The 56,933-nt window shown below is 49.4% G+C and carries 58 protein-coding genes and 1 pseudogene (2 of these 59 cut by a window edge); 15 read left to right on the forward strand and 44 right to left on the reverse strand.

Going from position 1 to position 56,933, the window contains the following annotated elements; translation table 11 throughout:
• Positions 1–527 carry the 5' portion of a LysR family transcriptional regulator gene (locus DSM2777_RS18080; protein WP_046459267.1) on the reverse strand. Its footprint begins 424 nt before the window's first position, so 527 of the gene's 951 nt are visible here — the first part of the coding sequence; its start codon is at positions 525–527; its stop codon lies beyond the left edge, outside the window.
• Positions 528–891: 364 nt separating this feature from the next.
• Positions 892–1,575: a TVP38/TMEM64 family protein gene (locus tag DSM2777_RS18085; protein WP_061554760.1), complete on the reverse strand. Its 684-nt coding sequence runs from the start codon at positions 1,573–1,575 to the stop codon at positions 892–894.
• A gap of 156 nt (positions 1,576–1,731) precedes the next feature.
• Between DSM2777_RS18085 and DSM2777_RS18090 the strand changes: the two genes are divergently transcribed.
• Complete coding sequence (locus DSM2777_RS18090) at positions 1,732–3,042, forward strand: rhodanese-like domain-containing protein (RefSeq protein ID WP_061554761.1); 1,311 nt, start codon at positions 1,732–1,734, stop codon at positions 3,040–3,042.
• Between the two features lie 49 nt (positions 3,043–3,091).
• On the opposite strand, the gene DSM2777_RS18095 is transcribed toward DSM2777_RS18090, so the two are convergent.
• Entirely contained in the window at positions 3,092–3,712 is a 621-nt protein-coding gene (locus DSM2777_RS18095) for a CDP-alcohol phosphatidyltransferase family protein (protein ID WP_061554762.1), read from the reverse strand.
• A complete protein-coding gene (locus DSM2777_RS18100) occupies positions 3,705–4,295 on the reverse strand; it encodes a carboxymuconolactone decarboxylase family protein (RefSeq protein ID WP_061554763.1) in 591 nt (196 codons plus the stop codon). The genes DSM2777_RS18095 and DSM2777_RS18100 overlap by 8 nt, the downstream gene beginning before the upstream one ends.
• A gap of 299 nt (positions 4,296–4,594) precedes the next feature.
• Here DSM2777_RS18100 and DSM2777_RS18105 point away from each other — a divergent pair, with 299 nt between their 5' ends.
• Together DSM2777_RS18105 and yfbR are read left to right on the forward strand one after the other, a co-directional pair.
• A complete protein-coding gene (locus tag DSM2777_RS18105) occupies positions 4,595–5,815 on the forward strand; it encodes a pyridoxal phosphate-dependent aminotransferase (RefSeq protein ID WP_025797882.1) in 1,221 nt (406 codons plus the stop codon).
• A gap of 114 nt (positions 5,816–5,929) precedes the next feature.
• Positions 5,930–6,535: a 5'-deoxynucleotidase gene (gene yfbR, locus DSM2777_RS18110; protein ID WP_040046426.1), complete on the forward strand. Its 606-nt coding sequence runs from the start codon at positions 5,930–5,932 to the stop codon at positions 6,533–6,535.
• A 634-nt stretch (positions 6,536–7,169) separates the two neighbouring features.
• On the opposite strand, the gene DSM2777_RS18115 is transcribed toward yfbR, so the two are convergent.
• The 4 genes from DSM2777_RS18115 to yfbV all read right to left on the reverse strand — a co-directional run bounded on the left by DSM2777_RS18115 (position 7,170) and on the right by yfbV (position 11,034).
• Positions 7,170–9,002 carry an SLC13 family permease gene (locus DSM2777_RS18115; RefSeq protein ID WP_061554764.1) on the reverse strand — a complete coding sequence of 611 codons (1,833 nt, stop codon included), beginning with the start codon at positions 9,000–9,002 and terminating at the stop codon, positions 7,170–7,172.
• Positions 9,003–9,159: 157 nt separating this feature from the next.
• On the reverse strand, positions 9,160–9,813 hold the full coding sequence (locus tag DSM2777_RS18120) for a sugar phosphatase (RefSeq protein ID WP_046457673.1): 654 nt from the start codon (positions 9,811–9,813) through the stop codon (positions 9,160–9,162).
• A 15-nt stretch (positions 9,814–9,828) separates the two neighbouring features.
• Positions 9,829–10,323 (reverse strand): YfbU family protein, encoded by a 495-nt coding sequence (locus tag DSM2777_RS18125; RefSeq protein ID WP_025797874.1) that lies wholly within the window; start codon positions 10,321–10,323, stop codon positions 9,829–9,831.
• Positions 10,324–10,578: 255 nt separating this feature from the next.
• Positions 10,579–11,034, reverse strand: coding sequence for a terminus macrodomain insulation protein YfbV (gene yfbV, locus DSM2777_RS18130; RefSeq protein ID WP_025797871.1), 456 nt, complete (start codon positions 11,032–11,034; stop codon positions 10,579–10,581).
• A gap of 404 nt (positions 11,035–11,438) precedes the next feature.
• Here yfbV and pta point away from each other — a divergent pair, with 404 nt between their 5' ends.
• Together pta and DSM2777_RS18140 are read left to right on the forward strand one after the other, a co-directional pair.
• The gene (gene pta, locus DSM2777_RS18135; RefSeq protein WP_156088330.1) at positions 11,439–12,851 is read left to right on the forward strand and encodes a phosphate acetyltransferase; all 1,413 of its coding nucleotides are present in this window, start codon (positions 11,439–11,441) and stop codon (positions 12,849–12,851) included.
• Positions 12,852–12,980: 129 nt separating this feature from the next.
• Positions 12,981–13,643 carry a DUF1345 domain-containing protein gene (locus DSM2777_RS18140; RefSeq protein WP_061554765.1) on the forward strand — a complete coding sequence of 221 codons (663 nt, stop codon included), beginning with the start codon at positions 12,981–12,983 and terminating at the stop codon, positions 13,641–13,643.
• Positions 13,644–13,707: 64 nt separating this feature from the next.
• Here the strand turns inward: DSM2777_RS18140 and DSM2777_RS18145 are convergent, their stop codons facing one another.
• From DSM2777_RS18145 to DSM2777_RS18165, 5 genes and pseudogenes are all read right to left on the reverse strand, one after another.
• Positions 13,708–14,682 (reverse strand): transketolase family protein, encoded by a 975-nt coding sequence (locus tag DSM2777_RS18145; RefSeq protein WP_061554766.1) that lies wholly within the window; start codon positions 14,680–14,682, stop codon positions 13,708–13,710.
• Positions 14,679–15,509: a transketolase gene (locus tag DSM2777_RS18150; protein WP_061554767.1), complete on the reverse strand. Its 831-nt coding sequence runs from the start codon at positions 15,507–15,509 to the stop codon at positions 14,679–14,681. The genes DSM2777_RS18145 and DSM2777_RS18150 overlap by 4 nt, the downstream gene beginning before the upstream one ends.
• A 9-nt stretch (positions 15,510–15,518) precedes the next feature.
• A pseudogene (locus DSM2777_RS18155) lies at positions 15,519–16,903 on the reverse strand (PTS ascorbate transporter subunit IIC).
• A gap of 40 nt (positions 16,904–16,943) precedes the next feature.
• Positions 16,944–17,213: a PTS sugar transporter subunit IIB gene (locus DSM2777_RS18160; RefSeq protein WP_061554768.1), complete on the reverse strand. Its 270-nt coding sequence runs from the start codon at positions 17,211–17,213 to the stop codon at positions 16,944–16,946.
• An 85-nt stretch (positions 17,214–17,298) separates the two neighbouring features.
• Entirely contained in the window at positions 17,299–17,742 is a 444-nt protein-coding gene (locus DSM2777_RS18165; RefSeq protein ID WP_061554769.1) for a PTS sugar transporter subunit IIA, read from the reverse strand.
• Positions 17,743–18,050: 308 nt separating this feature from the next.
• Here DSM2777_RS18165 and DSM2777_RS18170 point away from each other — a divergent pair, with 308 nt between their 5' ends.
• Positions 18,051–19,070, forward strand: coding sequence for a LacI family DNA-binding transcriptional regulator (locus tag DSM2777_RS18170; protein ID WP_061554770.1), 1,020 nt, complete (start codon positions 18,051–18,053; stop codon positions 19,068–19,070).
• 19 nt (positions 19,071–19,089) lie between these two features.
• On the opposite strand, the gene yfcD is transcribed toward DSM2777_RS18170, so the two are convergent.
• The 3 genes from yfcD to yfcF form a co-directional block, all read right to left on the reverse strand.
• Positions 19,090–19,707: an NUDIX hydrolase YfcD gene (yfcD, locus tag DSM2777_RS18175; RefSeq protein ID WP_061554771.1), complete on the reverse strand. Its 618-nt coding sequence runs from the start codon at positions 19,705–19,707 to the stop codon at positions 19,090–19,092.
• A 128-nt stretch (positions 19,708–19,835) separates the two neighbouring features.
• Complete coding sequence (gene yfcE, locus DSM2777_RS18180) at positions 19,836–20,384, reverse strand: phosphodiesterase (protein WP_061554772.1); 549 nt, start codon at positions 20,382–20,384, stop codon at positions 19,836–19,838.
• A 154-nt stretch (positions 20,385–20,538) separates the two neighbouring features.
• Positions 20,539–21,183, reverse strand: a complete 645-nt coding sequence (gene yfcF, locus DSM2777_RS18185) for a glutathione transferase (protein WP_061554773.1) — start codon at positions 21,181–21,183, stop codon at positions 20,539–20,541.
• A 214-nt stretch (positions 21,184–21,397) separates the two neighbouring features.
• Between yfcF and yfcG the strand changes: the two genes are divergently transcribed.
• The 3 genes from yfcG to DSM2777_RS18200 all read left to right on the forward strand — a co-directional run bounded on the left by yfcG (position 21,398) and on the right by DSM2777_RS18200 (position 23,483).
• The gene (yfcG, locus tag DSM2777_RS18190) at positions 21,398–22,024 is read left to right on the forward strand and encodes a GSH-dependent disulfide bond oxidoreductase (RefSeq protein ID WP_061554774.1); all 627 of its coding nucleotides are present in this window, start codon (positions 21,398–21,400) and stop codon (positions 22,022–22,024) included.
• 101 nt (positions 22,025–22,125) lie between these two features.
• Positions 22,126–22,503: a dihydroneopterin triphosphate 2'-epimerase gene (gene folX, locus DSM2777_RS18195; RefSeq protein WP_046457590.1), complete on the forward strand. Its 378-nt coding sequence runs from the start codon at positions 22,126–22,128 to the stop codon at positions 22,501–22,503.
• 74 nt (positions 22,504–22,577) lie between these two features.
• Positions 22,578–23,483, forward strand: a complete 906-nt coding sequence (locus tag DSM2777_RS18200; RefSeq protein WP_061554775.1) for a TIGR01777 family oxidoreductase — start codon at positions 22,578–22,580, stop codon at positions 23,481–23,483.
• A gap of 568 nt (positions 23,484–24,051) precedes the next feature.
• On the opposite strand, the gene hisP is transcribed toward DSM2777_RS18200, so the two are convergent.
• From hisP to DSM2777_RS18280, 16 genes are all read right to left on the reverse strand, one after another.
• Positions 24,052–24,825, reverse strand: a complete 774-nt coding sequence (hisP, locus tag DSM2777_RS18205; protein ID WP_061554776.1) for a histidine ABC transporter ATP-binding protein HisP — start codon at positions 24,823–24,825, stop codon at positions 24,052–24,054.
• A 10-nt stretch (positions 24,826–24,835) separates the two neighbouring features.
• Positions 24,836–25,555 (reverse strand): ABC transporter permease, encoded by a 720-nt coding sequence (locus DSM2777_RS18210; protein ID WP_061554777.1) that lies wholly within the window; start codon positions 25,553–25,555, stop codon positions 24,836–24,838.
• Complete coding sequence (hisQ, locus tag DSM2777_RS18215; RefSeq protein ID WP_061554778.1) at positions 25,552–26,238, reverse strand: histidine ABC transporter permease HisQ; 687 nt, start codon at positions 26,236–26,238, stop codon at positions 25,552–25,554. The genes DSM2777_RS18210 and hisQ overlap by 4 nt, the downstream gene beginning before the upstream one ends.
• Before the next feature lie 77 nt (positions 26,239–26,315).
• Positions 26,316–27,098, reverse strand: coding sequence for a histidine ABC transporter substrate-binding protein HisJ (hisJ, locus tag DSM2777_RS18220; protein ID WP_040046410.1), 783 nt, complete (start codon positions 27,096–27,098; stop codon positions 26,316–26,318).
• Between the two features lie 394 nt (positions 27,099–27,492).
• Entirely contained in the window at positions 27,493–28,068 is a 576-nt protein-coding gene (locus tag DSM2777_RS18225) for a UbiX family flavin prenyltransferase (protein WP_025797830.1), read from the reverse strand.
• Positions 28,065–28,445: a helix-turn-helix domain-containing protein gene (locus DSM2777_RS18230; protein WP_025797828.1), complete on the reverse strand. Its 381-nt coding sequence runs from the start codon at positions 28,443–28,445 to the stop codon at positions 28,065–28,067. Before DSM2777_RS18230 ends, DSM2777_RS18225 begins: the two co-directional genes overlap by 4 nt.
• Before the next feature lie 564 nt (positions 28,446–29,009).
• Complete coding sequence (purF, locus tag DSM2777_RS18235; protein WP_061554779.1) at positions 29,010–30,527, reverse strand: amidophosphoribosyltransferase; 1,518 nt, start codon at positions 30,525–30,527, stop codon at positions 29,010–29,012.
• A gap of 21 nt (positions 30,528–30,548) precedes the next feature.
• On the reverse strand, positions 30,549–31,064 hold the full coding sequence (gene cvpA, locus DSM2777_RS18240) for a colicin V production protein (protein ID WP_025797824.1): 516 nt from the start codon (positions 31,062–31,064) through the stop codon (positions 30,549–30,551).
• Between the two features lie 278 nt (positions 31,065–31,342).
• Complete coding sequence (dedD, locus tag DSM2777_RS18245) at positions 31,343–32,155, reverse strand: cell division protein DedD (protein ID WP_061554780.1); 813 nt, start codon at positions 32,153–32,155, stop codon at positions 31,343–31,345.
• Between the two features lie 15 nt (positions 32,156–32,170).
• Complete coding sequence (gene folC, locus DSM2777_RS18250; protein ID WP_061555433.1) at positions 32,171–33,445, reverse strand: bifunctional tetrahydrofolate synthase/dihydrofolate synthase; 1,275 nt, start codon at positions 33,443–33,445, stop codon at positions 32,171–32,173.
• A 241-nt stretch (positions 33,446–33,686) separates the two neighbouring features.
• Entirely contained in the window at positions 33,687–34,595 is a 909-nt protein-coding gene (gene accD / locus DSM2777_RS18255) for an acetyl-CoA carboxylase, carboxyltransferase subunit beta (protein ID WP_046457596.1), read from the reverse strand.
• Between the two features lie 401 nt (positions 34,596–34,996).
• Positions 34,997–35,659 carry a DedA family protein gene (locus DSM2777_RS18260; protein ID WP_046457597.1) on the reverse strand — a complete coding sequence of 221 codons (663 nt, stop codon included), beginning with the start codon at positions 35,657–35,659 and terminating at the stop codon, positions 34,997–34,999.
• Between the two features lie 77 nt (positions 35,660–35,736).
• Positions 35,737–36,600 (reverse strand): tRNA pseudouridine(38-40) synthase TruA, encoded by an 864-nt coding sequence (gene truA, locus DSM2777_RS18265; protein ID WP_061554781.1) that lies wholly within the window; start codon positions 36,598–36,600, stop codon positions 35,737–35,739.
• Complete coding sequence (locus tag DSM2777_RS18270) at positions 36,600–37,610, reverse strand: aspartate-semialdehyde dehydrogenase (RefSeq protein ID WP_040046405.1); 1,011 nt, start codon at positions 37,608–37,610, stop codon at positions 36,600–36,602. The genes truA and DSM2777_RS18270 overlap by 1 nt, the downstream gene beginning before the upstream one ends.
• A 245-nt stretch (positions 37,611–37,855) precedes the next feature.
• Positions 37,856–38,983, reverse strand: a complete 1,128-nt coding sequence (gene pdxB / locus DSM2777_RS18275) for a 4-phosphoerythronate dehydrogenase PdxB (RefSeq protein ID WP_061554782.1) — start codon at positions 38,981–38,983, stop codon at positions 37,856–37,858.
• 118 nt (positions 38,984–39,101) lie between these two features.
• Positions 39,102–39,878 (reverse strand): AraC family transcriptional regulator, encoded by a 777-nt coding sequence (locus tag DSM2777_RS18280; RefSeq protein WP_046457600.1) that lies wholly within the window; start codon positions 39,876–39,878, stop codon positions 39,102–39,104.
• A gap of 152 nt (positions 39,879–40,030) precedes the next feature.
• Between DSM2777_RS18280 and DSM2777_RS18285 the strand changes: the two genes are divergently transcribed.
• The gene (locus tag DSM2777_RS18285; RefSeq protein WP_061554783.1) at positions 40,031–40,960 is read left to right on the forward strand and encodes a DMT family transporter; all 930 of its coding nucleotides are present in this window, start codon (positions 40,031–40,033) and stop codon (positions 40,958–40,960) included.
• A gap of 596 nt (positions 40,961–41,556) precedes the next feature.
• On the opposite strand, the gene DSM2777_RS18290 is transcribed toward DSM2777_RS18285, so the two are convergent.
• Genes DSM2777_RS18290 through DSM2777_RS25030 form a run of 4 tightly spaced genes read right to left on the reverse strand, consistent with a single transcriptional unit; the run spans position 41,557 to position 45,283 of the window.
• Positions 41,557–42,057: a protein disulfide oxidoreductase gene (locus DSM2777_RS18290; RefSeq protein ID WP_061554784.1), complete on the reverse strand. Its 501-nt coding sequence runs from the start codon at positions 42,055–42,057 to the stop codon at positions 41,557–41,559.
• A gap of 32 nt (positions 42,058–42,089) precedes the next feature.
• Entirely contained in the window at positions 42,090–42,785 is a 696-nt protein-coding gene (locus DSM2777_RS18295; protein WP_418009427.1) for a DsbA family protein, read from the reverse strand.
• A 40-nt stretch (positions 42,786–42,825) separates the two neighbouring features.
• The gene (locus DSM2777_RS18300; RefSeq protein WP_061554785.1) at positions 42,826–44,853 is read right to left on the reverse strand and encodes a protein-disulfide reductase DsbD family protein; all 2,028 of its coding nucleotides are present in this window, start codon (positions 44,851–44,853) and stop codon (positions 42,826–42,828) included.
• A gap of 52 nt (positions 44,854–44,905) precedes the next feature.
• A complete protein-coding gene (locus DSM2777_RS25030) occupies positions 44,906–45,283 on the reverse strand; it encodes a copper resistance protein (protein ID WP_071889937.1) in 378 nt (125 codons plus the stop codon).
• Between the two features lie 202 nt (positions 45,284–45,485).
• Here DSM2777_RS25030 and DSM2777_RS18305 point away from each other — a divergent pair, with 202 nt between their 5' ends.
• Both DSM2777_RS18305 and asr read left to right on the forward strand, forming a co-directional pair.
• Positions 45,486–45,851 (forward strand): DUF4186 domain-containing protein, encoded by a 366-nt coding sequence (locus DSM2777_RS18305; RefSeq protein ID WP_040046398.1) that lies wholly within the window; start codon positions 45,486–45,488, stop codon positions 45,849–45,851.
• A gap of 155 nt (positions 45,852–46,006) precedes the next feature.
• On the forward strand, positions 46,007–46,438 hold the full coding sequence (gene asr, locus DSM2777_RS18310) for an acid resistance repetitive basic protein Asr (protein ID WP_061554786.1): 432 nt from the start codon (positions 46,007–46,009) through the stop codon (positions 46,436–46,438).
• A gap of 677 nt (positions 46,439–47,115) precedes the next feature.
• Here the strand turns inward: asr and DSM2777_RS18315 are convergent.
• Positions 47,116–47,514 carry a VOC family protein gene (locus tag DSM2777_RS18315; RefSeq protein WP_061554787.1) on the reverse strand — a complete coding sequence of 133 codons (399 nt, stop codon included), beginning with the start codon at positions 47,512–47,514 and terminating at the stop codon, positions 47,116–47,118.
• Between the two features lie 215 nt (positions 47,515–47,729).
• Here DSM2777_RS18315 and DSM2777_RS18320 point away from each other — a divergent pair, with 215 nt between their 5' ends.
• On the forward strand, positions 47,730–47,951 hold the full coding sequence (locus DSM2777_RS18320) for a YgdI/YgdR family lipoprotein (protein WP_025797788.1): 222 nt from the start codon (positions 47,730–47,732) through the stop codon (positions 47,949–47,951).
• A 64-nt stretch (positions 47,952–48,015) separates the two neighbouring features.
• On the opposite strand, the gene fabB is transcribed toward DSM2777_RS18320, so the two are convergent.
• Positions 48,016–49,230: a beta-ketoacyl-ACP synthase I gene (gene fabB / locus DSM2777_RS18325; RefSeq protein ID WP_061554788.1), complete on the reverse strand. Its 1,215-nt coding sequence runs from the start codon at positions 49,228–49,230 to the stop codon at positions 48,016–48,018.
• Between the two features lie 173 nt (positions 49,231–49,403).
• Here fabB and mnmC point away from each other — a divergent pair, with 173 nt between their 5' ends.
• The gene (gene mnmC / locus DSM2777_RS18330) at positions 49,404–51,422 is read left to right on the forward strand and encodes a bifunctional tRNA (5-methylaminomethyl-2-thiouridine)(34)-methyltransferase MnmC2/FAD-dependent 5-carboxymethylaminomethyl-2-thiouridine(34) oxidoreductase MnmC1 (protein WP_061554789.1); all 2,019 of its coding nucleotides are present in this window, start codon (positions 49,404–49,406) and stop codon (positions 51,420–51,422) included.
• 110 nt (positions 51,423–51,532) lie between these two features.
• Here the strand turns inward: mnmC and DSM2777_RS18335 are convergent, their stop codons facing one another.
• The 3 genes from DSM2777_RS18335 to DSM2777_RS18345 all read right to left on the reverse strand — a co-directional run bounded on the left by DSM2777_RS18335 (position 51,533) and on the right by DSM2777_RS18345 (position 53,442).
• Positions 51,533–51,808 carry a YfcL family protein gene (locus tag DSM2777_RS18335; protein WP_025797782.1) on the reverse strand — a complete coding sequence of 92 codons (276 nt, stop codon included), beginning with the start codon at positions 51,806–51,808 and terminating at the stop codon, positions 51,533–51,535.
• An 18-nt stretch (positions 51,809–51,826) separates the two neighbouring features.
• Positions 51,827–52,372 (reverse strand): elongation factor P hydroxylase, encoded by a 546-nt coding sequence (locus DSM2777_RS18340; protein WP_025797781.1) that lies wholly within the window; start codon positions 52,370–52,372, stop codon positions 51,827–51,829.
• A 257-nt stretch (positions 52,373–52,629) separates the two neighbouring features.
• Complete coding sequence (locus DSM2777_RS18345) at positions 52,630–53,442, reverse strand: sulfite exporter TauE/SafE family protein (protein ID WP_061554790.1); 813 nt, start codon at positions 53,440–53,442, stop codon at positions 52,630–52,632.
• A 345-nt stretch (positions 53,443–53,787) separates the two neighbouring features.
• Here DSM2777_RS18345 and cuyB point away from each other — a divergent pair, with 345 nt between their 5' ends.
• Positions 53,788–54,525, forward strand: coding sequence for a cysteate racemase (cuyB, locus tag DSM2777_RS18350; RefSeq protein ID WP_061554791.1), 738 nt, complete (start codon positions 53,788–53,790; stop codon positions 54,523–54,525).
• On the opposite strand, the gene hypT is transcribed toward cuyB, so the two are convergent.
• The 3 genes from hypT to DSM2777_RS18365 form a co-directional block, all read right to left on the reverse strand.
• Complete coding sequence (gene hypT, locus DSM2777_RS18355) at positions 54,508–55,404, reverse strand: hypochlorite stress DNA-binding transcriptional regulator HypT (RefSeq protein WP_061554792.1); 897 nt, start codon at positions 55,402–55,404, stop codon at positions 54,508–54,510. The two genes, cuyB and hypT, sit on opposite strands and share 18 nt — an antisense overlap.
• A 78-nt stretch (positions 55,405–55,482) precedes the next feature.
• Complete coding sequence (gene iadA, locus DSM2777_RS18360; protein ID WP_061554793.1) at positions 55,483–56,646, reverse strand: beta-aspartyl-peptidase; 1,164 nt, start codon at positions 56,644–56,646, stop codon at positions 55,483–55,485.
• A 13-nt stretch (positions 56,647–56,659) separates the two neighbouring features.
• Positions 56,660–56,933 carry the 3' portion of a YjiG family protein gene (locus DSM2777_RS18365; RefSeq protein ID WP_025797773.1) on the reverse strand. Its footprint extends 191 nt past the window's final position, so only the last 274 of its 465 coding nucleotides appear in the window; its start codon lies beyond the right edge, outside the window — the gene reads right to left on this strand; it ends in the stop codon at positions 56,660–56,662.

The raw sequence follows: 56,933 nt of genomic DNA on the forward strand, positions 1-56,933 counted from the left end.
GCGCAAAACCATACGGTCGGAGAGCGTCTTAAGGTTTCATAAGAAAACTCATCAAACCCCATCGTGGTAATGGCAAGATCAATTTCTCTGTCTTTTAGTAATTGCCTCATGTCTGGGCTGCGCTTAACCCTAACGTCAATTTCCAGCTTGGGATACAAACTGGTAAAGCGACTTAGAAGGAATGGCAGAATGCTATCGGCAGTATCATCAGTAGCGCCAATAATCAGTGAACCCTGTAGATGGTTGTAAATCAATGAACTACAGGCTTCATCGTTGAAGCGTAAAATTTTACGCGCATAACCTAATAGCTGTACTCCGTGTTCAGTCAGTTGTTTGTTACGCCCATGGCGAGCAAAAAGCTCTTTGCCCACCAGTTGCTCCAAACGTTGCATTTGCTGGCTCACCGCCGATTGTGTTCTTTGCACCACAATGGCAGCAGCAGCAAAAGTCTTCACATCGGCAACAGCTACAAAAGTTCGTAGCAAATCTAAATCTAAGTTAATCGTAGGACGATGTGTGTTTATCATATCTATTTCTCATTATTAGTCAGCGACTATAAACCCTGGTATTTAAAACGTATTACTACTCAGATAAACCTCATCCTCCCCTCATTACTGTTAGCTACAACTGAAAATACTTAATTCAGATTTTCCGCAAGTTTAATTATGGCTTAAAAACAAATTTAAAGCATAAAATACGCGAAAAGATTTACATTGTTGAGGATCCCTTATTAATTAGGTCAGATAGTTAACTATCAATCAACTAAAAGATTGTTTTACAATGGCTTTATAATGAAAGTAGTTTTATTTTTCTTGTGATTATCTACCGTGACTAATAAATAAATTAATAAATCTAATGTAAATTAAATAACAGAGACCGGTTTCATTAAGCTTAGCTGTTGTTTCCTTGAGAGCGTTTTTTGTTTTTTAATGCAAAAATCAGAACGCTCAAAGAAAACATAATTAACAGCCCCGTGATAAACCACCGTAGGCCTCCCGTAAGCATCCCGCCCACATAAGAGTAAACGAGGGTTGCAGGTAACTGCCCTATTCCGGTAGCTATTAGGAATACACTTACTTTAATTGAGGTTAAACCTGCTGCATAGCTAATAATGTCAAACGAGATGAAAGGTAACAGCCGACATATCAAGATAGTGTGCTTGCCGTAGCGTTCAAAAAAACGATCGCTGCTATCTAAGGCCTGTGCCGAAACAAATCGCTCAACAGTGTCTCGTCCCAGCCAGCGCGCAAGCACAAAGCACAGCCACGCCGCGACCATTGAACTACACCATGACAACAAAGCACCTTGCCACCAGCCAAACAGAGCAGCGTTCGCGAACGTGATCAAAAAAGCCGGTAGCGGCGCGGCAACTGCCTGAAAAATCATCAACAAAAATGAGACAGCCATTGCCCAAGGCCCGAAGCTGCGCAAATATTCCATCATCGCATTCACGTCCAATGATGAAAAAAGCCCCCATAATTCTTTCAGTTGGTGGCGAACTGGCTCAAACCACATCAAAGCGGCCCCCATCAGACACAATAAAATGGCAGCATATCCCTGACGGCGCTTAAACATGGCGGCTTCATTTCCTCATTAGTTAAACTACTAATAGAACAGCGAATTTATATTATCACCCACGTGATAATGTAAAACATTGTGCGTTCGCACAAAGAACGCGACAAAATGTTCCGCCAAAATAGGCTTCTCACCTTTTCTTTGCTAGGAACCTTAATGAAATTTTCTTCCCAGTTAGCCACTTCTGCGCTCTTGCTCGGCTGGCTACAGGTAGCAAATGCTGCCACCATTCCTATGACCCAAACCACGCTGGCCGATATTCAATCCCAAAAAGGTGCGGTGGTTGATACTCGCCCTAGCGCATTTTATAACGGCTGGCCACAGGGCGTTGACGGCACCTCTGGCCATGAACCTCAGGCAGTCAATCTTTCGGCTGGCTGGTTAAGCGAAATGAACGATCAGCAGTTGCAGCAGTGGGCAACTCAGCACCAGATCACCCCTGACCGTAAAGTGGCGCTTTACGGGACTACAGCACAAACATCCGCGGTGCAAGAACGTTTAGCTAAACTCGGCTATGCCCATGTCACGCTACTCAGTGATGCATTAGCACAGCCTAAGCGCTTGCAGCACATGCCGCACTTTGAACAGCTAGTCTATCCACAGTGGATCTACGATCTGCAGCAAGGGAAAAACGTTACCGCCAAACCTGCAGGTGAATGGAAAGTGATTGAGGCTGCATGGGGCGCACCTAAAAAATACCTTATCAGTCATATCCCCAACGCGGGCTACATCGATACCAATGACGTCGAAAGTGAACCGTTATGGAACAAAGTCTCTGATGACAAACTGAAAGCCCTAATGGCTAAACAGGGTATCAAACACGATACCACCGTGATCCTATACGGCCGCGACGTTTACGCTGCCGCCCGAGTGGCTCAGATCCTGCTGTATGCAGGCGTCAAAGACGTTCGCTTACTGGACGGCGGTTGGCAGACTTGGTCAGCGGCAGGATTGCCGGTCGAACGTGGTCTGCCGAAAGAAGCAAAACCAGCGCCAGATTTCGGAGCAGCCATTCCTGGTCAGCCTGAGATCATGCTGAATGAAGAACAAGCGCGTGGATTATTAAATCGCAAAGATGCTTCTTTAGTCAGCATTCGCTCATGGCCTGAATTTACCGGTGAAACCAGCGGTTACAGCTACATCAAGCCAAAAGGCGAAATTGCTGGCGCACGCTGGGGACATGCAGGCAGCGACTCCACGCATATGGAAGATTTCCATAACCCAGACGGTACCATGCGCTCAGCCAATGATATTGCTGCGATGTGGAAAGAGTGGCATATCACGCCGGATCAACACGTCTCTTTCTATTGCGGTACCGGTTGGAGAGCGTCAGAAACCTTCATGTATGCCCGTGCGATGGGCTGGCCTTCCGTTAGCGTTTACGATGGCGGCTGGTATGAATGGAGCGCAAATCCGAAGAACCCAGTGGTTACCGGAGAACGCGGGCCGGATAGTAGCTGGAAGTAACGCGTAAAATGTTTCCCCATCCCTTGGGATGGGGCTACCAGAATGAAATCTAAATCTTCTCCACTCTCTTCAACGTTTTATATCCCCCCCAAACACGCGTAAGCGTTGTAAACCAGCACAGGCAACCAAACACCCACGCCATCAGCGGAAAATAAGCCGGAAACAGACAGAAAAGAATAAATACCAGTATGGTTTCCGCGCCCTCGGTGAGCCCGCCAAGGTAATAAAATGATTTGTGCGGATAATCCAGATTTTCTAACTGGTACTTATCTGCCACTGCCGCAAAAGCCAGAAAACTGCTGCCGGTGCCGATAAAAGCGAATAATAGCCAAGACCCCGCAACCGCATTAAGCTCAGGAGAAGCCAGCACAAAACCGAACGGCACCAGTGCGTAGAACAAGAAATCCAACGCAATATCTAAAAAACCACCGGCGTCTGAAAGCCCTCTTCGGCGTGCCAAAGCGCCATCCAGCCCATCACATAGCCGGTTGATGACGATGACAATTAAAGCGGCGTAGTACCACTGCATAGCCAGAAAAGGCAGAGCCAAGACACCAACCACAAATCCGCCCAGGCTTATTCGATCCGGCGTGATCGCAGGACGATCGAGATGTGCCACAATTTGATTAAGCAGTGGCTTAACCCGAGGGTGTAAATAACGGTCAAACACGTGGTGCTCCCTTACGTTTTACCGCAGTTTCAGGCACACAAAGCCCCTGTGAAGGAATGTCCAGCGCCGCATTAAAGCGGGCTGATAAATTCTGAAACGCAATCAGCGCCGTAAGCTCGGTGATCGCTTTTTCATTGAAATGAGATTTCAGCTCTGTTTTCAGACTATCGTCAATACGCGGCGGCGTCGCCGTCATTCCATCAGCATATGCTAACACTGCCCGTTCCTGCGCATCGAAACACTCCGCGGTCTGCCAGTTCTGAACTGACATCACTTTATCTAGCGAACCACTGCGCTCGGCCAATCTCAAGCTATTCGCATCAATACAAAAAGCGCAATCGCACTGCTGGGATACACGCGTCATCACCAAAGCCCGCACCGTCGGCGTTATCCCCGAGCCTCTTCTTTCTAAGAAGCCGACGAAAAAAGCCACCAGCCAGAACAGAAAAGGAAATCGCCCCCACCAACGCGTAGGATTCAAAATTTGCCCATAATGTTTCTCTTGTGCTCGAACGATAGGCGTTAAGACCGTAGGGATTTTTTTCAGCGGTGAGATCCATGGCTGGTTATCGTTATTTTTCACCCAACATCTCCTATTATGTGGCGTTATTTTTACAACCCCCATGATTTTTCATGGAGTTTTTAACTGCATTATCATTATTGTTAAGTTTTAAACACTAACAAACAAGCCATTATTACGCGTTATCGGTTATGGCTAACGGATAAGCTAACGTTTTGCACCAAAAGCAGCCTGTACCCTTCAAAACCCCAGCTACGGGGAGTACATTATTTTACATCGCAGTGTTCTACTCGTATGGACACGCATTTCCACGCGCAATGCCGAATTTTATTCTGGCTACGTATTATTAAGGCTGCTGTTTTATGTCCCCTATTGAAAAATCCCGCAAACTGGATCACGTCTGCTATGACATCCGTGGGCCGGTGTTGAAAGAAGCAAAACGACTCGAAGAAGAAGGCAATAAAGTCCTGAAATTAAACATCGGCAACCCGGCACCGTTCGGTTTTGAAGCGCCCGATGAGATTCTGGTGGACGTCATTCGCAATCTGCCAACGGCTCAGGGCTACTGTGATTCCAAGGGGCTATATTCCGCACGCAAAGCAATCATGCAGCACTATCAAGCGCGTGATATCCATGATGTTACCGTAGAAGATATCTATATCGGTAACGGCGTTTCTGAACTGATCGTGCAGTCGATGCAAGCACTGCTCAACAGCGATGACGAAATGCTGGTACCTGCGCCAGATTATCCATTATGGACCGCAGCCGTTTCGTTGTCAGGCGGCAATGCCGTGCACTATCGCTGTGACGAAGAAGCCGACTGGTTCCCCGATCTGGACGACATTCGCAGCAAAATTACCCCGCGCACACGTGGTATCGTGATTATCAACCCGAACAACCCAACCGGTGCGGTCTACAGCAAAGAACTGCTGGAAGAGATCGTTACCATTGCGCGTGAAAATAACCTGATCATCTTCGCCGATGAGATTTACGACAAAATCTTATACGACGACGCAGAACACATTTCTATCGCCTCACTAGCACCAGACTTATTGGTTGTCACCTTTAACGGCTTATCCAAAACCTATCGCGTGGCGGGATTCCGTCAGGGCTGGATGGTTCTGAGTGGACCGAAAAAGCATGCTAAAGGCTACATTGAAGGTCTGGAAATGCTGGCGTCGATGCGTTTGTGCGCTAACGTTCCGATGCAACATGCGATTCAAACCGCGATCGGCGGCTATCAGAGCATCAATGAGTTTATCCAACCGGGCGGGCGTTTGTATGAACAGCGTAACCGCGCTTGGGAACTGATTAACGAAATCCCTGGCGTATCCTGCGTGAAACCACGTGGCGCGCTGTATATGTTCCCAAAAATCGATGCTAAGCGCTTCAACGTTCACGACGATCAGAAGATGGTTCTCGATCTGCTGCTGCAAGAGAAAGTGTTATTAGTTCAGGGTACCGCATTTAACTGGCCTGAGCCGGACCACTTCCGAATCGTCACGCTGCCACGCGTGGATGACTTAGACATGGCTATCCACAAACTGGGCCGTTTCTTCTCTGGCTACCATCAGAAATATTGATTTTTTCGCATCACCTAACGGCACCTTCTGGTGCCGTTTCTTATTTGCATCCTCCCCCATCACCGCCCACAATAGACTTCGTCTTTCCACTACCTGTTTTATTGAGAGAGCGTTATGAGCCAGAATCAAAGCCACTTTTTTGCCCATCTGTCCCGTTTAAAACTGATTAGCCGCTGGCCGCTGATGCGTAACGTTCGCACCGAGAACGTCTCTGAACATAGTTTGCAGGTCGCGTTTGTCGCTCACGCCCTCGCCATCATTAAAAACCGCAAGTTCAATGGCAATGTGAATCCTGAACGCGTGGCGCTGCTGGCGATGTACCACGATGCCAGCGAAGTGCTGACGGGCGATATGCCTACGCCTATCAAATACTACAATCCGCAAATTGCGCACGAATACAAAAAAATTGAGAAAGTCGCGCAGCAAAAACTGATCGAAATGCTGCCTCCAGAGTTACAAAACGATTTCCGCCCATTGCTGGATGAACACTACTACACCGAAGATGAGAAGTTAGTCGTCAAACAAGCTGATGCGCTGTGCGCCTATCTCAAATGTTTGGAAGAGCTGTCAGCCGGTAATAATGAATTTAAGCTGGCTAAAGCCCGCTTAGAGAAAACATTGGATATGCGTTCAAGTCCTGAGATGGAATACTTTATGGAAGTCTTTATTCCGAGTTTTAGCTTGTCGCTGGATGAGATTAGTCAGGATGAGGTGATGTAGGGATTCATTTGCCAAGTGTTTATGCGGCCATAGCGTAAGGTTTCGTCCGCCTATTTATACCGAACGCCATTGATACATCAATGCAGGCGTACGATGAGGGGCGCCAGCGCGCGCCCCTTCAATCCTCGCGCTTTTATCCGGGATGCCATCTCCGCGCCGGGTCGGCATGCGCCATCCATGGCGCCTCCTCCCCTCGTGAAAACATCCTGTTTTCACTGCTCTAAATGTCATGACTTAAACTCAAAAACAGATAGAGTTTTTGTCTTTTGTCTTTTGTCTTTTGTCTTTTGTCTTTTGTCTTTTGTCTTTTAGGTTTGACCTTTTCCGGCACGTTACCGGACAGCCGAGTGAATCATGCAGGTTAGGATTCGCCTACAGGGATGTAGGCGAAAGAACGGAGGAGCCAGGATGGCGATTGCCGTTCGTTCCGTTAAGACCGGAATGATGAAATGAGGGCACCCGCGTAGCGGGCTGGAAGGGGGTGCCAAGCCGGGTTGTTAGGGGGCGGCGATTGGCCCCCTAACACGGACGCCTGCACGATGCACAGATAGAATTCGGTATTTTAGGCGGACGTAATATGCACCATATATAAATGAGAGATTAACTCAACACCTTACGCATACAGAATCCCCCATCAAAACGGAAACAACCACGGCACCACAATCACGCTGGCAATCATCACCAAGATCGTGAACGGCACACCGATCTTAACGAAATCGCCAAAGCTGTAATTCCCCGGCCCCATCACCAGCGTATTCACCGGCGAGGATACCGGCGTCATAAATGCGGCCGACGCGGAGATAGCCACGATCATGGCAAACGGATACGGCGAGAGGTGCATCGCATGCGCCGTTGCAATGGCTATCGGTGCCATAAGCACCGCGGTTGCCGTGTTAGAAATAAACAGCCCCGTCACCGCGCAGAACACAAACAGACTTAACAGCACAATCCTTGGCCCCATGCCGCCGACTAAATCCATCAGCACATCAACCGCCAGCGTGATGCCGCCGGTTTTTTGTAACGCCAAAGCAAACGGCAGCATTCCCACGATCAGTATCAGGCTTGGCCAGTGGATAGATTTATAGGCGCTTTCCATATCAATGCAGCGGAATTTGCCCATTAACATACAGGCAATCAGCGCTGCAATGGCGTTCGGCACTTCATCCGTCAGCATCATGGCTATCATCAGCGCCAAACAAAATAGCGCGTGCGGTGCCTGACTTATCGCCGGAGCGACATCATCAACCTCTGCGGGAAGGTGCAACACAATGAAATCACGAGGCTGAAGCTGAAGCTGACGTATCTGCTTCCAATTGCCGATAACCAGTAGAATGTCACCGAGCTGGAGCGGTTCATTCACCAACTTACCTTCCATCGGCACGCCGTCGCGGCGAATACCGACCACATTCAGTCCATAGCGAGTACGAAAAGTCATTTCACGCAGCGTTTTTCCAATCAGATCGGAGTCCGGCACAATCGTAACTTCAGCCATGCCAACGTCACGCGCCTGCTCAGAAAAATACTCGCCGCGCAGCACCATGGGTTCAAGCATCTGTTCGGCGCAAAACTCGCGTAAATCTACCTCTGAATCTGACATATCAATCAGCAACACATCACGGTCTTTCAGCTCGGTGTTACCGATGGCGCTCACCATCACACGGCGGAATTTACGCCAGCGCTCAATGCCCACCACGTTCGCGCCATAACGGCTACGCAAATGCAGCTCATCCAACGTATGACCGATGAGCGGTGAGCCACTGCGCAACGCCAAACGACGGGCTCGCCCTGTGAGTTTATAATCACGGATAAGATCGCGGAAGGTACGGCGTTTCCAGCTGTCTTTATCGTTGTTGTCCTTGCCACTTGCCAGCCAGTTTCTCGCCACCAGCATATAGCCCACGCCCATCAGCAAAACGATAATCCCTACCGGAGTGACGCTAAAGAAGCTTAGGCCATGAAATCCTTCACGAACTAATTCGCTGCTGACGATCATGTTTGGCGGCGTCGCCACCAGCGTCATCATGCCGCTAATCAGCCCAGCAAAGCTCAGGGGCATCAGTAAACGTGCCGGTGATATTTTCATTCGTGCAGCCACGCTGAGCACCACCGGAATGAATATCGCCACCACGCCGGTAGAACTCATTACCGCCCCCAATGCGGCGACGGTGATCATCAGCAAAACTAGCATTTTAGCTTCGCTGTCGCCCGCGACCTTCACCAGCCAATCGCCAACCTGATAGGCGACCCCGGTGCGAACAAGTCCATCACCGATAACGAACAATGCGGCAATTAAAATAACGTTGGGATCGCTAAATCCAGCGGTTGCCTCGCTAAGGGAGAGCGTTCCGCTCAGCACAAAGGCAATAATGATCAGCAATGCTACGACATCCATGCGTAACTTGTTGGTAGCAAAAAGAACAATGGCAATCAGTAATAACGTCAAAACCCACAATAATTCGCCGTTCACGACATCTCCCTTTGTGAATTTACTCCGGTAAACTTTGTACGCCAGTGGCCGCATCGATGGACAGCAATGCCGATGGCATGGGATAGAAACAGCTTAAGAATGCCATAAAAAAAGCCCCGTAATCACGGGGCTTAATCATATTTCGATCGATTACTATTTATAACGCATGGATTACCGCGTAATCCCCTTCCTTCTCAATCCGGATTTGCGTGAGCGAAGTAAGGTTGAGATCGACTAAATCTAGCTTAGGCGCATCCTGAGGTGCATTAACCGCAATCACCTGACAGCCAGCCGATAACCCAGAAAGTATCCCTGCCGCCGCATCTTCAACGACCACGCAATCACTCACCGCCAGACCCAGTTTTTGCGCTCCCAGCAGATAAGCATCAGGTTCAGGTTTGCCGCGAGCGACCTGCTCCGCCGTGATGAACACGTCCGGTTTTGGCAACTGGCCTGCAGCGCGGCGGGCATAGGCCACAGGAATCGAGCCCGATGTCACAATCGCCCATGGGATGTTGAGCTCATCTAAGCGGTCCAGCAATGCCTTCGCACCCGGCAGCGCCGTAACACCATCCGTATCGCGTGATTCAATTTCTTCCAACCAATCATATTCTTGTTGAATACGATCTTCGCTCTCACCAGACATAAAATGCCGCAGCGAGGTGATGGCCTGTTTGCCATGGATAAAGTCCAGAACCTCTTGTGGGTCCACCCCCTGACGTTTCGCCCAGTTCACCCATGAGCGTTCAACGACCGGCAGCGAATCTACCAGTGTTCCATCCAAATCAAACAAAAAACCTTTGCACTTCACAGGCATTCCTCTGTTTTACGCGTTAATAATTTGTGCAATTTCCACAGCGCTCAGATGATACTGGCGCGGGCATGATTGCCAGATTGACAGCATACGCTGGTATTTATCCCACATTTTGGTCTGGGCATTGAAGCCATGCGTACCTGAATCGAAGTGAGTGTAACGCCCTTCGGTACCCACCATAAAGCGTACATAGCTGAGATAGCGTGATTCCGTGGCCGCATCAAAGCCTAAGAACTCAAGGCGACGAGGATCAAGATCTTGTTTTTCTTTTAAATTGTTGAAAGACACCTGCAGTGCATGGTGCATTTCCATAATATTGATAATCGTGCGGCAGGTATCTTCGCTCAGCTCGCCAAAATCACGATCGAGTTCGCGCATTTGTAGGCCAAAACCGCGTTCGATGATGGTTTGCAAACGACGATAACGCTCGGCGTTATCCGGATCCATCATGGTCATCATCTTGTATTGGTTAGAAAGAATCAGGCGTTGCGCGTTAGTCATTTCCATCTTTGATATCCTCATCGAGCGGCGAAGGTCTACCTAGGCCGGGGTCAAGTCATGTAAAAGGTGAACTGTATGTTTCGCAGCATGGCATAAGCCTGACATTCTAAATAGTGCTGAACATCACTTTTTTGATTTGGAACGGGGTTTCACGAACGAGAAACTGCGGTAAATTGCTAACTGAGTATTTTTTTAGCAAAAGAAGTGTGTTTTAGCTACAAATCGATAACTCGAGAGCGCAAAAAACACACTTCTTATTGATTAGATATCATCCAAAAACGTTTTATCCAGCTGCTTAAATGCGCGCTGCAAAACATCGGCCAGTGACTGATAGGTTGGTGTCCCTTCTACCGGCGCCTGCGCTTTTCCGGCTTCCACCAGCTTGGCGCGAATTTCATGAAACCATTGCAATAAGGTTGGCGGCAGCGGCGTTACAGAACGTTTACCTAACCACCAAAGCCCCTGCATCGGCAAACTACAGGCAAACAGCGCGGTGGCAATCGCAGGGCCAAGCTGGCCGCCCAGCGCAATCTGCCACGTTAACGTAAAAATGGCGATCGGTGGCATGAAGCGCACGGCAAAGCGCGTCACCTTTGCAATACGATTTTCAGGAAACATCGGTGCCAAGCGTTTATCACTCGGCCACGTCTTCATATATGTCTGGCCGCGTTGAAAAATCTGGAACCACCCTACGTGGCCGGTTGGCTTAGATGTCATAGGAACCTCAACTTCATTTATAAAAAATCAAAAAACAGTGTAAAATCACAACGTATACTTAGCGGTCTTAAATTTATTTTGTTTTTGGCATCCGCAATCGGTATCCTAGCGCGGCCTTGAGGCCTGAAGAAGCAAAAACAACGTTAATAAAGTGTTTCATTAACGACTGCTTCTTAAAGCTAAGTTTTCAGCATTAAGACCCTGTACAATCTGACAGCGTCTGGCGAAAACCTTGCCGGCAACGCAATGCTTTTTTGAGCACCGCGGTTTTTTAATGCGATGTTCTTCATCATGACGAATTAGCACTACGCATGATGTTAATCATAAATGTCGACGACATATTACGCTACGCTTAATGTCTGATTGACTCAATTTCTAACCACGCATAACAAGTAGGTACTTCCATGTCGAAGCTGGTACTGGTTCTTAACTGCGGCAGTTCATCACTGAAATTCGCTATCATCAACGCAGCCAACGGTGAAGAACACCTGTCTGGTTTAGCTGAATGTTTCAGCCTGCCTGAAGCCCGTATTAAATGGAAAATGGACGGCGTGGAAATCGGCGCAATCCTGCTGACCGGCGGTTACGATATGGACGAGCGCATTGCTAAGCTGTGCGAACGTGCATTCCAGACCGGCCTGCCAGTCTTCATGGTGGATACCAACACTTGGCAGACTTCGCTGAGCCTGCAGAGCTTCAATCTGGAAGTTCCTGCTGACGACCATCAGCGCGTTGAGAAACTGCAAAACTACGTCGCAAGCCACATCGACAGCAAGTGGATTGATTCCCTGTCTGCGGCTTCTGAGCGCTCACGTCGCCTGTCTCCTCCGGCGTTCCGTTACGAACTAACCGAACTGGCGCGTAAAGCATGCAAACGCGTTGTTCTGCCAGAAGGTGACGAGCCACGTACCGTTAAAGCAGCGGCTATCTGTGCTGAACGCGGCATCGCTGAATGTGTTCTGCTGGGTAACCCAGAAGAAATCCAGCGCGTTGCAGCAGCTCAGGGCGTTGTTCTGGGTAAAGGCATTGAAATCGTTGATCCAAACGCGGTACGTGAGCAATACGTTCCACGTCTGGTTGAACTGCGTAAAAGCAAAGGTATGACCGAAGTTGTTGCTCGCGAACAGTTGGAAGACAACGTTGTTCTGGGTACGCTGATGCTGGAACAAAACCAGGTTGACGGTTTGGTTTCTGGTGCGGTTCACACCACGGCTAACACCATCCGCCCACCGTTGCAGCTGATCAAAACTGCACCGGGCAGCTCTTTGGTATCTTCTGTGTTCTTCATGCTGCTGCCTGATCAGGTTCTGGTTTACGGCGACTGCGCGATCAACCCAGATCCAACCGCAGAGCAACTGTCTGAAATCGCTATCCAGTCTGCAGACTCTGCAGCTGCATTCGGTATCGAACCTCGCGTAGCCATGATCTCTTACTCAACCGGTAACTCTGGTGCGGGTAGCGACGTTGAGAAAGTTCGCGAAGCAACACGTCTGGCTCAGGAAAAACGTCCTGACCTGATCATCGATGGTCCGCTGCAGTATGATGCGGCTATCATGGCTGACGTGGCTAAGTCTAAAGCGCCTAACTCTCCAGTTGCGGGTAAAGCGACCGTGTTCATCTTCCCAGACCTGAACACCGGTAACACCACTTACAAAGCCGTACAGCGTTCTGCTGACCTGGTTTCTATCGGGCCAATGCTGCAAGGCATGCGTAAGCCAGTTAACGACCTGTCTCGTGGCGCACTGGTTGACGATATCGTCTACACCGTTGCTCTGACTGCGATTCAGGCTGCACAAGCTGCCGCTGCTGCGAAGTAATCTCTGATTACACGCTTAAAAGGCTCCCATCTGGGGGCCTTTTTTATAACTGAAGTACCAAGTTATTTTGGCAAGAGATAGAGAAGCTACACTCTACACAGTCAAAGGATTTTTTAACTTGGAAAAACCATGTCATTTATTTCTATCAAACACTACCTACAAGTCAGGCCTCGCTTGCTGTTTGCTATTCTAGCTGGATTTTTAACATATCTTTTTTTACCCACCCACCTTACGCTCACACACCGTTTGCTTATTAGCTGGAATATTGCCGCATGGTTTTACCTATTCTTGGTGTGGGCGCTGATGATGTTTTCTGGCAAAAAACGAATAGTAGAAATTGCCCGCGCACAGGATGAAAGTGCTTCACAGGTTTTATTTTTAATCTGTATGACCTGCATAGTCAGCATCAGCGTTATTTTTCTTGAACTAGGTACGCTTAAAAATCTAACGGGTATGGGTAAAACATTGCATTTAGCGCTCACAGGCAGCACGCTATTTGTTTCGTGGGCGTTATTACCCACCGCTTTTACTATGCACTATGCGCACCTATTTTACCGCTATAGCAATGCCTCAGAAAAAGTACTTATTTTTCCAGGGAATACCGAAAAGCCAGAGTACTGGGATTTCCTTTATTACTCTTTCACTATCGCGGTGGCTTGCCAAACGGCAGATGTTGAAACCGGTACAACAAACATACGTCGGTTCACGCTCTTACAATCGGTGCTATCATTTCTTTTTAATTTGGCAATTTTGGGGTTATCGGTAAATATCGCGGCAGGGTTAATAAGCTAAATAACTAAGAATAAGAGAGGTCATCAACGGGATAACCTCTTTTCAATTAGCTTGAGAGAATGAACTACGGTTTAACAGAATGATCCGTCAGCAATCCCATCGCCTGTTTCACAATGTCTTCTGCCGTTAGTTCATATTCCTGCATTAGGAAATCCTGCGTTCCTACCTGACCATAGCGTTCTTTAATTCCTACGCGCCGCATCGGCACCGGATGATTTTCCACCAGCACTTCTGCCACGGCCGAGCCAAGCCCGTTGTGAATACTATGGTTTTCACAGGTCACGATTCGCCCTGTTTTCGCGGCGTATTTAATAATTAGCTCTTTATCGATAGGCTTAAGCGTAAACATGTCGATAACCGCTGCGCTGTAACCTTGCTGGGCAAGCATTTGTGCGGCTTGCAGAGCCTCAGCCACCATAATCCCATTGGCGATCAGCGTGATGTCTTTGCCATCTTGTAAAACCTTGCCTTTACCAATGGTGAATTCTGTACCGTCAGGATAAATCGTGTACGCCTGCTTACGGATGGTTCTCACCCAATGGAAACCTTTTATATCTACCAGCTGGCGCAGAATGTTTTGGAACATCGTGGCATCCGTCATCTCCATCACCACAGAGTGAGCAAGACCACGCACGATCCCCATGTCTTCAAACGACATATGGGTTCCACCGTTATGACAAGCGCTAACGCCAGCGTCTGATGCGATCACCTTCACATTATTCTTTTGGTAATCAACCGACATAAACAGCTGATCAAAACAGCGGCGACTGGCGAAAGCGGTAAAGGTATGCACAAACGGAACGCGTCCGGCTAAAGAGAGCCCCGCCGCAGTACCGATAACGTTGGCCTCCATAATTCCGCAGTTAATAACCTGATGGGGAAAATCACGGTGAACGCTGTCCATGGCCATAGAGCTCATCAAATCAGCCTCTAAGGCTATCACCGGCGAATTAGCGATGAACTGATCGCGCATCGCTTGGGCATACACCTTGCGCATTTCCACTTTGTCTTTCTTTAACGGCAGGTATTCATAGCTCATAGAGTTGCCTCCAGTGTTGCGATCGCTTGCTGCATTTCGGCTTTTATATCGTCAGTTAAGCGCAGGTGATGTGAATTGGGCAGTTGCTCAATATAGGGAACACCCTGACCTTTGATGCTGTCGAGAAGCACCACTCGCGGACGCTGTTCACCACTTCGAACTGGCGCAATAGCCTCGTAAATAGCGGCAATGTCATCGCCTTTCACGCTGAGGACATCGAAACCAAATGCGCTAAATTTCGCGTTGAGATCGAATGGCTTGATGACCTCATCTAAGGTGCCATCCAGCTGCTGCTTGTTGTAATCAATAAACAGCGTCAAGTTGTTCAGGTTATGGTGAGCAATGAACTGGAAGGCTTCCCAGCACTGACCTTCATTCAGTTCGCCATCGCCCAAAATGCAGAATACGCGGTTTTTACGCCCTGCCAGATGATGTGCCAGCGCCATCCCTGTCGCAATTGAAACACCTTGCCCTAACGAGCCGGTTGTCGCATCGACGCCACGAGTTAACAAGCGGTCAGGATGGCTGGGGAAATGGGTTCCGTTTTCGTTTAGCGTGGCTAACTCTTCGCGTGGGAAATAACCTTTTAACGCCAAAGCGCTATAAAGCGCGGGCCCCGCATGGCCTTTTGACAACACAAAATTATCGCGCTCTGGCCATTGTGGCTGGGCAGGATCAACCTTCATCACTGCCCCATACAGCACCGCCAGCGTTTCAACCACCGACATTGAGCCACCGTAGTGACCAAAGCCCAGATTCGTTAACGCTTTTAAGGTTTCTACGCGAATTTCTGTTGCGTAGCGTTGAACCTCTTTCAGGTTAAGCATAGTTATCCCTTATTTGTTGGCGCTATCAGCGGAAGTGGATGGAGAAATCTTGCGAGAGAAGAAATAGTTATGTGCCACAAGCGCCACGAATATCGCGACAATGACGGCCATAATCATGTCTTTATTCATAAAGCGCGCCATGTTGCCCAGCACAATACCGATGCCGCCAAAATCGGCGTCCGAGAAGGTGGTATTGGCAAAGCCGAGCGCGCCTAATACCGGCAACAAGAGAACCGGCAGGAAGGTAATCAGCAGACCATTAGCAAATGCGCCAATCATCGCACCACGACGGCCACCGGTCGCATTGCCGAAGACTCCAGCCGTTGCACCAGTAAAGAAGTGAGGAACAACGCCAGGTAAAATCAGCACCAGATTAAATTGGCCTAAGAGGAACAATCCCACCAGCCCACCGAGGAAGCTAAACAGGAAGCCGATCAATACCGCATTAGGGGCATACGGGTAAACCACGGGGCAATCCAGCGCGGGACGTGCATTGGGGACCAAACGCTCAGAGAAGCCTGTAAATGCAGGAACAATTTCAGCCAAAATCAAGCGCACGCCTTGCAGAATAATGAACACGCCAGCCGCAAAGGTAATCGCCATAATGATGGAATAGACCAAATAGTTCTGGCCAGCGCTATAGGTGGCTTCGACAAAATCGGAACCTGCGCTCACCGCCATAATCAGGTAAATCACCATCATGGTCAGAGAGATAGAGATGGAACTGTCGCGCAAGAAACTGAGGTTTTTAGGCAGGTTCATCTCTTCGGTTGAGCGCGATCCTTTACCTACTCGCCCACCAATCCAGCCAGAAAGGATGTAGCCTAATGTGCCAAAATGGCCAAACGCAATGTCATCATTGCCGGTAATTTTACGCATATAGCGCTGCGCCAAGGCTGGGAAAAAGGCCATGACTAAACCGAGCGTGAGTGCTCCCGTAAAGACTAATTGCACACCTTCAAATCCGGCAACGGTCAATATAATGCCGATCATACACGCCATATAAAACGTGTGATGTCCCGTTAAGAATATGTACTTAAGCTTGGTAAAGCGTGCCACCACAATATTGGCTACCATGCCGAATGCCATGATTAGCGCGGTTGCGGCACCATATTTTTCTAATGCAATAGAGACAATTGCTTCATTATTAGGAATGATGCCCTGGATATTAAAGGCATGTTCAAACATTCCCCCAGAGGATTAAGTGAACTGACAAGAACCCCTGCACCACCGCCTAAAACAATAAAGCCTAGAATTGTTTTTACGGTTCCTTTCACAACATCGCTGAAAGATTTTTTCTGAGCCAATAAACCAACAAGAGCAATAATCCCAACGAGAACCGCGGGAACTTTTAATATATCAACGATGAACTTCAGCGTTTCTTGGATAAACATATCCGCCTCGCTAATTATCTAAGATAAGTTGTCGATTATTTTATTTATTGAAATAAGCCCGTAGCTTTGTTTCAAGTTCATTAATATCAATGATGTTAGTAATAACGATTAGCTGGTTATCTGGGATACTCGCGCTGGCAGCAATATCCTTCGCCATCACAAAAAGGTCAGCTTCACTGGGGATCGCCGATGAAAGATCGGAGTGCTCAACGTCAGCCTCAACGCCAATCTTCTTGAGCACCTTTTTGATATTCATTTCCACCATAAAGCTGCTGCCTAAACCTGAACCACATATTGCCATAATCTTCATTATTTAATCCTCGGTGAGTTTTTTAAAAACAGAGATCCCACAGGGAATCCTGTTATTTTTATGGAGTGAATGATTTAAATAAGTCTTAAAATTTCTCGATGATGGATTTAATCTTCTCTCGGGTAGCGGCACGATGAATTTTTTTTACCGCATCATCATCTGAGAAAAACTCTGCCAGATGAGAAATTAATTCAATATGGCTGTGGCTATCGGGCGCTGAGAGCATCACAATTAAATTAACCGGATCGTTATCAGCAGAGTGAAATAAAACATCTTGTTTCACACTCAATAATGAAAGTCCTAAAGACTTCGCGCCTTCTTCAGGCCTTGCGTGGGGCATCGCAATGCCAGGAGCCAAAACATAATAGGGACCCAGCTTTTCATGTTGTTGATAAATCGCAGCCAGATAATCGGGAGTAATAATCCCCTTCTGTAATAACGGCTGCGCACTGAGCCTTACCGCCTCTTGCCACGTATCCACACTTTCGCGAATTTGTATGGTGTCATCAGTTAACCAAGTATTCAGCATTATCTCTCCTAAGCGGATGACCTCTGTCGATAACCCTAACTGCCGGTCATGTTGACCGTTGATCATCAGCAAATGGGGTGGTGTAAAGAGACGATACCTTTAAAGATAGCGCTACCAAAAACGCTATCTGTTGAATTTGTGATAGCGCTATCAAAATTAGGTGTTTAATCTATGAACAGAGATGACGCATATCTCATAACGCTCAGAACGTGGCAATATCGCGAACAAAGCCAGTAGTAGTTTTATGATTAATCTCTTTTTTTAGCTAAAATAGCGCCATTGCAGCCTAGGCTCCGTTAGGAACAAGCATGCCCATCATTAAAAAACGACGTAGTACCGGCAGAGTCACGCTGGCCGATGTAGCCCGCCATGCTGGTGTTGGTTCAATGACCGTATCGCGTGCACTACGAACTCCCGATCAGGTTTCAGACAAGCTAAGAGAAAAAATTGAGTCCGCCGTTAGCGAGCTGGGCTACGTACCAAATCTTGCCGCCAGCGCTTTAGCGTCTGGGGCCGGTCGCACTATTTCGGTGGTCGTTCCCTCGTTTACCGAGGCAGGCTGCGCCCAGATGCTTGCCGGGTTGCAAAGCGTATTACAACCGGCAGGGTTCCAGCTGACGCTCTCCGAATCCCAACGAGATGAAGAGCGCGAAGCTAACATGCTAGAAAACCTGCTCTCGGCAAGTCTGGCCGCGGTGGTTCTACTCAGCACCGAACAAAGCGATAACACCCGCCAGTGGTTGAAAAATGCGGAAATTCCGGTGGTGGAAATTGGCGCCATGCGCGAAGATCCCATCGATATCAATATCGGGATAGATTATGCCGACGCGATGTTTAATCTGACACGCTATGTCATCGAGCGAGGATATGAAAACATTGGTTTGCTCTGTGCGAATCAAGAGCCGTGGGTATTTCAGCAACACCTTCATGGTTGGCATCAGGCGCTGCTGCGCAGCCATTTCTCACCGCATCGTGTCATTAACGCCGCTGAACCCGCCAATTTCTCCACGGGTGCAAACTTGTTACCCGAATTTATTCTGGCCTGGCCGGAAATTGATGCGCTGATCTGTGCGTCTGACGAATTAGCCTGCGGAGTGTTGTATGAGTGTCAGAGAAGGCATATTCGCGTGCCAAGCCAGCTAGCCGTGGTGGGCTTCGGCAATCGAGATGTGAGTCAGGTCTGTCAGCCGCCGTTAACCACAACCGCCGTACCTTTTAAAGAGATTGGCATTCAGGCTGCCAACGCGCTGTTGGCCCGCCTTAATCAGCAGGAAACCAAAGCGACGATTCCTGTCAGCTCAGTGCTCTGCAAACGGAGCAGTTGCTAAGCTGACAGTCTAAGGAGCGCTACTCTTCGCTTTCGTTCTGCGGTACATCGTTTTCCGCTTCAGATTCGCTAGGTGCTTTCGCCGATGATGTGGTCTTTTGAATACACATCGGCTGGTAGTGTTTATCGCTGTTACGCGTCATCCACAGAGAGAGCGCTTTCAGTGAGTCAGGGGTGAAACTGTCGCATTCCGCCGTAATTTCCTCAGGGGTCATCCAGCGAACCGATTCAACTTCCTCTTCCTGTAGCGCAAATGGGCCGTGAGAAACGCAGCTAAACAATCCTCCCCATACGCGGCAATTATCTTGTTCAAAATAGAACATACCGTGATCGGCAAAGGGAACGCCGGCAATACCAAGCTCTTCTTCTGCTTCTCGGCGCGCTGACTCCAACATATTTTCACCACTTTGCACCACGCCACCAGCGGTAGCATCGAGCCATCCAGGGTAAAAATCTTTGCTTTCAGTACGTTTCTGAACCAGGATCTGCCCCATTCCATTGTGAACCACAATATAGGTTGCACGGTGACGCAGACATTGAGCGCGCATCTGCGCGCGAGTTGATTGCGCGATGACATCATTGTTTTCATCAACAATATCAACCCACTCCAACCCGGTGTTGAGCGTTTGTTCCACCATCCTCTGAAACCTTTTTCTTAGCGTACTGCTGTACGCGGTTTGTTCATCGCACCTGCTTTATATCTCACATCTGTACACGCGACAGCGGTGAAAGCAGATCCTACCGAAAATGCCATAAAATAAAGCAATCAGTCGATTGCGACTTCTGCCAGTATCTCTGTACCGTACAGGGCGCAGACTTTTAAGACCCCGTTTTCAAATACCCCAAAACTCGGCACATTTCCGCCTTTGGGTAAGCTAACTGAGCCAGGGTTGAAACAGTAAATATCACCACGTTGTTCTGCCACCGGCAGGTGTGTGTGTCCGTAGACCAGCACATCTTTTGAACTTAATGGCGGCAACTCAGCAGGATGATAAAGGTGACCATGGGTTAAAAACAATCTTTGATTGTCGAGCAAAATCTGCTGCCAAGGCGCCATCATCGGGAATTTCAGCAGCATCTGATCGACTTCGCTATCGCAATTGCCACGAACAGCAATGATCTTGTCAGCAAACTTATTTAGCTGATCTGCAACCTGCGGCGGGTTATAGCCTTCCGGCAGCGGATTTCGTGGGCCATGATTGAGCACATCACCCAGAATGATCAGCCATTGGCTTTCGCTTTGTTCAAACAACTCAAGCACGCGCTGGGTCGCGGTGAGAGATCCATGGATATCAGAGGCAAACATCAGCTTCATATACGGTTCTCGTTAAATAAGAATAATCGCTATGGCGTTACAAATGCCCATAGTGTATCGAATGGCCATAGTGTAACGATGGCTATCATCGCCCGCCAGCATACAACGCACTGTTTGCCTACTTTTAACCTGATTGGTTCATTGATTGCTGCTTTTAACGTCGCTTTGCCGCCGATAACGCCAGCCATTGGCACACTGAAGCGCGCTGCCATTGGAAATGCGCATAATCCGCAATACGCTCTGGTACCGGATCGCCTGCCATCACTAAACGATTGAGCATGAGCGCTAAGTCCGTATCCGCAATACACCATTCTCCGAATAAGTTCTGATGCCCTTCAATCAACAACCGCTCAACGCCTGCAATCAGCTTAGCGGCCGCATATTCACCTTCTAGGCTCAATGCGGGCGGCTTGAGCCCAGCAAAAATAACTTCGGTGGAACGCTCTTGTCGAATGGGCATCAGATCGCTACGCAGCCACGCTTGGATTTCGCGCGCCTTGGCTCTTTTTTGCTTATCTCTTGGATAAAGAGAAGCAAAGTCAGGCGCAGCAAAAACCTCATCAAGATATTCAGTGATGGCTGAAGACTCAGAAAAAGAGAAGTTTTCATGTAATAACGTCGGCACTCTGCGCGTCAATGAGAGCTCAGCATACGCCTCCTGCTGATTTTCGTGCTCTGCTAAATCGACCGGCTCCAGCTCAAACCTAACGCCCTTTTCTTTTAAAGCGACATAAACAGACATCACATACGGGCTGAAAAAGTGACTATCAGAATACAGCGTAATTTTCGGCTGGCTCATCTTCTCTCCTAGCGGCACTTGGCAATAATCATTGGGATCTCAGTATTACACGTTTGTGTATTTTTGCAGCGCTGAAGTTCCCCCTGTTCAGGTGAAATTTCATGCTGTCTGAATTATACATTTTTGCAACATCATCGCTTTCACCACTGCGCCTTTTGGACTATAGTCAGAGAGATAAGCTTCCTCTTACCGCTTGATTTTTCTGGGAGACATCATGATCGACCTGTATTACGCACCGACACCAAATGGCCATAAAATTACCCTTTTCCTCGAAGAATCTGGCCTTGCCTATCAAATTCATCGCGTCGATATTGGCGCTGGCGATCAGTTTAAACCCGAGTTTTTGGCTATTTCGCCAAACAACAAAATCCCCGCCATCGTGGACCAACAACCCGTAGATGGTGGCGCACCGCTGAGCCTATTTGAATCAGGTGAAATACTGCTTTATCTCGCTGAAAAAACCGGCAGATTCATGAGCCAAGAATTACGTTCACGGGCGGCTACGTTGCAGTGGCTATTCTGGCAAGTCGGTGGTTTCGGGCCAATGCTGGGGCAAAACCACCACTTCAATCACTACGCGCCACAGCCTGTTCCCTATGCCATCGAACGCTATCAGGTTGAAACCAAACGCCTCTATACCGTACTCGATAAGCAGTTGAAAAAGCATGCCTATGTATCGGGCGATGAATACAGCATCGCGGATATGGCGATTTATCCATGGGTGGTGCCACATGCCCGCCAGCGTATCGACTTAGAAGATTTCCCTGCCGTCCGTAACTGGTTTGAACGCATCTCCGCCCGTCCAGCCACGAAGAAAGCCTACAGTTTGCCGCAAGACTAATCGATATAGGCCAGCGCTCATGCTGGCCATCTCTTCTCTATTATCATCGTTATGCTTTCCCTGTATGCTGAATGCGACATCGCATTTGATAAGGACACCCTATGAGCTTTTTACAGCCTGATGCCATCATTCGTATTAAAAACCTGCGGCTGCGCACTTTCATTGGGATAAAAGAAGAAGAAATCAAGAATAAACAAGACGTTGTTATCAACGTTGTGATCCATTACCCAGCAGAACAGGCGCGGAAAAGCGAGAATATCGCCGACGCGCTTAACTATCGCACGATAACGAAACGCATCATTGCCCACGTTGAGGATAATCGTTTCGCACTGTTGGAAAAATTAACTCAGGATGTCCTCAACATCGCTTGTGAACACCACTGGGTCACCTATGCTGAAGTAGAGGTCGATAAGCTTTACGCCCTGCGCTATGCAGATTCTGTCTCGATGACCATGCGCTACCGTAAAGCGAATGAATAGCGACATATACCCTAAATAACTCGCGTTATATCAAGGGTGAAGGATAGACATATCCCTGATCTTGGAGAAGGCTTATGCGTATTTTTATCACTGGCGGAACGGGGCTTATCGGCAAACCTCTTTGCCAACGTCTGTTGACGCTGCACCACGAGCTCACGGTTTTAACCCGCGATCCGCAGAAAGCGAGGGAAAAGCTCGGCGATAACGTTCACTACGTAACGTCTTTGGAAGCGCTTTCAACGCTGGACGGCTACGACGCCGTGATTAATCTGGCCGGTGAGCCTATCGCGGATAAACGCTGGACAGAAGAGCAAAAACAGCGTCTTTGCCATAGCCGTTGGGATATTACCGAACGCCTTGTCGAACTGATTCATAACAGCGCTACGCCGCCTTCTGCGCTGCTATCAGGTTCGGCCGTGGGATATTATGGCAACCAAGGTGAAGCCTTGGTCACCGAAGACGATACCCCGCATCATGAGTTTACCCACGATCTCTGCGCGCGCTGGGAAGGCATTGCCTTACAAGCCTCCAGCGAGAAAACACGCGTCTGCCTAATGCGCACAGGCATTGTTTTGGCACCCGACGGCGGTGCATTAAGCAAAATGCTTCCTCTTTTCCGACTCGGTTTGGGCGGGGAAATGGGCAATGGCCGACAGTATATGCCGTGGATCCACATTGATGACATGGTCAACGCCATTCTCTATTTGCTGGAATGCCCAACGCTCAACGGCCCGTTCAACATGACTTCCCCCTATCCCGTTCACAATGAACAATTTATCGCCACATTAGGCGAGATTTTGGGCCGCCCTACGGTGGTACGCACGCCAGCATTTGCGATAAAAACCCTCATGGGTGAAGCCAGCGTGCTAGTCCTCAGCGGACAGCGTGCCATTCCCAAAAGGCTGGATGAAGCCGGATTTGGGTTCAGGTATTTTGAGTTGGAAGATGCGTTGAGGAATGTGTTGGGGAAGGAGTTTTAAGTAGGGGGAAGGGTTCATTCGCTAAGTGAGTATGTAGCCTTCGTGTAAGGTTTCGTCTGCCAAGTGTGTATGTAGCCTTCGTGTAAGGTTTCGTCCGCCTATCAATAACCGCTATCACATATAGCTAAATCGAAGGCGACCGATGAGGGGCGCCAGCGCGCGCCCCTTCAATCCTCGCGCTTTTATCCGAGACGCAATCTCCGCGCCGGGTCGGCATGCGCCATCCTTGGCGCCTCCTCCCCTCGTGAAAACATCCTGTTTTCACTGCTCTCACTACCAAGACTTAAACTATTAAAAAGACAAAGAGACTAAATTATCTTTTATCTTTTCCATGTTGGATGAAATGCATTTTAGAGCCGCCAGCAGGGACGCTGGCGGCAGGTTGAGGGCGTACAGGATGTACGCTCCGAAACCGGTCGGACAAACGACTCGGTAAAAAGCGCGAGAGTGCAGAGACCACGCGCCGGTGGTCTCTGCCCGCACGCCTTCACGTATCGGCCAATGAAACTCGGTATTGACTGGCGCGCGGAATATTACACTGGAGTGATACAAATCATTGAAACTCCCCCTACTTCATTGCCCCCGACAAAAACTGCTGCAACCTCGTACTCTTCGGGCTGCCAAATACCAACTCCGGTGGCCCCTGTTCTTCAATCACGCCCTGATGCAAAAAGATGATGTGGCTAGAAACATTACGGGCGAAGCCCATTTCGTGTGTCACAACCACCATCGTTTTTCCTTCCTCGGCCAGTTTTTGCATAATGCGCAATACCTCACCAACTAGTTCAGGATCGAGCGCAGACGTCGGTTCATCAAACAAGAGCACTTCAGGCTCCATCGCTAATGCCCGAGCAATAGACACGCGCTGTTGCTGCCCACCAGAAAGATTGATCGGGTATTTACCTCGTGCCCTTTCATCGATGCCCACTTTTTCCAGATAGCGGATAGCCCGCTCGCGTGCTTCTGATTTACTTAGCCCAAGTACTTGAATCGGCGCTTCCATCACGTTTTCCAACACCGTCATGTGACTCCACAGATTGAAATGCTGGAATACCATCGTCAAACGCGTACGCAACAAGCGTAATTGCTTTTTATCACCCACCTTTAATTGGCCATCTGTATCTCTTACTAAGCCGATATCAGCACCGTTAATGGCAATCGATCCTTCGCTCGGTTTTTCCAGAAAATTAATGCAGCGTAAAAACGTGCTTTTCCCCGATCCGGAAGATCCGATGATGCTAATCACATCGCCTGCCTGAGCGGTCAGTGACACGCCTTTAAGCACTTCATGATCGCCATAGCGTTTATGCAATTCGATAACGTTAAGTTTTGTTGGATTCATAAACGGCAGCTCAGTGAGTTAACGAAGGGTTTACGTGTGCCATCCAGCGTTTTTCCGCTTTACGAAACAGCCGAATGAGCACATAAGAAATGGTCAGATACAGCACTGCGGCAATACCGAATGCGGTAAAGGGTTGATAGGTTGCAGAGTTGATATCCCGTGCAACCTTGAGCAAATCTGGCACCGTGGCAGTGAACGCCAGCGCCGTTGAATGCAGCATCAGGATGACTTCATTGCTGTACGCCGGTAACGCCGTGCGTAATGCCGATGGCAAAATAATGCAGCGGTAAAGTTTAAAGCGCGAGAACCCATAAGCGTTAGCGGCTTCAATTTCCCCATGAGGCACCGCACGGATCGCTCCGGCAAAAATTTCCGTGGTATAGGCGCAGGTATTCAAGGTTAATGCCAGCAGCGCACAGTTAAGCCCGCTGCGGAAAAAAGCGTTCAGCAGTTCGGTTCCTTTCACAATCTCCAGCGTGTACATGCCTGAATAAAATACCAACAGCTGAACATACAGCGGCGTTCCGCGAAATATCCATGTGAAACACCAAACCGGCGTTGAAACCCAACGATTCGGAGAGACTCGCGCCACGGAAAGCAAAACGGCAAGTACGCCCCCCCCCATCACCACCGAGGCAATCAGCAACCACAGCGTGATGGCGATCCCTGTAAAACGAAAACCGTCGGTCCAGAGCAATGATTTCCAATACTCATGAATAATCTCGTTCATAGCTCGGCCCTTCTCACGCCCGCTGAATAACGTTTCTCAAGCAGCAACAGCACGCCGTTCGATAGCGTGGTAAATAGCAGATAGATCACGCCGGCCACAATAGCGAAGTAAAACGGCTGCCAAGTTCCCTTGCCTGCAATCTGAGTGGCTTTGACCAAATCATCTAAGCCAAGCAATGAAACCAACGCCGTCGCTTTCAGGATCACCTGCCAATTGTTGCCAATCCCTGGCAGGGCATATCTCATCATCGCAGGAAACAAAATACGCCGGAAAATCTTGCTGTTGGAAAAACCAAGAGAGGTAGCGGCTTCTATCTGACCTTTTGGCACCGCCATAAATGCGCCGCGAAAAGTTTCGGTAAAATAGGCACCATAGATAAAACCCAGTGTGATCACTCCGGCAACCAGCGGATCGATATTAAACTGCGACCAACCCAATAAATCGGTCAGCTGATTTAACATCATCTGTAGGCCATAGAAGATCAGCAGCATTAACACCAGATCGGGAACACCGCGAATTAGCGTGGTGTAACCTTCAAAGATCGTCGCAAGGACGGATGAACGAGAGAGCTTGGCGGCAGCCCCAATTAAACCGATTACAACGGCGAGCAGCACCGAGCTCACGGCCAGCTCCAGCGTAACGAGGGCACCATTAAGAATTAGTTGGGAGTAGCCTTGTAGCATTATTCAACCTGCCATTTCATAGCGTACCACTTAACCCATAGGCACCCGCCTCAAAGCGGAGGGTGCCTGACCTCGGATTAACCGCCGTAAACGTTAAAATCAAAATATTTTTTGGCGAACTTATCGTAGGTGCCATCTTTACGCATTGAATCGAAGGCTTTATCCAAGGCGACTTTCAAATCCGTTTCATCTTTACGCAGGCCCATTCCAGTACCCACGCCAAAAATGGCGTTATCTTTTACCGAAGGCCCCGCAAACGCATAATCCTTACCGGCTGGCTGTTTCAAGAAGCCTTCGCTCGCAGCAACTTCATCCTGAAACGCAGCATCAATTCGACCTGCGGCTAAGTCAGCGTAAATTAAATCCTGATTTTGATAAGGCACCACATCAACACCTTGTGGACGCCAATGCTGGTTCGCATAGGTTTCTTGGGTTGAGCCCTGCAATACGCCTACGTGCTTGCCTTTAAGAGATTCCAAGGTTGGTTGAATCGGTGAACCTTTCGCTGCTACGAGGCGAGAATCTGCCGCGTAGAGCTTTTCAGTGAAGGCGATTTCTTTCTGGCGTTTTTCGGTAATCGACAGCGAAGAAATGATAGTGTCGATTTTCTTGGCTTTCAGTGAAGGGATCAGCGCGTCAAAATCGCTCTCCACGAAAGTACATTGAGTATTGATTCGCTTGCACAGCTCTTTCGCCAAATCGATATCAAACCCAACGAGCTGACCTTGCGGATTTTTAGAGGAAAACGGCGCATAGGTTGGATCAGTCCCCACACGGATATGATCGGGAACAGCAGCAAACACGCTGGAAGAACCTACCATCGCCAAAAACAGAGATACCGCTAGGACGTGCTTCTTCATACTTTACCCTCAAGAAAACGGTTTATGGTCGTGATGTTTTTGTGTTGACTGCATCGCAGTGACGCAGCGTGTCGAACTCAATGGTTAGACTTAAAATTGTTATAGGCTTGCAAGCGAGGCGTGCATTGAAATCTTTAGCAGGTTTCATGCCATGCCGTATTTCAAGGCGAAACGTTCATCACAAAGACGCTGAGAGTACGCAGCACAACACGGTGCAACGCGGCACTACAGGCTTCAAGACATAGGCTTCATAGGGATGAGCTACTCTGCCTCGCTTTAGCAAAGATAGAGCAGCAATAGCAAAACGACAGGTTCAAGAGGGGGAAAAACAGACTTTATGCACCAAAGGTGATCAATGTTGCAAAAATGCACTAATGTTGCACCAGTGTTACTATTATTTATGCCCACCGCCCCAGCGGGTGAACAGATCTTCAGGCATTTCAATATCGAACTGATCGATAACACGATTGACGGTTTGATCGATAATATCTTGCAGCGTTTGCGGACGATGATAAAACGCGGGTACCGGAGGCATAACAATGGCACCCAATTCGGCGGCGGTGGTCATCATTCTCAAATGCCCCAGATGCAACGGCGTTTCTCGTACACAAAGCACTAAACGACGATGCTCTTTCAACACCACGTCAGCTGCACGGGTTAGCAGATTGTCCGTATAGCTATGAACAATGCCCGACAGGGTTTTCATTGAGCAAGGCAGAATAACCATCCCCGCCGTTTTGAACGACCCCGAGGAAACGCTGGCAGCGATATCACGCGAATCGTGAACCACATCGGCTAAACTCTGCACGTCTCGCAGCTGCAGGTCGGTTTCCAATGCCAACGTCTGACGAGCGGCATTACTCATGATGAGATGAGTTTCGATATCAGGCACACCCTGCAGCACTTCCAGTAAACGTACACCGTAGATTGCACCGCTGGCACCAGAGATACCGATAATTAAACGTTTCATGAGTGTTGGCCTACTTTTGCAGATTTAATCAGGCATTCGGCAGGAATGCCAAACAACGTGTGTAACCGTCGGATCATCGGTAACGTTAAATTACGTTTACGATTTAATACTTCGTACACTCGATTTGGGTTGCCAATCGCCGCAGTCAGATCGCGAACTGTCAAACCAGATTGCTCCATGCGAAACTTGATTGCTTCAACAGGATCGGGAAGATCAACTGGAAAATGTTTAGACTCATATGCTTCTATCAGAGTAAGCATAACTTCAAAACTATCCCCTTCAGGCGTGTTCGGTTTTGGAGGATTATCAAAAAGGGGCGATACCTCTTTCAACGCAGCTTTGTAATCTTGTTCATTACGGATGGGGCGAATATTCATCTACCACTCCACAAACCTCAGAATAGGATTAATGGATCCTATCCCAAATTGGGACTTTTACCAATCTTTTATAGAGGCTCGGTGCAAGGTTTCGTACGCTGTTAACTTTTACGCTTCCCTAAACTATTGCGTAAGCGTCCGAGAAGAGGTTGCCAGCGCGCAACCTCTTCACTCTCGCGCTTTTTACCGTGCTGTTTGGCCGACCGGTTTCGGAGCGCACATCCTGTGCGCCCTCAACCTGCCACCAGCATCCCTGCTGGCGGCTCTAAAATGCATTCTTTCAACATGAAAAAGATAAAAGATCTTCTTATCTTTTTAGTTATTTAAGTGTTGGTAGGGAGAGCCGCCGGTACAGGGATGTACCGGCGGAGTTTGGGGCGCCCTGGATGGGCGATACCAAACCGTAGCGGAAATGACATCTCGGATAAAAGCGCGCGAGTGCAGAGACCACGCGCTAGTGGTCTCTGCCCGTACGCCTACACTAACGTGCCAATAAACTCAATATTTGACAGGCGGACGGAATCTTTCACCGCAATAATATCAAGAATAGGCTACTGAACCAGCTTACCCTTCGTTATGCATCTCAAGATTCTCTGCTTCTTCCTGGCCGCGAATCGCTTTTGCGTCATCGCTGCGCAGGGATTGCAGGTAATCCAGATAACCCTGATCCACATCTTTCGTGACGTAAATCCCGTTAAATACCGAGCATTCAAACTGTTCGATATCTGGGTTTTCTTCACGTACCGCTTCGATCAAATCGTCGAGATCTTGGAAAATCAAACCATCGGCGCCGATGATTTTGGCAATTTCACTCACCTCACGACCATGCGCAATCAGCTCGTTCGCGTTTGGCATATCAATGCCGTACACGTTAGGGAAACGAATTTCAGGTGCAGCAGAAGCTAAATAAACTTTTTTCGCCCCTGCATCACGCGCCATTTCCATAATCTGCTGTGATGTGGTGCCGCGCACGATGGAGTCATCAACCAGAAGCACGTTTTTATCACGGAATTCTGCGCGGTTCGCGTTCAGTTTGCGGCGCACTGATTTGCGACGCTCCTGCTGACCCGGCATGATAAACGTGCGTCCTACGTAGCGGTTTTTAACAAAACCTTGTCGATACGGTTTTTCCAGAATACGTGCAATCTCCAATGCGATATCACACGATGTTTCAGGGATTGGAATAACCACGTCGATATCCAGATCTTCCCACTCACGGGCGATTTTCGCGCCTAATTTCTGCCCCATGCGCACACGGGCGCTATAGACAGAAATTTTGTCGATAAAGGAGTCTGGGCGAGCAAAATAAACGTACTCAAACAGGCAAGGATTGCTCTTCGGATTATCTGCACACTGGCGGGTAAACAGCTGCCCTTTTTCAGTGACATAAATCGCTTCACCCGGCGCAACGTCACGGATGAACTCAAAGCCTAAGGTATCCAAGGCCACGCTCTCAGAAGCTACCATGTACTCAACACGGCCATCTTCCAAATCACGCTTACCAATCACCAATGGACGAATGCCGTTAGGGTCGCGGAAAGCAACCATACCGTGACCAATGATCATCAGCACGCAGGCGTAAGCCCCACGGATCTGCTGGTGCGTCGCCGCCACGGCAGCAAACACGTTATCGGACTCCAGCGGATAGTGGTCAAAACGATCCAGCTCGTGAGCAAAGATATTCAGCAGAATTTCAGAATCAGACGTGGTATTGACGTGGCGACGCGCACGCTCAAACAGTTTCTGCTTAAGTTCGTGCGCGTTGGTCAGATTACCATTGTGCGCCAAAGTAATACCGAATGGGGAGTTGACATAAAACGGCTGCGCCTCGGATGCGCTGGAACTGCCTGCCATTGGGTAGCGAACGTGGCCGATACCCATATTGCCCTGCAGGCGTAACATATGCCGTGCTTCAAACACATCTTTCACCAAACCGTTCGCCTTACGCAAACGGAAGCCATTATTGGCATCAATAGTGACGATGCCTGCGGCATCTTGCCCACGGTGTTGAAGCACCGTTAACGCATCATAAATCGACTGGTTTACCGGTGTAAAACCGGCGATACCGACAATACCGCACATGTTGTCATTTCCTCATCAGCGTTACCGGAGCGGGAGCGGAATAGAAGGCAAATGCTCCGGTATGAAACTCGACGTGCTCTGCAGGTAGTCAAAGAACCACCTGATGATGTAACTGAACTGTGGGATGAGCTGTGACTGTTTCCAGTCTGCACTTTGTGCCATCGAGGTAAAGGTATCCAAAAAGAACAGAATCGCCGAGACAATCAGCACCCCACGCAGTGCACCAAAACAGATGCCCAGCACGCGGTCAGTTCCGCTCAATCCGGTTCGCTCTACCAGCGAACCAATCACATAGTTAACAATGGCACCGACAATCAACGTTGCAACAAATAGGATCGCAATCGCGATGCCGTTACGCACCAGCGCATCTTCGAAACGAGTGAAGTAGACAGCGAGATAGGTGTAGAAATGGCTGGCGACAAAGAATGCTGCCCCCCACGTAACCAATGACAACGCTTCTCGCACAAATCCTCGGATCAGGCTCACTAACGCCGAAAATCCGATGATGCCAATAATGACCCAATCAATCCAAACCATGACTATTCCAATTCAAGAATTGCCTCGGCATCCAGTTCGCGGCGAATTCTAACAGAAAAAGAAAACGTTTGCGTAGAGGATTTCCCTTCCTGTTCGCAAATTTTATTCTCATAAAAATTTGACACAGATTCAGCTTGTACCCTCGACTAAACCAACGCCCAAATGTATCAATCCAAATAGAACAACAGCCCTGCTCTCATCGCTGGGAGCAAAGCTGCTGTAAAATCGAACACGATTCATCGTTTAGATGAATTGACGTTCGAAACGCCTATCGACCGCTATTTACCGCTATAGCTGCGCACCTGACCATTCAAGCCACTAATGCTATTAAGTTCAGGCAAAGCAGACTGTAGTTTTTGTTTAGAGGCATCAGGCCCGACAAACAGACGCGTGATTTCGCCCTGCACCGGCGACGCTGGCACCGTATAAGCACGGTAACCGGACAACCGCAGCTTAGCCACAATCTCGCTCGCTTTAGACGCATTGCGTAATGCCCCTAGCTGCACCACATACGCCTGCCCCGCCGGTGCTTTTTCTTCCGGCACCGCAGCAGGTTTAGTTTGCTCTACTGGCTTAGGCTGTTCGACCGGTTTTGGTTGCTCAACCGGCTTCGGCTGTTCAACGGGTTTCTCGACCGGTTTCGGCTTCGCTTCTACCATTTTCGGTGGTTCGACTGGTTTCGGCTTCTCAACGGGTTTCTTCACCGGTTTTGGCTGTTCAACAGGTTTATTTTCCACCGGCTTACTTTCAACCGGCTTCAACTCAACCATGTCTCCGCGCCCTTGGTGGGTATTAGACGAAACCGCCGTGCTTGCGCCTTCACGGTCCTGAGTCGGCACGTTACCGTTATCCATCGGCGTCTGAGCATTCGCGCCTTCCTGCGGTATCTGAGGCGTTTCGCTCAGAGGTTGAGTTACCGGAGGAATAACGTCCGTAGGATCATCCTCACCTGGCTTTGGCACCAGCGGAATAGCAGCAAACTCATCCTGATAATGTTTTTTCTGCCCGTCTAACAAACCGGGCAAAACGATTACGCCCAGCGCAACGATAATGACCGAGCCAACCAGTCGATTCTGAAACTTACTTGCCACTCGCTCTCTCCGTTTCTAGTGATGCGTTTCTAATACCGCCATAACATGCGCAACGGTATGGAATGAGCCACAAACAATCACGATATCCTGCGGAGCTGCATCATGCATCGCTTTTCGCCACGCACTTTCGACGTCGGTAAACACGTTTGGTTCATCCAAATGTTCAGCCAAACGCGCGACCGGAGCACCACGCGGCCCTTCCAGCGGCGCACAGTACCAATCATCGATCAACGGTTTTAAACACGCCAGCGTGCCCGCAATATCTTTATCTTCCAACATTCCCACGACGGCACGAACGCGCCGAGGCTGCGTAGCCGGACGCTGTTCTAGCAGCTGCTGCAAACGCCCCGCCAGATAACCTGCCGCATGAGGGTTATGTGCCACATCCAAAATCAGCAAAGGCTGCTCGCTGACAATTTGGAACCGGCCAGGTAACTGTGCGGTTTCAAGCCCTTGGCGAATAGCCGCTTCATCGACTTTAAGATCACAATGACGCAGCGCAGCCAGCGCGGTGGCGGCATTAGGCAATGGCACTTTCGGTAGTGGAAGATGCGACCACGTGGTGTCTGCATCCTGCCACTGCCAGTCGTGCTGGGTGGCGCTGAAGTTCCAGTCGTGACCACGACGATAAAGCTTCGCGCCCTTATCTGCGGCAACCTCAGCGATGGTCAGCGGCATATCAGGCTCGCCCACAATCGCTGGAATACCTGCACGGAAAATGCCTGCTTTTTCACGCCCGATACTTTCACGATCTGGCCCCAGCCAGTCGGTATGATCCAGCGCGATACTGGTCACCACCGCCACGCTTGGATCAACAATGTTTGTGGCATCTAAACGACCGCCGAGGCCGACTTCCAAGATCACCACGTCCAGCGCCGACTGTTTAAACAGCTGCAAGGCCGAAAGCGTGCCGTATTCGAAATAGGTCAGAGAAATATCCCCGCGCCCTGCCTCTAAGGCCGCAAAGGAGCGGCAGTGGTCGGCTTCGCTGAGCTCTTCACCCTGAATGCGTACTCGCTCGGTGTAGCGCAGCAGATGCGGGGAACTGTAGACACCCATCCGAAAACCGGCGGCCATCAGGATAGATTCTAAGGTTCGGCAGGTGGTGCCTTTGCCATTGGTACCGGCAACGGTAAATACGGTAGGTGCGGGTTTAAGGAGATCGAGGTTTTCAGCGACGCGTTTGACGCGATCCAGTCCTAACTCAATCGTTTTACTGTGCAGGTGTTCTAGATAATGCAGCCATTCGTTCAAGGTCGAGGTGGCTTGGGGGATTGGGAGATTGTTCATAGTCATTGATCGTTCATGAGTCCCGTTCAAACCGGTTCAAGAAGTCAACAAAGCCCCGAATGGGGCTATGATATAAGACTGCTATACCCGTATGACGACAGGCTGCATACACATTGGCTAAGCTATTTTCCCTAGGCACATCACGCGAGGTACACACGGTGGATGCCCTAGGTATCAACAAATTAGCCGACTTTCTGCAACCCGAATTGTGAGGGTATACAACCAGATGAGGAGAGAAGACTTAGTCTTGAGTCTCGCCTTCAACAGGGATTTCGCGAACGACTTCACTGCTGACAGGTTCTGGTTGCCCTGTCATTTTAGCCACAAGGCTTGCCAATTTGTCGCGCATTTCTGGACGACGGACGATCATATCGATCGCACCTTTCTCGATCAGGAACTCACTGCGTTGGAAGCCTGCTGGCAATTTCTCACGCACGGTCTGCTCGATAACGCGAGGGCCGGCAAAGCCGATCAGCGCTTTTGGCTCGGCGACGTTAATGTCACCCAGCATCGCCAAACTTGCAGAAACACCACCCATGGTTGGGTCAGTCAATACCGAGATATAAGGCAGACCGCGTTCTTGCAACTTCGCCAATGCAGCACTGGTTTTTGCCATCTGCATCAGAGACATCAATGCCTCTTGCATACGAGCACCGCCGCTGGCAGAGAAACAAATCAGCGCACAGTTATCTTCCAGCGCCTGCTCAACCGCACGAACGAAGCGCGCACCGACCACAGAAGCCATTGAACCGCCCATGAAAGCAAATTCAAATGACGCCGCAACGACAGGCATACCTTTCAGAGTGCCTTTCATCACAACCAACGCGTCTTTTTCACCGGTTTCTTTCTGCGCCGCAGAGATGCGATCTTTGTATTTTTTGGAGTCCTTAAACTTAAGAATATCCTTCGGCTCCAGCTCGCTTCCCAGCTCAATCTCACTGCCTTCGTCCAGCAAAGTATGCAAACGCATACGTGCAGACATACGCATGTGATGATCGCATTTCGGGCAAACGTCTAGATTACGCTCCAGCTCGGCACGATAAAGCACCTGACCGCAGCTGTCGCATTTGGTCCAGACACCTTCAGGAATGCTCGCCTTACGGGTTTGCGTGATATTACTTTTGTTAAGAATTCGTTCAATCCAGCTCATCGATGACCTTTCTGTTTGAACCTGGCGAAATGCCAGTCCTCTGTTCATGCCATTATGTAACGTTGTCGCTATAGTCTTTAAAATCACAGTAGCAAATTGGCTACGGGATCAAAACGCTTAAGACTATACCCTATCTATTCCATGGTGCAGGAAGGTGAAGCCTGCGAATCACGATGCGCTGACATCAGTCAGTGGCTCGGAAAAACGCATGCGGCCAACACATCTGCAACGTGAAAGATGACGGATATACCAGCAGGAACAGACCATAAATGCCGTTCATTAAACCACAACGGTTCGACTCTGTGGATAAAAAACTGGTCGAACCGCGTGGAGTTTACATTTATTGAACACTCTGGGTGAACAATAAACACAATTTATTTCTCAACTGTGACAGCGACCTATCAGTTAGACGCTGATTTTTTTGCTGCACGCTTGTGACGCCATACCTCGATCACGCCCGGCAGAATAGAGAGCACAATAATCGCGACAATCAGCAGTTTCAAGTTTTCCTGCACCACTGGCACATTACCGAACAGATAGCCCGCGTAGGTAAACAGCAGAACCCACAGCAATGCGCCAATCACGTTGAACATCGCAAAGTGGCGATAGGACATATGCCCCATACCGGCGACAAACGGTGCAAAGGTACGCACAATAGGAACAAATCGCGCCAAGATAATGGTTTTACCACCGTGCTTATCGTAGAACGCATGGGTTTTATCCAGATAGCTACGACGGAAAATCTTGGAGTTCGGGTTACTAAATAGCTTTTCACCAAACAAACGGCCGATGGTGTAGTTCACCGCATCACCAATAATGGCCGCAGCGATCATTAACGCCACCATGGTATGTACGTTGAGATCGTTCGTTGGTAACGCCGCCAGCGCTCCCGCCACAAACAGCAAAGAATCGCCCGGCAAGAATGGCGTCACCACCAAACCCGTCTCGCAGAATAGGATCAAGAACAGAATGGCATAAACCCACACGCCATACTGTGCAACCAACTCAGCCAGATGCACGTCAATGTGCAGAATAAAATCGATTACCCAGTGAATGTATTCCATGGCACTTCACTCTCCAAATAACGCTGGCGGCATCCACCAGCCAAAAAACGGGCCGCAAAAAACTCATTGGTTAAAAACTAATCAGCTAAAAACAGCGGCCCCATCGAAACCTTCGGTAAACCAAAATGTTCAGGATAATCGACAGAAACCAGATACAACCCGGCCGCTTTCGCCGTCGCCGCTGCCAACTTGCGATCTTTCGCCGCCAGCAGTTCAGCCATCCAGCTTTCAGGTTGATTGCCACAGCCAATTTCCATCAGGCTACCCACGATATTACGCACCATATGATGGACAAAGGCATTGGCTTTGATATCAACAATCACGTAATCACCTAAACGCGTCACCTTTAGGTGCGACACATTACGCCACGGCGTTCGCGACTGACACTGTGAGGCCCGAAATGACGTGAAGTCATTTTCGCCCAGCAGTGCCTGACCTGCTCGCTCCATCCGTTCAGCGTCTAAGTGGTGGTAAAAATGCGTCAGACCGCTTTGTAAAACTGCCTGACGATAGCGATGATTGTAGATGACATAGCGATAACGGCGAGCCGTAGCGCTAAAACGTGCATGAAAATCTTCGCTGACGCTTTTTACCCAGCGTACCGCAATATCTTTTGGCATATGGGTGTTCACACCCATCGTCCACGCCGCATCTTTACGCGCAACATGCGTTTCGAAATGCACGACTTGCCCAGTGGCATGAACGCCCGCATCGGTTCGGCCAGCACAAGATACCGTAATCGGCTCACAGGCGACCTTACTCAACGCTTTTTCAAGACACTCCTGCACGCTCGGTGCATCAAGCTGACGCTGCCATCCTGCGTATTGGCTGCCGTCATACTCAATACCGAGCGCAATTTTATACACCGGTTTGGCAGGCAGAGCCTCTGGCTCTGCCGCTGCTATCTCTGCATCCACACCGGATAACGACACATCAGACATTAGTACATGTACTCCTGAATCAGGCGCTCCGCAGTTTCGATAGCCATCAAAGCACCACCAAAACGCACGTTATCCGCGACCGACCAGAACTGAACAACATCAGGTGAACCGTAGTCATTGCGCACACAGCCGATGCTCAGCAGCGGATTACCCGATGCGTCTCCCACCTGCGTTGGATAATCATTCTCTTCGCTCAGCTCGATGCTGTCCAAACGGCCGAACACATCGCGGGCTTCTTCAGAAGATACCGGACGCAGCGTTTCGAGATGCACGGTTTGCGCATGACCATAAAATACCGGAGACTGGATCACGCTAACCGACATCGGCAGGCTTTCATCTTGTAAAATCTTACGCACCTGATCGACCATGCGACGCTCTTCGCGCACGCTGCCTTGTGCATCAGCCACCAGCGGCAACAGGTTAAATGCCAGCTGTTTCTGGAATAAGCCTGGTTCGAAAGGAATGCCGTTTAGCAAACGAGCACTTTGACCCGCGAGATCATCAACCGCCGCTTTACCGTGTGCCGAAGCAGACAGCAGACTGGTAACATGAATGCGAGACAGACCGGCTTCGTCGGTCAATGGACGAATGGCCGTCAACAATTGGCTCACTAGGCTATCAGCGACAACCACGATATTGCGGTTACGATATTCAGACAGCGCTTGTGGATTCACACTTGGTACCACGAGCGGAACATCAGGTTCCATAGCAAACGCATCGCTGCTATCAATCACTAAACAGCCCGCATTTCCGGCCTCTTCCGCATAGCGCAAAGACGCTTCTGTTCCTGCTACGAAGAATGCCAACTGCACCTGTGACCAATCAAATTCGGCCGCATTTTCTACCAGAATTTGCTTGCCGTTAAAGCGCACAGATTCACCTGCGCTGCGCTCGCTAGCCAGAGGGAATAATTCTCCTACCGGGAATTCACGTTCCGCCAACTGTTCCATCAGTGCGCTACCTACCGCACCGGTCGCTCCTAACAAGGCGATATTCCAGCCGTCAGTCATGTTCTTCTCCAAAAGCAAAAATACAGAGCGCCCGACATCACTTGATAAAGTAAAACGGGCGCTGGAAAACAAAACGTTTAGTCACTATGAACCAGACCCCCTCCCAACCTCCCCCTTAACTTGGGAAGAAGTCGAACTGAGATCTCATCCGATAAACTCGATCAGCCCCCTCCCCTGACAAGGGGAGGGTTGGGGTGGGGTCATCTCTCTCATCATCAAAGCGGATAAGAGCTAAGCCACACTCACTAGATTAATTCGGCGCTAAACCCCAGCGCATTCAATAGCTCAACGCTCGCATTGTCGTCGCATTTCACGCATAACGAAGACCATTCACGGCGCTCCTGATAATGCTTACGCAGGCGGTCAAACTCACCGGCCTGTCCTGCAACACGACGCAGCGGTGCATCGTCGCGGCGCACATCATACACTAGATGCATCAGACGTTTGAGTTTTGCCTGATCCAGCGCGCCATGAACGGTTACGCTCGCGATTTCTGGCACCGGTAACAGCTCGCTTAACGCGACGTGCTGCGGCTGGCCAATAAACTCGCTGTAAGCTTCAAAGACCTGTGTTGTGCCACGCGCTTTGCCTTCTAAACTATAACCGGCGATATGCGGCGTACCGATATCCACCAAATCCAACAGCGCTAAAGAAAGGTCCGGCTCAGGTTCCCACACGTCTAGGATCACGCTCAGTTTTTTGCCGTTTTTCAACGCGGCCAGTAAAGCCGCATTATCAACAATCGGGCCACGCGCCGCATTAATCAAAATACGGTTTTCAGGCAAGGCCGCCAGCAGCTCAGCATCGACCAGATGCAGCGTTTTGTCGTCACCCGTTTTATTCAACGGCGTGTGGAAAGTCAGAATATCGGCATCCTGAACCAATTTTTCCAGCGGGTAGAACGTTTCTGCATCGCCCTTCGCCGCACGTGGTGGATCGCAAAGCAGCGTTTGCACACCTAATGCTTGCAGGCGACGATTCAAACGCGAACCCACGTTCCCCACGCCAACGATACCGACTGTTTTTTCGCGCAGGTCAAAACCATCGCGCTCGGCCAGCATCATTAAAGCAGAAAAAACATACTCCACGACGGCAATGGCATTACAGCCTGGCGCCGCAGAAAAACCAATATCGTTATCGCTCAACCATTTATCATCAACGTGATCGGTGCCCGCAGTGGCGGTGCCGACAAAGCGAACGCTGGTGCCACTCAGTAATTCAGCATTCACCTTAGTGACCGAACGAACCATCAACGCATCCGCGCCGACCAACGCTTCGGTAGGCAATGGACGCCCGCGTACTGCCTGTACATTTCCTAAACGGCTGAATAACTCACCCGCATAAGGCATATTTTCATCGACCAGAATTTTCACGTAATTCTCCCGCCGGCGCAGTGCGCTGCGTAAATAATAAAATGATTGAAGCGCTATTTTGCCACCAAATAGGGATGGAGCCCAAATAAGTCAGCACGCTTTCATGGATTAACTGAGATTAACTGACTTTCCGATATCGTTCGGGCGTTGTGCCTGAGATTTGCTGAAACATCACAATAAACGCCGAAGACGAGCTGTATCCCACCTCCAACGCGACTTCTTGCACGGTTTTCCCCTGCTCTAATAAAGGCAAAGCGTGCAGAAAACGCAGGCGCTGCCGCCATTCGCTAAATGACATCCCCAGCTCATTCTGGCAGCGGCGAGAGAGCGTGCGCTCGGTGGTATATACCCGCTGTGCCCAAACGCTGAGCGGCGTGTTATCTGACGGGCAGCTTTCCAATACACGCAGCACCGGCGCTAAGAATTTATCCTGCGAGGTCGGTAAATAGGTTTGATGAACCGGCGCTCGTTTCAATTGATCCACCAAGACTCGACAAAGGCGAATATCTTCACGTGATTCAGGCAAAATCAGATCGCGCTCAAAACAATCATCCACAATGGCATTAAACAGCGGGCTAACGTTAAGCAAACAGGCCTGCGGAGGGAGGTCTTTGCACAATCGATCACTGATATTGATGGTGCGAAACTGTGACAGTTTGCGGTTATAGCTTGAGTGTTCAACGCCAACCGGTAACCAAACAGCAAATTTCGACGGCGCGAGAAAACGCTGATCACCCACGTTCAGCGCCAATACACCGGTTCTAATATAAATCAGCTGCCCCCACGGATGACTATGTGGCAGATATTCAGTATCCGCGTTGACCTCTTCACAGCGGAAAAATAGGTTGCGTACCGAGCTCACCTCAGAGGTTGGAAATGTGCGCTGCTGAGCCATAACGCTTTGCCTCAATCACAGTTAGTGATAATTCAGTTTGTCTGGATTTCATTAAATTTTGTCTGGTTATCACTATATCTAATAAACCAGACACGCGTAAACTAACGCTCGTCGCCACTGTTGTCGACAATAATGTTTTGAGAAGAAATATCATGAATGCACTGTTTCCACTTTTTGCCGTACTGATTTGGTCAATCAACGCCATTGTCAGTAAGGTTTCGGCTGGCGCTATCGATCCAGCGGCCATCTCATTTTATCGTTGGGTGTTAGCGCTGATAGTACTGACGCCTTTTGTGCTGCCCGGCGTTATTCGCAACCGAAAGGCCATTCGACCGCATCTTGGAAAATTATTAATTCTGGGATTGCTCGGCATGGTGCTGTATCAAAGCTTGGCCTATTACGCTGCACACAGCGTCAGCGCCTTGTTTATGGGCATTTTAAGCTCCCTTATCCCACTGTTAACGGTGCTGATCAGCATTTGGCTGCTACGAATTGTGCCCACGGTCGGTATCGCACTAGGCAGCGTGATGTCATTCTTCGGCCTCGTGTGGCTGGTAAGCGGAGGTAACCCGCAACAGCTGCTGACTCACGGCATTGGTTCTGGTGAGCTGATGATGTTCGCGGCATCGGCTTCTTATGCGCTCTATGGGGTGTTAACCAAACGCTGGAATATCAATTTACCCAACTGGCAGTCGCTGTATATTCAGATCGTCTTTGGCGTGTTGTTGCTAATTCCTAACTTCATGCTGACCGACAACGTAAGTCTGAACACGCAAAATATTCCATTGGTTCTGTTTGCCGGTATTCCTGCTTCGATTATTGCGCCATTCCTGTGGATTCAGGGCGTCGTGCGATTAGGAGCCAATAAAGCCTCTATCTTTATGAACCTAACGCCGGTGTTCACCGCCATCATTGCGGTATCGTTCCTACACGAGCAACTGCACAGCTATCATCTCATCGGCGGCGGTATCGCTCTGCTCGGCGTGGTGGTCGCTCAACGTCTACGCACTCCGCTAACGCGTAAAAAAAAGCCTGAAAGCGTGAAGAGCGCAGAGAAGGATGTTTGCTCATCGGCAGATTGATGTAATTTAGCGTTGGATCGGTGAAAGGTTTCGTACATCAATCGCATATGCTGATACCGGTGACGATTTCGTACGCCGGTTAGCAAATGCATTTCTATGAAACCACTGGCGTAGGCGTCCGATGAGAGTCCCATTGCGCGGGGACTCTCAACTCGCGCGCTTTTGACTGAACCGTTTGGCCGACCGGTCTCGGAGCGCACATCCCTGTGCGCCCTCAACCTGCCACCAGCATCCCTGCTGGCGGCTCTAAAATGCATTCTTTAAACATAAAAAAGACAAAAGACATTTTTGTCTTCTTATCTTTTAAATAGTTTAAGTCTTGGCAGTTAGAGCAGTGGAAACAGGAGGTTTCCACTAGGGGAGGAGGCGCCATGGATGGCGCATGCCGACCCGGCGCGGAGATGGCATTGCGGATAAAAGAGCGCGGGTTAAGGGTGGGCGGTCTGGCCCACCCTTATCGGACGCCTTCACTAAGTTTGCATGTGAATACCGTTGCTGATAGGCGGTCGAAACCTTACACCGTAAGCTCACAGACGATCGGCGGTCGAAACCTTACATTAAGGCGATATATGCAACATCACAAACCAACTCTCTCACTAAACCCCCGCCCACCACATCCTCATCTTAATTCCCCAACGGCTACTCCATCCGCTGGTGCTGCTCACCATGCTGCCCTTATTGAGGATCACAAACGTTGGCGTCGCGCTGATATCCCACTCAGCCCCTAAGCGCCCCAGTTGATCGTTCACAACAGGGAAGGTTAAACCTTTCGCTGCCATGCCTCGCATCAGACGTTCATCATCGCCTGAACGAATCGCGATACTCAGCACGTTCACGCCGTCTTTATGGAGTTCTTCAACCATCGGTGAAGTCAGCTTACATACGCCACACCACGTCGCCCAGAAGTAAATCAACAGCGGTTTTTCAGCGCTAAGCGCGGCTAAGGAAACCGTTTGACCATTCACTAACGTGATATCAGGCAGATGCGATATCTCCGGCGGCTGCGGTTTGCGCCATTGATCCATTCCCCATGAGAATGCCGCTAAAACCACGATAAAAATGGCCAGCTCCCTCGCCCATTTTTTTAGCCGCATCATGAGGATGCCCGCGCTAATTCAGCTTTAACCACCTATTCCAGATCGTCATAGCTAATCGCTCCAGGGATCATTTGCTGGCCAATCAGCGTTGCAGGCGTACCTTGTACCCCCATCACATCAGCCAAACGCAGGCTGCTACGAACTTCATCTAAGGTCTTATCATCGATTTTCAGGCCAGCATTATCCGTGGATTTTAACGCGCTCGCGATGCTGCTGTCGGTGTGGTAGCCCTTTTTAGACATCAACCGCTGATGCAACGCTTCAAAACGTGCCGGGTTTTGCTGCCACAGCGTTAGAGCATATTGCGCAGAGCTTTGTGATGTTTCCCCTTTGAAAGGTAGGAGTTTGATCACCACCGCGACGTCTGGATATTTTTTAACGATCTTCTCAAGTTGGGGATCAAACTGTTTGCAGTAGGGACAGTTATAGTCAGTGAAAGAAACCAGCGTAAGTTTGGCATTTTTAGCCCCAATGCGTGGGCTAGCAGCGTCGTTAAACAGCGCATCATGGTTCTGCTCGATCACTTTACCCAACTGGGCACCGGCCTGCTCCGCACTCTGTTGCTGCCATGCGGTCACCGCCTCTTCCAAGATCTGCGGATTATTTACTAAGGTTTCACGAATTAATTCACGTACCTGATTCTGCTGTTCGGTCGTTAAAGGGGCTGCTGTAACGCTGAAACTCACGGCGGCAATCGTGAATAACGCACTCTGAATCAGCATAGTCATTTTAGTTTTCATGTTGGTTTTCATATTAGTTTTCATGACATTATTCCTTCGCATTCGACAGCGTTTTAAGTAGGGTTTGACGATCGAGCAGTGGGGAAAGCACCTCACCGCTTGGCAGGCTTGGACCATAAATTTGATTAAACGGAACCGCGACTGCGCCGCGTTGTTTAAGGAATTGATTGATTGCAGGTGATGGCGTCGTCCAGTCACCTCGTAGAGCCACAACATCCGGCTCACTCAAGGCTTTCTGTACATCATCACGTAGCAATACGTTGTATTTATTGGCTTTGCAGGTGACACACCAGTCTGCCGTGACATCAACAAACACCCTCTTGTTTTGGCCTAACGCCTGTGAAATGGCCTCTTCACTTAAAGGCTGCCACTGCACACTATCGGTCATCGGCGTGCGCCAATGCTCAGCGGTTAACGCGCCTGCCGCGAGCGCCGCGCCGCTCAGCAAGAGCAATACGGCTCCCCAGATCAGCAACTGCCGACGTCCGTAATGAATGCCAGTAAGAATTAGCAAAACCACCAGCAACAGAGCCCCCAAAGACCACGCAATCAGCGTTCCAACATGCGCAGTCAACAGGCTAATCAGCCACAGGCTTGAGGCCAGCATCATCATTCCCAGCACAATGCGTAAACGGTTCATCCATTGTCCTGGCTTCGGCAGCATTTTTGCGGCGATTGGGAAAGCGGCAATCAGCAGCCACGGCAAACTCATGCCAATACCCAAAGCCGTAAACACCAACCAGAGATCGGTCATCGGCGCCGCCAGCGCAAAAGCCAGTGCCGTGCCTAAAAACGGCGCCGAGCAAGGCGTGGCTAATAACGTGGCGAAAACGCCCTGCCAGAAATGACTGCTGTTACCGTTGCCTCCGGCTGTTGCTATCCGCGTGGTGGTATTGCTGCCTAAGCGAATGGAAAAGAAGCCGAGCAAGTTGGCACTAAATAATGCCGTGACCACCACCATCAGCCCAATAAACCACGGGCTTTGGAATTGGATCCCCCAACCAACCGCTTTTTGGCTTAATCTCAGCGCCGTCATCACACCGGCCAATGCCCAAAATGACACTAAAATACCGGTAGCCGAGGCCATAAATTGGCGACGGACGACCCGACTTTCACGGTTCTCCAACTGCAAAACCGATCCAAGCTTCATGGCTAAAACAGGTAAAACACAAGGCATCAGGTTAAGTATCAGCCCACCCAGTAAGGCAAATAGGATTGCCGTTGAGAGCGCTAAGGAGGGGGTAACCGGAGCTGGCAATTGATCGTCAACGGTGAGAATAGCCTGCTGCGCAATACCCGCATCGCTGAAGACCATACTCAATTTTTGCCCGTGAAGATCGGGCGCATTGCCTTCCCAACCGTCGGTCACGCGCACCGTGGCAACAATACGGCTACCGTCAATTTGGATTTTGGGCTTGGCAAAATCAGCGCCGTCTGGCACATCAAAGAAAATTTCTGGCTTTTGCCATCCCTCTTCTCTTTCGGCACTCACACGCAGTTCGCCGCTGTGATAACCGGCTTTAACGTGATTGACCATACCCTCCGTCAGCGGCAGCGTTCCCTGAGCACGTATAAAAGCATGCTCAAACTCCGGTGGTGTCGCCTGCGTAAGATCCAAATCAAAAGGGAAATCACTTAATACACAGACGTTGCTGCAGGTAGATAGTGTCAGCACACCTTGAAGCCGTTGGGCGGTTGCTGGAACATTGACGGTGATAGGAAATACGGTATCGCCGTGATATCCCTGAGTTGAAATGCCCGAAACGTCAAAGCGCTGCGGCGTTGGCCATCCCCAGTGCATATTTTCAATTGGCGTTTGCCATTTGATTTCAGGCGCAATACCGCCCTCGCCCGGTGAACGCCAATAGGTTTTCCAACCGTCGTTAAGCTTCACATCAAGCAAAAGGCGAACCATACCGTTTTCAGGCTGGTTTGAGCTAATGCGTACCTGCGCATGATCGTTTTGTGGATTCTGCAACCATCCACTATCGGCCGCCCAAGAGATAGGCAACCAGAGGCACAGGCTAAACGCCAGCGCCCTAAAAAATAGGAACATAGATTTTCTCCAAAAATAATTTTGCTACGTTAACAAGCGGTCACGTAGAAAGTTATTCTCGGAAGACACACAGCCGGAGATGTACCCGCAAGCGGGGTAAAGAAACCGCCCGTAGAGGGGGAATGAGTAATCGTAGCTGCCGTGCGGGCTCAAGCAATAAAGCAACGAACAGCAGCAACGCAAAAAATAGATGTTCAACCGCCATGCTGTTAGCCGCAAGCAATGACTTAGCACTGAGCTCACAGGGAGAAATGGGGCTTTCTTGGCTATCACTGACCTGTGATTCGCCAGTAGTTTGAGTCGCCGTAACATCAGTGGGAAGGTATTTACTGAGCATGTGCATACCGGCCATGCGCTGAGTTGTACACGTGAGTACAACCAGACAAGCCAATATTAGGAACCACTTAGCCACACGCTGCCGTTCAACCATAGACTGTTTAAATTTTTCGCCACTAATGATAGGTACGTCTTATCTTACCTAGCAAGCGAGGATAAACAACCGATTAGCGATAACTTTACGTTCGCCTATTTTCTTCTGTTGGAGAAACGTCCGTTCGGCGCTGAACTTGCATTTTTATCCATGCAAGAGGATCGTAACCCCGTCAGTTACTCGTCAGATTTAGGATTTTGTTGTGTATCAGTCTGCTGAAAATATCTGGGCGCGCCTACAGCGCTCCCCTTTTCGCATGAAGTTTCATCTCAACGCCAAAGACAGTGCCTACCTACAGCAAAAAGGCACCGCGGTGATTTTGTCCCATGCCTATGATTTTATAGATACCCGTTTAGCGCCTGCGTTTCCTGAAAACGATGGCAAACAAACCCCAATGCGTGGGCATCCGGTATTTGTAGCACAGCACGCGACGGCAACCTGCTGTCGAGGATGTTTAGAAAAATGGCATCGCATTCCACAGGGAAAAGCGTTAAACGAAGAAGAAAAACAATACGTTGTGAATTTTATCGCGCACTGGATTGAGAGTGAAACCAGCGGCCACCCGTAGCGATTTACCGTCTATTTACCTTTTAATGTACAGGTTGTACATGCCGTTACGTACCGACACCAAACACTTACGGAAAGTTGACATCCATCCTCCTATTATTCATTCACCGGCTCCACCGAGGGGCTTACGAAAAACAAATTCTTGAGGAATGGAAAATGAAAAAAGTTTTAGCTCTGGTTGTTGCTGCTACTATGGGTCTGTCTTCTGTTGCTTTCGCTGCTGAAACAACCGCTGCGCCAGCTGCTGCGTCTTCAACGACCGCTGCTGCACCTGCTGCCAAAGCAACTAGCACCACTCACCACAAAAAAGCGAAGCACCACAAAAAAGCAACCACCGAGCAAAAAGCTCAGGCTGCGAAAAAAGCCAAACACGCTAAAAAAGCAGCGCCGGTAGCTCAGAAAGCTCAGGCTGCTAAAAAAGCTCAACACCACAAAAAAGCAGCACCAGTAGCTCAGAAAGCTCAGGCTGCTAAAAAAGCTCAGCACCACAAAAAAGCAGCGCCAGTAGCTCAGAAAGCTCAGGCTGCTAAAAAAGCTCAGCATCACAAAAAAGCAGCACCAGCTACTGCTGCAGCACCAAAAGCCTAAGTCTAAACGTTTAGATATCAGTAAGGCCGCAGATTACTCTGCGGCCTTATTTTTTATATTTGCTGCTTAAAAACTACAATTGACGGAATAAATCGTCACATAACGCTACCGACTACGCTCAACTCAAACACTTCATCCAGATACTGACCCCATATCAAGAATAAAATTCTTTAGCGTTCTATGCGCTAATCTTTCGCTCTATTTAATTTAGCTAAGAATAAACTTATTTATTCTTATTCCACACCTTGCTTATGGTTATGAATAATAGATAGAATGCCGAAAAATAATTAGCAGACACCATATAAAAGTAATAACGCTCGTTATTTTAACTTCTCAATATTTAACGCTATTAATCACAGGAATGTCACGATGATCATTTTAACCAGCTTATTACTTAAGTTGTTTTTTAAGCAGTTAACCTTGCGCAGCGCCGCCTACGTTGCTGCGCATATCGTGATGTTGGTTTTTGTCTTCGAAAATCTCATTTTTATTGATATATGATATTTATATATTCAAAAATACAATTCATTTAAAAAATATATATTTTATATATAATCAAAATACAATTTACATAAGTAATTTAGGCACCCGCATTAAAATTAACGCTTATTTTATTATCATTCTGTCACGCATAAAACCTACTTCGTTTCTGCTGAATAAGTTTTGATAAAACTAAATCATCGATCCCAATCCGTATTCTGTAGCACAACGCGATAACCATCGAGATCGGCAAACGTTTTTCCATGTTGATCCCAATATGGGTTATATGAAACCACAACCAGAAATCCAGCCAGCTCCATTTTTGTGCAGGCTGCTCGCCATTCGGCTTCATCCAGAATATAGAACACCAGCAAATTATCCGCCGTTGGCGCATCTGGAACCGTAGTTCCACGGTGATGCGTAAACTCAAGATGGTAGGCATGCTGGGGATGCCCTATTATCACGCCGTCGAATCCCTGATGATCGTTAAAATGGCCCAACACGTCGAAATCGAGTCCTTTGCAGTACATCTGCGCGATAAGATTTAGATGGTTTGTCGGCCTTGCGATACGTAAGCGATTATTTTTATGTGTCATGATTTCACTCCATGCCTCATGCCATAAGCATAGGCGATCATTCTGTACCTCGCGGGCTGAACGTTTGCCCACACTCTTTTGCGACGATCATTCGTCGGCCTAGCGACACATCTGACATGATTTGTAAGGATTATTTCATTTTTGCGGGCGAATCGCATTGCAACCGCCTGTTATGATCTATGCTTGTAAAAGACTCACTAAAAGGATGACATAAAATGAAAAAAATTCTTTCGATGCTCTGTATCGGCGCAGCTGTTTTGATGGTGGCCGGTTGTTCCAGTGACTATGTGATGTCGACGAAATCAGGGGAGATGATCGTCACGCAGGGGAAACCAAAAATTGATAAAGATACAGGGATGACCAGCTACGTCGATCAGGATGGAGTCAATCGTCAGATCAATACCAATGACGTTGCACAGATGATTGAAAAAGAATAAATCAAAGCCGCTAAAAACAAAAAACCCGCATTTCGCGGGTTTTTTTATGCCATCGGTAAATGAATTACTTCTGGTATTTTTTCATGACTAGCGTGGCGTTAGTACCACCGAAGCCAAAGCTGTTAGACATCACGGTATTCAGATCGCGCTGAGTTGGTTCAGTCACGATGTTCATACCCTGAGCCTGCTCGTCCAGCTCTTCAATGTTGATGCTTGGCGCGACAAAGCCGTGTTCCAACATCAGCAAAGTGTAGATAGCTTCGTGAACACCAGCGGCACCCAGAGCATGACCGGTCATGGCTTTGGTTGAAGAAATTGCTGGAGTGTTGTCGCCGAAGACTTCACGGATCGCACCCAGTTCTTTCACGTCACCTACCGGAGTAGAAGTACCGTGTACGTTCAGGTAATCCACTGGCGCATCCAGATCTTTCATCGCCATACGCATGCAGCGTGCTGCACCTTCGCCTGATGGAGCAACCATATCGTAGCCGTCTGAAGTTGCGCCGTAGCCAACGATTTCAGCATAGATATGTGCGCCACGCGCCAGAGCGTGTTCCAGCTCTTCAACAACAACGATACCGCCGCCGCCAGAGATAACGAAACCGTCACGTTTGGTGTCATAAGTACGTGATGCTTTATCTGGGGTTTCGTTGTACTGAGTAGACAACGCGCCCATTGCATCAAATTCACAAGCCAGTTCCCAGCACAGCTCTTCGCCGCCGCCAGCAAACACAACGTCTTGTTTACCTAATTGAATCATCTCTACCGCGTTACCGATACAGTGAGCGGAAGTCGCACACGCAGAGCTGATGGAATAGTTAACGCCACGGATTTTGAACGGTGTTGCCAAGCAAGCAGACACGCCAGAACCCATTGCTTTGGTCACCATGTATGGACCCACGCCACGCAGACCGCGTGAACGCATGCCGTCAGCGCCTGCAACCTGATTGCGTGGAGAACCACCGCCGGAACCGACGATCAGGCCAGTACGGTCGTTAGAAACCATATCATCGGCTAAACCAGAATCTTTGATCGCTTCCTGCATGGAGAGGTAAGCGTAAATAGATGCATCACTCATGAAGCGCATCACTTTACGGTCAATCATGCCGGTGGTATCCAGCTTGATGTTGCCCCATACGTGGCTACGCATACCGGCCTCTTTAAGTTCAGGCGCGAAGGTGATACCCGAACGCCCTTCTTTCAGAGACGCCAGAACCTCCTGCTGGTTGTTACCGATGCTGGAAACAACGCCCAAGCCAGTAATTACTGCACGTTTCATGTCTTAACCTCTTACACAGATATTGTTCATTCGGGATTTTGAGACGCACTTTAGCGTACACTTGTACGCCGAGCAAGTCCGATCAGATGTGGTTGAACCAGATGGAGGCATATTTGCCGTCCCTGTCAGAGACCGTTAAAATCCCTTTATATCTGTATTTAGAGTAAAAACCCGTGAGCAATTCAATTATTCAGAATGCAAAATTAAGCTGGAATGAACAGGGAACACCGGTTTCGCAACAGTTTGATGATGTTTATTTTTCCAATCAGGACGGGCTTTCAGAAACTCGTTACGTATTCTTACAGGGTAATCATCTAGCAGAACGCTGGCTACAAGCACAAGAGTGTACTTTCACCGTGGCGGAAACGGGGTTTGGCACCGGCCTTAACTTTTTAACCCTGTGGCAAGCCTTTGATGCCTTTGAACAACAGCATCCTGACAGCACATTTAAACACCTTCACTATGTCAGCTTCGAAAAATACCCGTTACTGGCTGACGATCTTGCCGCTGCTCACGCGCGCTGGCCTGAATTAAAACATTTCAGTGAACAACTGTGCGCTGTTTGGCCAGCCGCACTTCCAGGTTGTCACCGCGTAATTCTGGCCAATGGCCGGATCACGCTTGATTTATGGTTTGGCGACGTCAATGAGCTTATTCACGCGTTGCCGTACAGCCTTAACGAACAGATCGATGCTTGGTTTCTAGACGGCTTTGCTCCCTCAAAAAACCCAGATATGTGGACGCCTGAGCTGTTTGACACCATGGTCAAACTGGCAAGAAAAGACGGCACGTTTGCCACGTTTACCGCCGCAGGCTTTGTGCGTCGTGGTTTACAGGAGGCGGGTTTTAACGTGCTGCGCGTTAAAGGCTTTGGTCAGAAACGTGAAATGCTGACGGGGAACCGTGCAGAGAGGGAATCCCCCTCTTCGCCAGCGCCATGGTTTGATCGCCCCAAGGCACAAAACACCCACGACATAGCCCTCATCGGCGGCGGTATCGCCTCCGCGCTAGCGGCCTTGGCGTTACTTAAACGAGGCAGTCATGTCACGCTATACTGCGCCGATCCTAAGCCTGCCCTTGGCGCATCGGGCAATCGTCAAGGTGCCCTCTATCCGCTGCTTAACGGCCGCAACAATGCGTTAGAGCGCTTTTTCATTAGCGCCTTCGCCTTTGCGCGTCGCCAATATGATGAATTGCTAAGCTGTGGTCTTACGTTTGATCACCAATGGTGCGGCGTTAGCCAGCTGTGCTGGGATGAAAAAAGCAGCGATAAAATCACCCAGATATTAACCACTGACTGGCCACAATGGCTGGCCGAAAAAGGCGACGCGGCCACGCTCACACAGCTTGCAGGGTTGGATATTCCTCATGATGGCGTGACCTACGGTGCCGGTGGCTGGCTTTGCCCTTTACAGCTTACTCAAGCCGTGATTGATTTAGCTCAGTCACAGGGATTAGTCACCCACTTTAACGCCGATCTCACGGATCTGACACACGATGACAATGGCTGGCGACTGGCTTTCAGCAATGGCGAGGTAAAACAGCACGGCTGTGTGGTTTTAGCTAACGGGCATCGCTTAAGTCATTTCACGCAAACCGAGGCGCTACCGCTTTCGGCGGTGCGCGGTCAGGTGAGTCATATTCCGACTAATGCGGTTTTAGGCCAGCTCAAGCAGGTTTTGTGTTATGACGGATATTTAACGCCGGTTAACCCTGCCAATCAGCACCACTGCATTGGTGCCAGCTATCAGCGCAATCAAACCGATCTGGATTTCTCTGCAGCCGATCAACAAGAAAATCGCGACCGCTTATTGAAATGCCTTCCTCAGGTTGAATGGCCGAAACAAGTCGATATCAGCGACAATGAAGCACGCGTTGGCGTGCGCTGCGCCATTCGCGATCACATGCCGATGGTCGGTGCCGTGCCGAACTACACCGCAACGCTGGAGAACTATCAGGATTTGATGACGAAAAAATCCACGCCAGAATCCCTTCTCTCAGCGCCGGTTTATCCCGATTTATTCATGATCGGTGGGCTAGGCTCGCGTGGCTTATGCAGCGCTCCGTTATGTGCTGAAGTGCTCGCTGCGCAAATTTATGGCGAAGCGATACCGCTCGAGCAAGACGTCTTGGACGCATTGAATCCAAACAGAATGTGGGTGCGGAAATTATTGAAGGGAAAAGCGGTTTAATTGAGATATGTGTCGGTAATTACCCCCTCCCAACCTCCCCCTTGTCAGGGGGAGGAGCCGATCGGGTTTCAACTTGCGCCGAACGGCTCGAGGGGGTCTGCATCTGAAGCTTAACCAGAAACCTTAGCAAACAGCGATTCCCACATATTGTTCACCAGAATCTGGTCGGGTGGCGAAAGCTCACCGGCTTTAATGGCTTTATCCAAGCTGTGCTGAACCGCGTCATTGAGCGCCGCTGGCGTATGTTCGCCTTCAGCTTCCAATTCAGCCACTGCCAACGTTAAATGCCCACGCAGATAGCCTCCGGCAAATAATTCGTCATCACTGGCGTGTTCAACCATGTCATCAATCAGCGCCAGAATGCGGGTTTCAAAATCTGCGATCATCGTGGGTCCTCGGGATTATTATAAATCTTCCGGATAGGGGAACCTATCAGCGGTTAGCGTTGGCGTATTGTAAAACGATTGTAACGCTTGAATAAAGCGCGCTGGACGTTCTGGAATGCCGTTTTCCAAATACCAGAGAACCTGTTCACGCACTTTTCGCTGGAACGCGATGCGATCGGGATCGAAATCCCCCTCAAGATTGTCGCAACTGACGTTAAACGGATAGCCTGCTGCTTCGCAGAATAACCAGTCAAACGCCTGCGGTTTAATCTCTACTACCTCAAATTCACACTGGGTTTTGGCATCACGACCGTCTGGGCAATACCAATAACCATAGTCAACCTGCTGACGACGCGCTTCACCGGCAATACACCAGTGAGAAATCTCATGCAGGGCGCTAGCGTAAAAACCATGGGCAAAAACGATACGGTGAAAAGGTGATGTTTCATCAGCGGGCAGATAGATCGGCTCATCATCACCGGCTACAAGCTGTGTTTGATAGTCGTCACTGAAGGTCTGATTGAACAGATCGATTAATTGCTGAAAATGGTGAGTTTGAGACATGATGGCCGTCGACAAAAAAATCATTAAAAAGCGGCATCGTTGAAACGATACCGCTAACCCATACCCAAAATAATTGGAGTTGCATCAAGGCGGCAAAGGAGCGAATCCCGATGAGCTTACTCAAGTAAGTGATTCGGGTGAGTGAGTGCGGCCAACGCTGATGCAGCTTCAAATATGACGGGTATGAGGAAATTATCTCACGCTCACCGCAAAGGCGCACTATCAATAGCGTTAATACGTAAATAAAGTGTGGTTATTCAGAACCAATGACCTAGCCATTGCATAATTTCTGGCCCGTGGTTGTCATACATCAACTTGCAGGTCATCGCTAAAGACACAAAAACGATCATCGGTCTTATCAGCTTTTGCCCTTTACTCAGCACCATTTTTGCGCCGGATCTGGCGCCAATCACCTGCCCCACCAGCATCACCAAACCAATCGACCAAATAACTTTGCCGCCGATGATAAAAAACATCAGCGCGGCCACGTTGGATGTAAAATTCAAAACTTTGGCATGCGCCGTAGATTTGGCGAGATTAAATCCGCATAGCGTGACGTAGGCCAGCGCGTAGAACGAACCCGCACCAGGGCCAAAAAAGCCGTCATAAAAGCCCACACAGCCGCCAGCCACGATAGCAAACGGGATATACGACAACCGGCGTAGGCGATCGGATTCACCTAATCGCGGCGTGAGCAGGAAATAGACGCCGATTCCCGCCACCAACAGCGGCAGCAGCTGGCGTAGAATATCCGCCCGAATATTCTGTACCAGAATCGAGCCGATCATTGACCCCACAAAGGTCAACGCAATCACCAGTTTTTGGTCATTTAAGTCAACGGCTTTACGGCGGATAAAATACAGACTGGCAGAAAACGAGCCGCCCACCGATTGCAGCTTATTGGTTGCTAACGCCTGCGCTGGCGGTACGCCGACGGCTAACAGCGCGGGAACGGTTAATAGCCCACCGCCTCCAGCAATAGAATCGATAAATCCCGCCAGCATCGCGACGAAAAAGAGTATCCCTAATAGTTCAGGACTTACCGGCAGCCCACTGATTAAATCCATCATCTTTCACCCATATTTCTTGCCAAACATTTGTTCGTTGTTCACGCCGAATCTAGCAGCATGAATTCTTATTATTTAGCGCACCGGTGACGCCGAGTAAGCAGCGCGAAATGGGTGCTGTATTGTGATTCGCCGCACACCTTACGCTGTACGTAACAAAAAATAAACATCACAACCAGCAATGTTCAACTTTCCCTCGCCAATCTTCATTATCATTTTTCATAACCATTTTATCAGCGCTCATTTACCTATGCGTTTTGCGCATTACAACTAAGCAATCGGCATTTATCCTTTTAAGTTCAGATTGATAGTGTGTGAGGCAAGTAAACGATCAGTGAGGTTGAATGTATGCAGCACACGATAGGTATTCTCGGTGGGATGGGCCCCGCCGCCACGGCAGATATGCTGAGCAAATTCGTGCATTTTCGGCATGTAGGGCAAGATCAGCAGCATATTCCAATTATTGCCTGCTCAATTCCGGATATTCCCGACCGCAGCGCGTGCCTGCTTTCCGGTGGCCCTTCGCCCTATGATTATCTGGAACGCTATCTGCATATGCTTGAGAGCGCAGGCGCTGAGTGCATTGTCATTCCCTGCAACACCGCGCATTACTGGTTTGACCGCCTTCAGCACAGCGCCCATGTTGAGATGATTAATATTCTGGATGCCACATTAGCCGAACTGCCTCACCACAGCCAAACAATAGGATTGCTGGCGACCGATGCCACGCTGGCTACCGGGCTTTATCAACGTAGATTGGTGCAGCAAGGAAAAACGCTTTATGTCCCTGAAGAGAGCCATCAGCGCGAAGTCATGCAGGCGATTTATGCCTACAAAGCAGGCGATCTTTTGCTTTCTCAGACGCTGTTGTTTCCACAGATTGAAGCATTGATTGAACGTGGCGTAGATACGCTGATTATGGGCTGTACGGAAATCCCACTGATTATCAACACGGAGGTAGCGCGGTTTAACTGTGCCTTTATCGACTCAACAGCCGCACTGGTACGGGCAGCAATTCGCTGGTACGAAGAAAAAAATGGGGAAACGGCTTCCGTTGAACGCCCTGAATTACTCGGTGTGGAATAGTTTTTTCAGATCGCGCCAAAAGCTTTCAGCGGTCATGCTCATTCGCGTATCCATTCGATACGCGTAAGCATAAATAGGGATAGTGAGTGCCTCTTCGTCCAAACGGACCAACGTCCCCTGCTCTAACTCAGGTGAAATCAAACAATCTGGCAGCCATGCCACCCCTGAGCCATCAAGCGCAACCTGCTTTAATAACTCACTCATTGATGAAACAAACACGGTACGAAAACTCAGATGCGTATTTTTGGCCAACATTCGATTGACCAAACGTCCCATGTACGACGTTTGACTGTAATTTAGCAGTGGAAAATCGTGCTGTTCCAACGAGTAAAGTGGCTGCCCCAGCTCATCACAGGCGCAAACAGGAAACAGCTGGGCTTCGAATAAGCGAATATGTGCGAAAGGTGCCTGCAATAAATACTCGTCGTGATAGGAAAATATAAAATCGCTTTTCCCTTCACGCAGCGTGTTAACCGCGCTGTCCACGTCTATGGCTTCAACCGCGTAGGCAAAACGGCTCGGCATTTGCTTCACGATAGAGGGCAACAGCCCTAACGATAATGAATGCGCAGCCGCTATCTTAATTTTATGCTCAATAAAATCGCTGCCGCCGCGTAGCTCGGTGAGGTTGCTTTCCAGCTGCTGTAATAAATTTCGCACCTGCGAGTGAAATACCTTACCGGGTTCAGTCAACTGTAGGGGGGAAACTTCTCGGTTGAATAACTCAACGCCAGCGGCCTGCTCTAAGGAACGAATTCGACGGCTGAAAGCGGGCTGCGACAGATTGCGCTTTACTGCGGCTTGAGAAAAATTGCGGCATTCTTCCAAGGTTAAAAAGTCATACAGCCATTTCGTTTCAATATTGTGCACAATGCTCATCTCAATTCCTGTTGTCGCACCGAGTCTCTTCCCAAACATACTATTAGCATGAGGATCGGCGCGACAACAGACAAACCGTTATTCGAAGGTACCTTTCACACAGGCTTTGCCCGCTTGTACCATCAAACGCCCGTGGGCATAAACCTGATGGATTGCCAGCGCCGGTGTTAACACCACGAAATCAGCGTCTTTACCCACCGCTATTTCGCCTTTGCTTTCCAACCCAAGGAATTTTGCCACGCTGCGGGTAAAGGGAACTAACGCATCAGCAAGCGGCATATTTTGAACTTGAACCAATGCCACCAGCGTTTCTAACAGGCTCTCAAAGCCCGCCACGCCAATACCGGTGAGGTTGCCCTGTGCATCAAAGACGGGCTGGCTGCCGTTACCGTCAGAACTCACAGAGAGCAAATCAAGCGCGACGCCTGAGTCTACGGCTCGCTTCACCGCCTGTGACGGCGTGACGGGGCCAGGGATCCCGCTGGTGATATCGATATGCCCACCGTTTAAGGCAAACTCGATGGCGGCATCAAACAGGGTTTCACTGCGATTAACATGGGTCGGCAACAGCTTGCTCATGGGTACATCGCTGTTTTCCAAAATGGCGTAAAGCGGCGCTAACCCTTTTTTGCTGCTCCCCATATGAAAGACGCTGATGCCCGCTTTGTTACCCAGTAATCCGCCCACCCGTGACTGAGCCGCCATGTTCGCTAATGCGGCGTCATGCGGCGCTGAAGAGCGGTGATCGGATACCGCACACTTAACGCCGATAACGCGATCGATCAATGCCACGTCGCGCTCAATGCTGCCGGTGATCGTCGGTGATGGAATGCTGTAGGCCCCCGTCAGCATGTAGGCGGTGATCCCTTCTTCGTTCAGCGCCCGTGTTTTTGCTAATAATGACTCCGGATGTCGCGTTACCGAATCGGTGCCGAGCAGGCCAATGGCCGTTGTGATGCCCGCTTCAACCAGCTTCGATAAACGCACTTCTGGCGTGCGCGTGGCTGGCCCTGCCTCACCGCCGCCGCCGATGAAATGAATATGCTGATCGATAAAACCGGGACAAAGTATCAAGCCGTTTAGATCGATAACCTTACAGTCGGGTAAAACATCGCTCGGGATCTGCGGAGCAACGGCCAATACCTTGCCGTAGGCCAATAAAACATCCTGCACACCCAATGACTGAGGTGCATAGACCTGAGCCCCACGTAACAACATAAATCCTGCGGAAGTTAAGTCCATTTCCGGTTCCTCGTTATCTCACAATCAGTTGCATAACCCAGATCGACAGCAGTGAATTAATCACGCAGATGCCAATAATGTGGGGATAATATTTGGCGTTAACTTCAGCCGTACCGAGGCAGCGCCCGACGTTTTGTACCGGATTTCCCATTAGGTAAATAGCGGGTAATAACACAGTAACGTCATGTCCGCTAAGCGTTCCCGCCGTCACTAAACTGGCGGCAACGCCAACCGCACCGCCCATGCTCAGCAACGATGCCAGCAAAACCGTCGCGGCTTCACCGGGC

The sequence above is a fragment of the Obesumbacterium proteus genome, from assembly GCF_001586165.1.
GTDB lineage: Bacteria > Pseudomonadota > Gammaproteobacteria > Enterobacterales > Enterobacteriaceae > Hafnia > Hafnia protea.

What these genes read in the sequence shown, in the direction of transcription:
- DSM2777_RS18315 (WP_061554787.1), bottom strand. Translation starts at nt 47,514, where the DNA reads ATGACACATAAAAATAATCGCTTACGTATCGCAAGGCCGACAAACCAT.
- DSM2777_RS18345 (WP_061554790.1), bottom strand. Translation starts at nt 53,442, where the DNA reads ATGATGGATTTAATCAGTGGGCTGCCGGTAAGTCCTGAACTATTAGGG.
- DSM2777_RS18270 (WP_040046405.1), bottom strand. Translation starts at nt 37,610, where the DNA reads ATGACTGACGGCTGGAATATCGCCTTGTTAGGAGCGACCGGTGCGGTA.
- purF (WP_061554779.1), bottom strand. Translation starts at nt 30,527, where the DNA reads ATGTGCGGTATTGTCGGTATCGCCGGTTTTACACCGGTAAACCAGTCG.
- DSM2777_RS18200 (WP_061554775.1), top strand. Translation starts at nt 22,578, where the DNA reads ATGCGTATTTTTATCACTGGCGGAACGGGGCTTATCGGCAAACCTCTT.
- DSM2777_RS18335 (WP_025797782.1), bottom strand. Translation starts at nt 51,808, where the DNA reads ATGATCGCAGATTTTGAAACCCGCATTCTGGCGCTGATTGATGACATG.
- folX (WP_046457590.1), top strand. Translation starts at nt 22,126, where the DNA reads ATGAGCTTTTTACAGCCTGATGCCATCATTCGTATTAAAAACCTGCGG.
- DSM2777_RS18210 (WP_061554777.1), bottom strand. Translation starts at nt 25,555, where the DNA reads ATGAACGAGATTATTCATGAGTATTGGAAATCATTGCTCTGGACCGAC.
- hypT (WP_061554792.1), bottom strand. Translation starts at nt 55,404, where the DNA reads ATGAGCATTGTGCACAATATTGAAACGAAATGGCTGTATGACTTTTTA.
- DSM2777_RS18295 (WP_418009427.1), bottom strand. Translation starts at nt 42,785, where the DNA reads ATGACTATGCTGATTCAGAGTGCGTTATTCACGATTGCCGCCGTGAGT.
- asr (WP_061554786.1), top strand. Translation starts at nt 46,007, where the DNA reads ATGAAAAAAGTTTTAGCTCTGGTTGTTGCTGCTACTATGGGTCTGTCT.
- DSM2777_RS18225 (WP_025797830.1), bottom strand. Translation starts at nt 28,068, where the DNA reads ATGAAACGTTTAATTATCGGTATCTCTGGTGCCAGCGGTGCAATCTAC.
- DSM2777_RS18260 (WP_046457597.1), bottom strand. Translation starts at nt 35,659, where the DNA reads ATGGAATACATTCACTGGGTAATCGATTTTATTCTGCACATTGACGTG.
- accD (WP_046457596.1), bottom strand. Translation starts at nt 34,595, where the DNA reads ATGAGCTGGATTGAACGAATTCTTAACAAAAGTAATATCACGCAAACC.
- DSM2777_RS18145 (WP_061554766.1), bottom strand. Translation starts at nt 14,682, where the DNA reads ATGAGCTATGAATACCTGCCGTTAAAGAAAGACAAAGTGGAAATGCGC.
- DSM2777_RS18285 (WP_061554783.1), top strand. Translation starts at nt 40,031, where the DNA reads ATGAATGCACTGTTTCCACTTTTTGCCGTACTGATTTGGTCAATCAAC.
- folC (WP_061555433.1), bottom strand. Translation starts at nt 33,445, where the DNA reads ATGAACAATCTCCCAATCCCCCAAGCCACCTCGACCTTGAACGAATGG.
- DSM2777_RS18300 (WP_061554785.1), bottom strand. Translation starts at nt 44,853, where the DNA reads ATGTTCCTATTTTTTAGGGCGCTGGCGTTTAGCCTGTGCCTCTGGTTG.
- DSM2777_RS18090 (WP_061554761.1), top strand. Translation starts at nt 1,732, where the DNA reads ATGAAATTTTCTTCCCAGTTAGCCACTTCTGCGCTCTTGCTCGGCTGG.
- fabB (WP_061554788.1), bottom strand. Translation starts at nt 49,230, where the DNA reads ATGAAACGTGCAGTAATTACTGGCTTGGGCGTTGTTTCCAGCATCGGT.
- hisJ (WP_040046410.1), bottom strand. Translation starts at nt 27,098, where the DNA reads ATGAAGAAGCACGTCCTAGCGGTATCTCTGTTTTTGGCGATGGTAGGT.
- DSM2777_RS18170 (WP_061554770.1), top strand. Translation starts at nt 18,051, where the DNA reads ATGCCCATCATTAAAAAACGACGTAGTACCGGCAGAGTCACGCTGGCC.
- DSM2777_RS18150 (WP_061554767.1), bottom strand. Translation starts at nt 15,509, where the DNA reads ATGCTTAACCTGAAAGAGGTTCAACGCTACGCAACAGAAATTCGCGTA.
- cvpA (WP_025797824.1), bottom strand. Translation starts at nt 31,064, where the DNA reads ATGGTTTGGATTGATTGGGTCATTATTGGCATCATCGGATTTTCGGCG.
- yfcD (WP_061554771.1), bottom strand. Translation starts at nt 19,707, where the DNA reads ATGGTGGAACAAACGCTCAACACCGGGTTGGAGTGGGTTGATATTGTT.
- DSM2777_RS18340 (WP_025797781.1), bottom strand. Translation starts at nt 52,372, where the DNA reads ATGTCTCAAACTCACCATTTTCAGCAATTAATCGATCTGTTCAATCAG.
- yfcG (WP_061554774.1), top strand. Translation starts at nt 21,398, where the DNA reads ATGATCGACCTGTATTACGCACCGACACCAAATGGCCATAAAATTACC.
- DSM2777_RS18280 (WP_046457600.1), bottom strand. Translation starts at nt 39,878, where the DNA reads ATGGCTCAGCAGCGCACATTTCCAACCTCTGAGGTGAGCTCGGTACGC.
- DSM2777_RS18230 (WP_025797828.1), bottom strand. Translation starts at nt 28,445, where the DNA reads ATGAATATTCGCCCCATCCGTAATGAACAAGATTACAAAGCTGCGTTG.
- DSM2777_RS18160 (WP_061554768.1), bottom strand. Translation starts at nt 17,213, where the DNA reads ATGAAGATTATGGCAATATGTGGTTCAGGTTTAGGCAGCAGCTTTATG.
- pta (WP_156088330.1), top strand. Translation starts at nt 11,439, where the DNA reads ATGTCGAAGCTGGTACTGGTTCTTAACTGCGGCAGTTCATCACTGAAA.
- truA (WP_061554781.1), bottom strand. Translation starts at nt 36,600, where the DNA reads ATGTCTGATGTGTCGTTATCCGGTGTGGATGCAGAGATAGCAGCGGCA.
- yfbR (WP_040046426.1), top strand. Translation starts at nt 5,930, where the DNA reads ATGAGCCAGAATCAAAGCCACTTTTTTGCCCATCTGTCCCGTTTAAAA.
- DSM2777_RS18140 (WP_061554765.1), top strand. Translation starts at nt 12,981, where the DNA reads ATGTCATTTATTTCTATCAAACACTACCTACAAGTCAGGCCTCGCTTG.
- DSM2777_RS18105 (WP_025797882.1), top strand. Translation starts at nt 4,595, where the DNA reads ATGTCCCCTATTGAAAAATCCCGCAAACTGGATCACGTCTGCTATGAC.
- DSM2777_RS18320 (WP_025797788.1), top strand. Translation starts at nt 47,730, where the DNA reads ATGAAAAAAATTCTTTCGATGCTCTGTATCGGCGCAGCTGTTTTGATG.
- DSM2777_RS18290 (WP_061554784.1), bottom strand. Translation starts at nt 42,057, where the DNA reads ATGATGCGGCTAAAAAAATGGGCGAGGGAGCTGGCCATTTTTATCGTG.
- hisP (WP_061554776.1), bottom strand. Translation starts at nt 24,825, where the DNA reads ATGAATCCAACAAAACTTAACGTTATCGAATTGCATAAACGCTATGGC.
- yfbV (WP_025797871.1), bottom strand. Translation starts at nt 11,034, where the DNA reads ATGACATCTAAGCCAACCGGCCACGTAGGGTGGTTCCAGATTTTTCAA.
- hisQ (WP_061554778.1), bottom strand. Translation starts at nt 26,238, where the DNA reads ATGCTACAAGGCTACTCCCAACTAATTCTTAATGGTGCCCTCGTTACG.
- DSM2777_RS18085 (WP_061554760.1), bottom strand. Translation starts at nt 1,575, where the DNA reads ATGTTTAAGCGCCGTCAGGGATATGCTGCCATTTTATTGTGTCTGATG.
- yfcE (WP_061554772.1), bottom strand. Translation starts at nt 20,384, where the DNA reads ATGAAGCTGATGTTTGCCTCTGATATCCATGGATCTCTCACCGCGACC.
- DSM2777_RS18125 (WP_025797874.1), bottom strand. Translation starts at nt 10,323, where the DNA reads ATGGAAATGACTAACGCGCAACGCCTGATTCTTTCTAACCAATACAAG.
- yfcF (WP_061554773.1), bottom strand. Translation starts at nt 21,183, where the DNA reads ATGAGCCAGCCGAAAATTACGCTGTATTCTGATAGTCACTTTTTCAGC.
- iadA (WP_061554793.1), bottom strand. Translation starts at nt 56,646, where the DNA reads ATGGACTTAACTTCCGCAGGATTTATGTTGTTACGTGGGGCTCAGGTC.
- cuyB (WP_061554791.1), top strand. Translation starts at nt 53,788, where the DNA reads ATGCAGCACACGATAGGTATTCTCGGTGGGATGGGCCCCGCCGCCACG.
- DSM2777_RS25030 (WP_071889937.1), bottom strand. Translation starts at nt 45,283, where the DNA reads ATGGTTGAACGGCAGCGTGTGGCTAAGTGGTTCCTAATATTGGCTTGT.
- DSM2777_RS18165 (WP_061554769.1), bottom strand. Translation starts at nt 17,742, where the DNA reads ATGCTGAATACTTGGTTAACTGATGACACCATACAAATTCGCGAAAGT.